We start from the raw sequence: 57,671 nt of genomic DNA on the forward strand, positions 1-57,671 counted from the left end.
AGACCAACGCAATAGCGAAATCCCCACCCACCCGAAACCGAACCTTCGACCACCCACCCGGTCCCGCCGATACCCACACCGCCACGGACCAAGGCGTCTAGCGGAAGCCGCTACCTACGCGCTACTCAACACATCCCGTCAAACCCGCCCTGAGCTGTGCAGAGAGGCGATCGGTCGGCCGACCGGACCGACCAGCCGAGCGCGGTCTGCCGCAGAACTACGCGTTCCCACAAGGGAATTCGAGTAGCTATCTACTCGGGCTACCGCCCCTCCCCCGGACATACGCTTCTTCCAACGTTGAAGTTCAGAACGAATCGGAGGAAGCATCCAACATTGTGGTAGCGGTCGATCCCCTACACGACCCCGAGGTGCGGCTGCACGCACAAGCGCGGGTGCAAGGAACGACGTCACCGATCCAGCGCAAGCTGGGTAACGTCAGGACCGGCAACGGACGCATCGTGTCCAAAGCCATTGTCCTCCAAACGTTTACGCCCCCCAGCGTCGGTGCGGCTCGACTCCTCGCCGCGCACCGTCACCCCCCCAGAGTCGAATCCCGTAACCGCCCACCCAACACCAAAAACCCCAACATCCCCCGCCCCCGCGCCCCGCGAAATCAAAAGCCATTCACAAAACAACTTTCCAGCGCCGACAAACGTACGGCGCACCCAACCACTCCCCAAACCACCCACCCATCAGCCGAGAATGCGCTCATGCAGGTGCGCTCTCGACGTTTACCTGCATGAGCGCATGGTGATCACTCGTCCAGGGGTGGCGCGCGGTGCGGCTGGAGCGATGTATGGAGGCGGGCGAATTTGGGGTGTTGTGAGGGGTTTGGCGCGAATGTATGTTGCTGAAGCATGGTGCCGAGGCATGTACGGCTCCGAGGAGGATTTGGCACCGAAGTAATGTTCGGTACCGAGAATGGCCCGGTACCGACCAATGTCCGGCACCAAGCAACGTCCGACACCAACAGGAGCCAGCGCCGAGCAACGTGGCGCACCGAGCCAAGGTGCCGTGCCGACAAATGTCCGGCACCAAGCAACGTCCGACACCAACAGGAGCCAGCGCCGAGCAACGTGGCGCACCAAGCCAAGGTGCCGTGCCGACAAATGTCCGGCACCAAGCAACGTCCGACACCAACAGGAGCCAGCGCCGAGCAAAGTGGCGCACCAAGCCAAGGTGCCGTGCCGACAAATGTCCGGCACCAAGCAACGTCCGATACCGAACAAGGTCTAACGACCGATGTCCGGCACCAACAGGTCCGACACCAAGCGACATCGGACGCCAAGCCAGCATCCCGTGCCAACCAATGTCCGGCACAAAGCAACATCCCGCACCGACCAGCGCCCGGCACTGAGCAAGGCTTTGTGCCGCACCAATACGCGAACCAACGGAGCCAGCGCCAAGCAACGTCGGGCGCCTAGCCAAGATCCTGCACCTAGCAAGGGTCCATGCCAACCAATGCCGGCGCCAAGCAACACCGAGCACCGAGCACCGAGCACCGAGCACCGAGCACCGAGCACCAGCAAAGTCGCATGCCGACCAACGTCCGGCAAATACCGTTCTGGGCCAACGCATTGTCCGATGCCATCCAACGTTCGGCATCGCAGTCCCGGAGCAATGTCCGGTACCGCCACCTACTCCGGACGCAGCGTAAGAATCCGCGGTCCGTCTTCGGTAACCGCGACCGAATGTTCCCAGTGCGCGGCACGACTGCCGTCGAGCGTCACCACGGTCCAGTCGTCGTCGAGCACCTTGGTCTGCGTGGTGCCCAGGGTCAGCATCGGCTCGATCGCGAGTACCGATCCGACCACGAGTTTCGGGCCCTTGCCCGGTGCACCCTCATTGGCCAGGAACGGATCCATATGCATTTCCCGGCCGATGGCATGCCCACCGTAACCGTCGACGATCCCATAGGACCGGCCGTGCTGCTTCTCGGCCGCGCGCGTACCCATTTCGATGGCATGCGAGACGTCGGTCAGCCGATTACCGGGCAGCATTGCCGCGATACCGGCCTCCATCGACATCTTGGTGGCCTCGCTGAGCAGCTGATCGGCCTCGATGATCTCGCCGACACCGAAGGTCCAGGCCGAATCACCGTGCCAGCCTTCGAGAATCGCGCCGCAGTCGATCGAAACCAGATCGCCCTCGGCCAGCACCTCCGCGGCGGTCGGAATCCCGTGCACGACACGGTCGTTCACCGATGCGCAGATCGAACCCGGAAAGCCGTGGTAGCCCTTGAAGGACGGCACGGCACCCGCATCACGGATCACCTGCTCGGCGACCTCGTCCAGCTCCAGGGTGGAGACCCCGGGTTTGGCGGCCGCACGCACCGCGACGAGTGCGCGGCCGACGACCGCGCCCGCCGCCGCCATGGCATCCAGTTCACCTGCCGTACGGAACGGCACGACCTTCTTCTTGCGGTTGAAGACCATCCGGGCTCAGTGCTCCATTCCGAGCGGCATCATGTGCTCCGCAGGGGGCAGCATTCAGTGCCCAAGGGCGCGCAAGGCGCGGGCATTGACCTCGTCGATCTCGCCGACACCGTCGACCGAGACGACCAGACCGTCGTAGTGCTCCAGCAGCGGCTCGGTCTCCTCGCGGTACACCCGCAGCCGGTTGCGGATCACATCTTCGTTGTCGTCGGCGCGACCGCGCGCCATCATCCGGGAAACCACGGTGTCCTCGGGCACGACGAAGCACAGCACCGCGTCGAGCTTCTTGTCCATATCCGCGAGGATCTTCTCCAGCGCGTCGGCCTGGTCGACCGTGCGCGGGTAGCCGTCCAGCACAAAGCCGTTCGCGGCATCCGGCTCAGCGACCCGGGCCTCGACCATGCGGTTGGTCACATCGCTCGGCACGAGATCGCCAGCGTTGATGTACTTCTGCGCCTCACGCCCCAGCGGGGTCTGGGCGGAGATATTGGTGCGGAACAGGTCCCCGGTGGAGATGTGCGGGACACCCAGCTTGTCCGACAGTAGATCGGCCTGAGTTCCTTTTCCGGCACCCGGCGGTCCGAGCAGTACAAGTCTCACTTGAGGAACCCTTCGTAATTTCGATTCATCAGCTGGCTTTCGATCTGCTTCACGGTGTCCAGGCCGACGCTCACCATGATCAGCACCGAGGTGCCACCGAACGGAAGGTTCTGGGTGCCACCGGACGCGCCGATATCGAGGAACAGATTCGGGAGGACGGCCACGAGACCGAGGTAGATCGAGCCGGGCAGAGTGATGCGGCTCAACACAAAATTGAGGTAGTCGGCGGTCGGCTTACCCGGGCGGTATCCCGGAATGAAGCCGCCGAACTTCTTCATCTCGTCCGCGCGTTCCTCCGGGTTGAAGGTGATCGCGACATAGAAGTAGGTGAAGAACACGATCAGACTGAAGTAGATCGCGATGTATACCGGGTTCCCCGGGTTCACCAGGTATTTCTGGATGGTCTCTTGCCACCAACTGGGGTTGGGGTTGTTCTTCGAGGACGTCAGCTGCGCGACCAGGTTCGGCAGATACAGCAGCGACGACGCGAAGATCACCGGGATAACACCCGCCTGGTTGACCTTCAGCGGCAGATAGGTCGAGGATCCGCCGTACATCTTGCGGCCGACCACGCGCTTGGCGTATTGCACCGGGATCCGGCGCTGGCCCTGCTCGACGAAGATGACCCCGCTGACGATGGCAAACGCGGCGACACAGACCAGACCGAAGACCAGTCCGCCGCGGTTCTGCAGAATGTTGTTGCCCTCGTTCGGGATGCGCGCGGCGATACCGGCGAAGATCAGCAGCGACATGCCGTTGCCGATACCGCGCTCGGTGATCTGCTCGCCGAACCACATGACCAGTGCGGCACCGGCGGTCATCACCAGCACGATGATCACCATGCCGAAGATGCTGGTATCGGCCAGGATGTCCTTCTGGCAGCCCTGCAGCAGCTGGCCGCGGGCCGCGAGCGCGACCAGACCGGTGGCCTGCAGGATCGCCAGCGCGACCGAGAGGTACCTGGTGTACTGCGTCATCTTGTTCTGGCCGGTTTGGCCTTCTTTACGCAGTTCTTCGAAGCGTGGGATAACGACGGTGAGCAGCTGGATAATGATGCTCGCGGTGATGTAGGGCATGATGCCGATCGCGAAGACCGACAACTGCAGCAGCGCACCACCGGAGAACAGGTTGATCAGCTGATAGATACCGGCGGAATCACCGCCGGAGACCAGGTCGATGCATTCCTGCACGCTCTTGTAATCGACACCGGGGGACGGCAGCGATGCACCCAAGCGGTACAGCGCGATCAACCCCAGCGTGAAGAGAATCTTCCGCCGTAAGTCCGGAGTCCGGAAGGCCGATACGAAGGCGGAAAGCACAGATCCTCCTGGCGAACGACATGGTCATGCCACGGATATAGAAAACCCATGACGAGGCTTGGCAGACAACAATTGAACTCTAACAGTGGCACCGAACGAGCTCTTCACTCGTCCGGCGCCACTATCTGCAGAGTACCGTCAGCCCAGCTCGGTGACAGTGCCACCGGCCGCTGTGATCTTCTCCTTGGCGGCGCCGGTCACCTTGTCCACGGTCACCTGGACCGCGACGCCGATCTCGCCATCGCCGAGAACCTTCACCAGCTGGTTCTTGCGAACCGCACCGGCGGCAACCAGCTCCGCCTTGCCGACCGCGCCGCCCTCGGGGAACAGCTTGGCGATCGAGCCGACGTTCACGACCTGGTATTCCGTGCGGAACGGGTTCGTGAAGCCCTTGAGCTTGGGCAGCCGCATGTGAATCGGCATCTGCCCACCCTCGAAGGCGGCGGGAACATTCTTGCGAGCCTTGGTGCCCTTGGTACCGCGGCCCGCGGTCTTGCCCTTGGAGCCTTCACCGCGACCCACGCGGGTCTTCTCGGTCTTGGCGCCGGGAGCCGGACGCAGGTGGTGCAACTTGATGGTCATGTCAGACCTCCTCAACTGTTACGAGGTGGCGCACGACGTTGATCAGGCCGCGGTTCTGCGGGTTGTCCTCGCGAACCACGGTCTGGCGGATCTTGCGCAGGCCGAGCGTGCGCAGGCTCTCCCGCTGGTTCGCCTTGGCGCCGATCGACGACTTGATCTGGGTCACCTTGAGATCTGCCATTTACCTGGCACCTCCGACTGCCTGAGCGCGTGCGCGCAGCATGCCCGCGGGGGCGACGTCCTCGAGGGGCAGACCACGACGGGCCGCGACCTCTTCCGGACGCTGCAGCATCTTGAGCGCCGCAACCGTCGCGTGCACGACGTTGATGGCGTTGTCGCTACCGAGCGACTTCGCCAGAATGTCATGGATACCAGCGCATTCCAGCACCGCGCGCGCCGCACCACCGGCGATCACACCGGTACCGGGCGAGGCCGGACGCAGCATGACCACACCGGCCGCCGCCTCACCCTGAACCGGGTGGGTGATGGTCGAGCCGATCATCGGGACGCGGAAGAAGCCCTTGCGAGCCTCCTCGACACCCTTCTGGATGGCCGCGGGAACTTCCTTGGCCTTGCCGTAGCCGACGCCGACCAGACCGTTGCCGTCACCAACGATCACCAGGGCGGTGAAGCTGAAGCGACGACCACCCTTCACGACCTTGGAGACACGGTTGATCGCGACTACGCGCTCGAGCTGGTTCTTGTCGGCCTGCTGGTCACGACGGTCACCGCCGCCGCGACGATCCCGGCCACCGCCGCGGCCGTCGCGGCTGTCGCCGCCACCAGCGGCACCACTCTGCTGTCCGGCGGGTCCGTTGCCGCCGTCACGCCTCTGACGTCCCGGCATCAGACGTTCCTTCCGTAAATGTTTGCAGTCATCAGAACTTCAACCCACCTTCGCGAGCGGCATCGGCCAGCGCCGCGATGCGGCCGTGGTAGTCGTGGCCACCACGGTCGAATACGACGGCCTCGATGCCAGCGGCCTTGGCGCGCTCGGCGATCAGCTGACCGACCTTCTTGCCCTTGGCCGACTTGTCGCCGTCCACTGCGCGCACATCGGCCTCGATCGAGGACGCCGCGGCAATGGTCTTGCCGAGCGAGTCGTCGATGAGCTGTGCGTGCAGGTGACGCGAGGAGCGGTTGACCACCAGGCGCGGACGCTCGGTGGTGCCGACGACCTTCTTGCGCAGGCGGAAGTGACGGCGGGTCTTCGACAGGCGACGCGTCGTCGACACGTCCTTGCCACGCGGAATGCGCTTGGCCTTCTGATTTTCGGTTTGCGCCATGATCACTTACCCGTCTTTCCGACCTTGCGGCGAACGACCTCACCGGCGTAGCGGATGCCCTTGCCCTTGTACGGGTCGGGCTTGCGCAGTCCGTGGATGACAGCGGAGATCTGACCGACCTTCTGCTTGTCGATACCGGACACGGAGAACTTGGTGGGCGATTCCACCGCGAAGGTGATGCCCTCCGGGGCCTCGATCGGCACCGGATGCGAGTAGCCGAGGGCGAACTCCAGGTTCGAGCCCTTGGCCGCGACACGGTAACCGACGCCGAAGATTTCCATCTTCTTCTCGTAGCCCTTGGTCACGCCCTCGATCATGTTCGAGACGAGGGTGCGGGTCAGGCCGTGCAGCGAGCGGTTCTGGCGCTGGTCGTCCGGACGGGCGACCTCGAGCTGGCCGTCCTCACCCTTGGCGACGGTGATCGGCTCGGCGACGATGTGGGTCAGGGTGCCCTTGGGACCCTTCACCGACACGTTCTGGCCGTCGATGTTCACCTCGACACCGGCAGGAATTGCGATGGGCTTCTTACCAATACGCGACATGTGTCCTACCTCCCCTTACCAGACGTAGGCGAGGACTTCGCCGCCCACGCCAGCTTTGGCCGCCTGACGATCGGTGAGCAGGCCGGTCGACGTGGAGATGATGGCCACGCCGAGGCCGCCCAGGACCTTGGGCAGGTTGGTGGACTTCGCGTACACACGCAGACCCGGCTTCGAGACGCGACGCAGGCCCTGCAGGCTGCGCTCACGGCTGGGGCCGTACTTGAGGTCGACGATGAGGGTCTTGCCCACGGTCGCGTCCTCGGTCCGGTAGTCGGCGATGTAACCCTCGCGCTTGAGGATCTCGGCGATATTCGCCTTGAGCTTCGAGTGCGGAGCCTTCACCTGATCGTGGTACGCCGAGTTGGCGTTGCGCAGACGTGTCAGGAAGTCTGCGATCGGATCAGTCATGGTCATGGTTCGACCTTGACACCTTTCTCGCTACGGTTCCCATGCAACACCGGCGTACGCACGCGCACGCCAGCCGTGGGCCTATAGCAATTCGGCGGTCCGGCCGACGCTTGCCGACCGGATTGAGTTCTCATCAGAGCTCTCGGTGCCCGGGCCGCCCACACGTCGATACAGTCGCTGTATCCAGGACATGCGGGCACAGAGGTGCCCAAGCAACCGCTCTAGTGTAGGCAAGGTCGCTACCAGGACAAAATCCGGGGTTCGCCCCTTACACTCACCCGCGTGCAGGATTGCTTCGCGACCGCACTCGTTGGTCGCGATGTCGAAGTGGCGAGTCTGGCGGCACTCGGACGGCGTGCGGCCACCGGACACGGGTGCGTCGTGCTGGTCGAGGGTGAGCCGGGGATCGGTAAATCGGCACTGCTGGCAGCGATGCGAAATCCATTCGCGGCAGCGGGCCTGCGCATTCGCGTCGGCGCCGCCGAGCAATTGCGGCAGGGCGTGCCGTTCGCCGCGGTGTGCTCCTGGCTCGACGACCCGGGCCCGACATCCCCGATCGACGCACTGCGCAGCGGAGATCGCGTCGGCGATGTGGCGGCGACCCATGAACTGACCATCGCCGAAGCGATTCTGGACCAGATCGACACCTGGTGCGCCGCGGGCCCGATTGCCCTGGTCATGGACGATGTGCACTGGGCGGACCGGTCGAGCCTGACACTGTTGCACCGGCTCTGCACCCTCGTCGACGAACTGCCGCTGCTGCTGGTGCTCGCGACCCGGCCGCTGCCGCGCGATCCGGCCTTCGCCGCACTGTCGGCCGAACTCGTAGCCCGGCAGGCCCCGGTGCTGCGGCTCGGTGCCCTGCCCGCAACCGACGCCGCGAAACTGGTGCGTGAGCTGATCGGCGCCGAGCCGGGACCACGGCTGTTGGCGAAGGTGGCCGAGGCCGGTGGAAATCCGCTGCATGTCTCGGAATTGGTGGCTGCCCTGGTGCGCGACGGGGCGATCAGGGTGATCGCCGACACCGCCGATCCGGCGGGCGCTGTTGTCGCGAACACGTCCGCGTCCTTGGCCGAGGCGATTACCCAGCGGCTGGACTTCCTGTCCCGTCCAACACGCGATGTGCTGCCGATGGCCGCGGCCCTCGGTCCGACCATCGATGTCGCGGACCTCGCGGTGATATTGCAGATCCCGATTCTGGATGTCTGGAGCGCCGTCACCGAGGCACTGGACGGCGGACTCCTCATCCGGGTGAACTCCGAGCTGGTGTTTAGGCACGACCTGATCCGCGATGCACTGGCCAATCGGCTGCCCGCTTCACTGCGGTCGGATCTGCTCCAGCAGGCCGGACAGGCGCTCCAGTCGACCGATGCGCCGATCGAACGGGTTGCCTACTATCTGTCGGTCGCCGACCGCGATTTGGACGCAGCCAGCCTCGATTGGCTGATCGGTGCCGCCGACAAGCTGATCGTTCGCGCTCCCGAACTGGCGAAACGGTTGTTGACCCGCGTCGCAACTGCGCCGGATCTCGATGCGGCAAGGCGTTCGATACTGATCCGGCTGAGAATTCATGCCCTGCTGTGGGATGGGAACGCGGCCGAGGCCGAATCGGTGGTGCGCGAGGCGCTGCTGACCCAGCCGGAGGACGGCGGCCATATCGAACTGCGCTGGCTGCTCGCCCAGATCTATCAAGCCCAGGCCCGATTGACCAATGCCGTCGCGGTCGCCGATGAGGTGCTGTCCGCCAGCGAGCTGGGCACGACCAGGGAATTGAGCGTCGAGGACGCCGCCCGGTTTCTGGGTATGTCGGGACTCGGCAATTTCTTCCTCGGGCGGTTCGCGGCGGCGGAGCAGGCCGGTCGGCAGGCCGTATCGCTGGGCGAGCGCGCCGGGAATTCGCTGGCCACCGGATACGGACTGGCCGCGGTGGGCGCGGTGCGCTATACCGAGGGCCATCTCGACGAGGCGCTGAACCTGAGTGCTCGAATCCCGGCCCTCTTCGAGGACGGGACCGGGCCCGACCAATTCGATCCGTACGCGCTCTACGCGCACTGCCTGATCGAACTCGATCGGCTGGCCGACGCCGAGGAGGTGCTGAAGACGGCCATCGGGCGCAACCGCCGATTCCGCGGCGTCTATCTGTCCTCGAATCTGGTCGCCAAGGCGCGGATGTATCTGGTGGCCGGGCACTGGGACGACGCGCTGGCCGAATGCGCGGCGAGTATGCAGACCCCCGATGTGCTCGGATATGCGACGGTTGCGCACACCATTGCGGCGCTTATCGGAATTCGCCGTGGCACCTTCCTGCCGGACCCGGACGGCCTGCCCGCGCCGGATAATCGACCGGGCAATGTCGGTTACGCGCACTTCCATCCGTGGGTCAAGGCCCTGGCTGCCGAGGCCCGCGGTCGCCCTGACCTGGCGTTGGAACTTCTCCTCGACGCACATCAGCGACTTGCCGACGGATTGGCCGCAGCCACACTGCATTACATCTTCCCGGATATCGCGCGCCTGGCCGCAGAAATCGGTGACGCGCCCGCGGCCCGGTCGGTAGCAGCCAGCGCGGATCTACTCCTCACCCGACAGCCGACCGCATCGCGAACCGGAACGGCCCTGCTGTGCCGCGGCCTCGCCGACTCCGATCCCGATGACCTGCTCGCCTCCGCCGACGTCTTCCGGCAATCCGGCCGCCCGCTGTTCGAGGCCCAGGCGCAGGAAAACGCCGCTGTACTACTCGCCGCCGCGGGCCGCGGACCCGAATGCCGCAACGCCTTGGACGCCGCGATCGAACTGTATTCCGGCCTCGGCGCATCCTGGGATTCCGCCCGCGCTGTGGCCCGCGTGCGCCCCTACGGAATCCGCCGCGGCGCCCGCGGCCCCCGCAACCGCCCCAAGTCCGGCTGGGCAGCCCTCACCGACACCGAACGCAAAGTCGCCGCGCAGGCCGCCGAGGGCCTGTCCAACACCGATATCGCAGCCCAAATGTACTTGTCCCGCCGCACAATCCAATCCCACGTCTCGAACATCCTGGCAAAACTCGATCTCCATTCCCGCCACGAAATCGCCACAGCCATGCCCGGAACTCGATGACTCCACACCTTGTCGAGGCAATGGAAGTGCCGTCGAACGACTACTGACCAGCCCTAGCGTTCCGCGGCCGAGCTTAGGATTGGACCATGTCGCTTCCGCGCATCCAACGCCCCAGCCTCCCCGAGTACATGACATGGGAGGAGCTCGAGCAGTTGCCCGAGGAAGTCGCCGGGCAGATCGAACTATGGGAGGGGCGGGTTGTGTGGCTTCGACGCGGACCGGCCGAGCACCAGGCATTCACATTTGCGTTGACCAGCGCGCTCAAACGATGTGCGCGGGCGGGGATGACGCAGCAGCCGCAGGAGTGCTGGCGCGTCGACTTCGAAACCAACGTGTTCTTTGGTGAAACTGGAAAGTCCGACTTCGTGACACCCGACTTCCTCGCCTACCGGTGCCTCGATGCGCCGTACCAGGACATCCGAGCCAGGGACGTGCTCTTGACCGGAGAAGTCCTCTCGCCGTCGAACACGCAGACCGACATGGAAGCCAAGAAAGCTCGCTATGCGCAGGCTGGTATCCCTTCGTACTGGGAAGTCACCCTGGAGCGGGAGAAGAGCGCGATCTCGGTGGTGCACGCCTATGCGCTGGAAACCACGCACGGCCAGCTCCCCGCCGGTGTACACCCGCTCTACCCGGCCAACTACCTGCTGACCGGCTCGTGGGCACCGAAGGATTCCGACGCGATCACCACGGACTTCCCGTTCCCGATCCACATCCCCTGGTCCGAACTCGAATTCTGAACCGCGGGAATCGGTTTCGGGAAACTCCGTACCGAGTCGAGGTCAACATAATCCACGGGCGAAAATTCGGGCTTTGTCGGCAGTGAGATCGTGAACCACCACCCATCGTCCGCCATTTGCATCAGATTCTTCGAAATATTCCTGGATGTGATCTCCTGTGCCACTCCGACGCGATCCGCGTTTCGCTTCGCTTCTCCCCTGATGAAATCCAGCTGACTTTGCGTCTTGTCTCGGCCGCCTAGCGGGCGGCGTGGCGCGGCACCGGACGTTTCGGATCCGATGTTCGTGTGTCGCCGTCCGGGCTGGCGAGGCGCCGTTCCAGTGCGGTGAACGCAGTGATCACTTCGGGTGACTCGAATGCTCGGTTGCGACGGCCGATGGTGAGCTGATGCAGAATTCCAGCCTCGGTCAATCGCTCGACCGCGGCGTTCGTGGCGGGAAAGCTCCGCCCGATCAGGGCGGCCGCGGTGGAGACGGTGAGAATCGGGGCTCCGACGAGTTTGCCCAAGAGCAAGTCCAGCGCGGAGTTCGCCCGTACCGGCGCTACCCGATCCCGCCACGATCGTTGCAGGGCAGCAGCTTTCACTTCGAAAGCTGTCGCATCCTCGACCGCCCGAGTGCACGCGGCGGCAAAGCGCGCCACCCAGGTGTTCAAATCGTCGGTGGCCTGTGCCGATTCCGCAGCACCTAAATGCCGGAAGCGATTCAGCCCGTCGATATAGCTGTCGCTCCAAGTGGCGAGGACCAGCGACACCGGCGCGATGACTCGTTCTGCGACGCCGCGGCGGCGCAGAACGAGATGGATCAACGCGCGCCCGGTGCGGCCGTTACCGTCGATGAACGGGTGGATCGTCTCGAACTGAGCGTGGGCGATCGCCGCTTGCGCGACGGCGGGTAGGTCGTCGCTGTTGCAGAAGGCGATCAAGTCTTCCATCAACTCGGGCACGTATTCCGGCGGCGGCGGAACGAAAGCGGCCGAGCAGGGGTTGAAGGAGCTGCCACCGATCCAGTTCTGCACGTCACGCAGGCATCCCCCGTGCTGCGCGAGCCTGGTACCGGCAAGCAGGCGGCGATGAGCCTCGAGCAAAACGTCTTCGCTGATCGGCTGGCCACGCCGCACCGCGTCGGTGGCGACCGCCATAGCGTCGATGTTGGCCAACACCTCGGTCGCCGTCACGTCAGAGGATTCACCTTCCAACTGCCGTGCCGCCTCAGCGCGCAGAAGTCGGCGAGCGCCGATTTCCAGGCCTTCGATCCGCGAAGATGCGACGGCCTCGGCACGCAACAACAATCGAGACAACGCTTCCGTCTCGACCAGCGCCTGTGCTTCGGTGTCTAGCCGAGCGATCGCAACCTCGGCATCGACGACATCCGCAGCGGTCTCGCTGGTCAGAACGATGGGGCGACCGACCAATGGATCAGGCAGATATGCCCGGTAGGTGCCGGAGCCGCGATCCCTGCGAGACAGACCGCTGCCATCCAGATTGCCCGACCAGCGCAACTGCACAAACTTCGCCATGACACCTCCTTATTAAAGGTTAACAGATAACATTTAATAAGGATTCGCGTTGCTATCGGTTCTTGCCCGACAAACGCACAAGGGCACGGACTTACTGAGAGTCCGTGCCCTTGTTCTGTGCTCAGTTATGCGGGTGCGCTCATATCGAGCGCGAGCTCACCAGGAGCTCTTGTGCACACCCGGCAGCTCACCGCGGTGCGCCATTTCGCGCAGGCACACGCGGCAGAGGCCGAACTTGCGGTACACCGCGTGCGGGCGACCGCAGCGCTGGCAGCGGGTGTAGGCGCGAACGGCGAACTTCGGCTTGCTGTTGGCCTTGTTGACCAGTGCTTTCTTAGCCATTTGCTCAGTTCTCCTTGAACGGGAAGCCGAGGTGCTTGAGCAGGGCACGGCCTTCTTCGTTGTTGGTCGCGGTGGTCACGACCGTGATGTCCATACCGCGCGGGCGGTCGATGGAGTCCACGTCGATCTCGTGGAACATCGACTGCTCGCTGAGGCCGAACGTGTAGTTGCCGTTGCCGTCGAACTGCTTCGGCGACAGGCCGCGGAAGTCACGGATACGGGGCAGCGCGATGGAGACCAGACGGTCCAGGAACTCCCACATGCGGTCGCCGCGCAGGGTGACCTTCGCGCCGATCGGCATGCCCTCACGCAGCTTGAACTGCGCGATCGACTTGGTGGCCTTGCGGATCTCGGGCTTCTGACCGGTGATCAGCTCCAGATCCTTGACCGCGCCATTGATGAGCTTGGCGTCGCGCGCGGCGTCACCGACACCCATGTTCACGACGACCTTGACCACGCCCGGGATCTGCATCACGTTGGCGTAGTTGAACTCGTTGTTCAGCGCGTCCTTGATCTCGGCCCGGTAGCGGGTCTTCAGGCGCGGCTGGGTCTGCTCAGAGGTGGTCATATCAGATGTCCTTCCCGTTCTTACGGGAGATCCGGACCCGCTTGCCGCTCTCCTCGTCGGTCCGGTAGCCGATACGGGTCGGCTTGCCGTCGGAGTCGACGACCATCACGTTGGACACGTGGATGGGGGCTTCCTGGGTCACGATGCCGCCCGAGGAGGCGCCGCGCTGGTTGGCGGAGTTCGCGACGTGCTTCTTGATCCGGTTCACGCCCTCGACCAGGACCCGGTTCTCCTTCGGGTAGGCCTGGATGACCTTGCCCTTGGCGCCCTTGTCCTTACCCGAGATGACGAGCACGGTGTCGCCCTTGTGCACCTTCATGTCAGAGCACCTCCGGGGCCAGCGAAACGATCTTCATGAACTTCTTCTCGCGCAGCTCGCGGCCGACCGGGCCGAAGATACGAGTGCCACGCGGGTCGTTGTCCGCCTTGATCAGCACGGCCGCGTTCTCATCGAACTTGATGTACGAACCGTCCGGGCGACGACGCTCCTTGACGGTGCGCACGACGACGGCCTTGACGACCTCGCCCTTCTTGACATTGCCGCCGGGGACGGCGTCCTTGACGGTGGCGACGATGATGTCACCGATACCGGCATAGCGACGCGACGAACCACCGAGAACGCGGATGCAGAGGATTTCCTTCGCACCCGTGTTGTCGGCGACCCGCAGTCGCGACTCCTGCTGAATCACTTCAGCCTCCTTGACCTGGATGTATACGCACGCCGGATTGCCGACCCGACGGGCATGGTCGTGTCACCACCCGAACGCGCGCCTGCCAGCGGTTATGTGGATCTCGATGACCCAACCACTGGGGGTTCACGGCCGGATTGCGGGCATAGCTCCCGCAGGCAACCGGTTCAGTGTAGGTGAATGCCCAGGTCGGTCCCAAATCAGGGCCCATCAACGCAGGCTGAACTTCGGCTGTGAAACCGCGTGGATCAGTGCTCGCGAGCTGCGACGTTACTACCCTCGAGAACGAGCAAGATCGCCTGTAGAACTGTGCACATTCCGTATCACCGCTGGAAGAGGGGTTCTCTTGAGTTCGTCCGCGCGTTCCGCCCGGCTCGGTCGTCGCACCTTCCTGATCGCCCTCGGCGTGATTCCGGCCACCGCGCTGGTCTCCTGCTCGCGGGATCAGCCGGTGCGGCTCACCGGGGTCGATATGCGGGGCGAAGACCAGGCCATCCGGCCGCAGGACGATCTGTTCCGCTACGTCAACGGCAGCTGGCTGCGTGACTATCAGCTGCCGCCGGATAAGCCGTCCTACAGCACCTTCGACGAGGTCAGCGATCGCGTCGAACTGCAGCTGCGGGAGATCGTGGAGGGCATCCACGATCCGCAGGCCGGATCCGCCGAACAGCAGATCCGCGATCTCTACGACGCCCGACTCGATTCCGCCGAGATCGAGCGGCTCGGCCTCACCCCGCTGGCCGATCTGCTCGCCGCGATCGATGGTGCGGTGAACAAGGCAGATCTCGCGCGGGTGATGGGCGAGCTGCCGATCGGTGGGCTGATCGGATTGGACGTCGGGGTGGATCCGAAGAATTCCGGCCGATATGTCGCCACCATTTCCCAATCCGGTATCGATCCGAATTTGGGTGAGCAGTACTACCGCAAGCCCGCATACGCCGAGCAGCGTGCGGCCTATCGGACCTATCTGGAGCGGGTCGCCGCAGGTGCGGGCTTCGCCGATCCCGCGGGCACCGCCCAGCGCGTATTCGACCTGGAGACCAGGATCGCCGCCGGTTACTGGGACGACGTGCGACTGCGCAATCCCGATGCCACCTACAACCCGCTCGACTGGCCCCAATTGACCGCGCTCGCACCGCAATTCGACTGGGAGCCGTGGCTCGCCGGTACCACCGACCGGCCACATTCGCTATTCGACCGGGTGGTGGTCGGGCAGCCGTCGTTCGTGACGGCCGCCGGACAGCTCTGGGCCGAGGTCGATATCGCGGCCTGGCGGGAGTATCTGCGGCTGGCGCTGGTCAAACGCTTCGCGGCGCTGCTACCCAAGGCCATTGCCGATGCCGAATTCGATTTCGTCGGCAAGGCATTGCAGGGGCTGCGCGAACGCCAGGAGCCGTGGAAGGACGGCATCGCCACCGTCAATGCGAATCTCAGCCAGGTGCTCGGGAAACTCTATGTGGGCAAACACTTTCCGCCCGCGGCCAAGGAGCGCGCGCTGGCGATGGTCGCGGACCTGATGTCGGCCTATCGGGCCGATTTCACCGAGTCCACCTGGATGTCGCCGCCGACCAAGCAGGCCGCCATCGCCAAACTCGACAAGATCGTCACGAAGATCGGCTATCCGGATACGTGGATCGACTACTCCGGATTGACCATCACCCGCGGCAAGCTGATCGAATCCGTTCGTGCCGCAAACCGATTCGAGACCATGCGCCATTTTGCAAGGCTCGGCACCCCGGTCGACAAGTCCGAATGGGGTATGCCGCCGCAGCTGGTGAATGCCATGTACGACCCGAGTGCCAACTCGATCTCGTTTCCCGCTGCCATTCTGCAGCCGCCGTTCTTCGATAAGGACGCTCAGGCCGCGGTCAATTACGGCGCGATCGGGGCGGTCATCGGGCACGAGATCGGACACGGATTCGACGATCAGGGATCGCGCTATGACGGCGACGGCAATCTGCGCGACTGGTGGACACCCGAGGATCGCGCCGCCTTCGACATCAAGACCAAACAGCTGATCGAGCAGTACAACGTGCTGGTCCCCACGGGCCTGGATCCGAGCAAGCACGTCGACGGCGCCCTCACGGTCGGGGAGAATCTCGCCGATCTGCGTGGTCTCGGTATCGCCCTGGCCGCCTTGGGCATCGCCGATAAACGCGACGGCAAGGACGATCCCGACCACCGGACGATGTTCCTGTCCTGGGCGCGTATCTGGCGGAACAAGGCGACCGTGCAGCAGCAGGAAATGCGACTCGCCATGGACGTGCACGCACCCAATGAGTTTCGCGCAAATCAAGTGGTCCGCAATATCGACGAGTTCTACACCACCTTCGGCGTACAGCCGGGAGACAAGCTGTTCCTGCCCCAGGACCAGCGCGTCTCGCTCTGATCCGACGGGCTGGCGGGGCCGCAGACGGGTAGCCTCGGGCCAGCACTATCGCCCTGACGAGGATGCGGCGGGACCGCATCGGGAGAGGAATCCCCGTGACATCAACCGGTCGTCCCGGTCAGCTGGACCGGCGCGCCTTCCTGGTGGCGCTCGGGCTGGCGCCCGCCGCCGTCGCCCTGGTCTCCTGCTCGAAGGATGCGCGTTCGGTCCAGCTCGCCGGGGTCGATATGGGCGGTGCGGACCTGACGATCCGGCCGCAGGACGATCTGTACCGGCATGTCAACGGCAAGTGGCTGCGCGAGTACCAGCTGCCGCCGGATAAGGCAGCGGTCGGCGCGATCAGCGACGCCAGCGATCGGACGCTGGATCAGCTGCACGAGATCATCGAGGCCATCAAGGATCCGAAGGCGGGTTCGGAGGCACAGCAGATTCGCGATCTCTATGACGCGCGGCTGGACGAGGCCACCTTCGAAACGCTCGGCATGACGCCGCTGGCCGATCTATTCGCCAAGATCGACGGCGCGGCGACCAAAGCGGATCTGGCCAAGGCCATGGCGGAGCTGCCGATCTCCGGGCTGATCGGCATCGGTATCGGCATCGATCGCAAGAACTCCAACGCCTATATCCCCACCGTCAGCCAATCGGGTATCGGGCTCAGCGAGCAGTACTACCGCAAGCCGGAATACGCCAAGCAGCTCGCGGGCTACAAGACCTATCTCGAGAAGATGTCCGCGGGGGCGGGTTTCGCCGATCCAGCGGGCATTGCGCAGCGCATGGTCGATCTGGAGACCAAGATCGCGGCGGCGCATTGGGACAGCGTGCGCAATCGCAATACCGACGCCACCTACAACCTGATGAGCTGGCAGGAATTGGTCGCGCTCGGACCGCAATTCGATTGGGATCCGTGGATGACGGGCAATACCGATCGGCCGCGCTCGCTGTTCGACAAGATCGTGGTCGCGCAGCCCTCATTCGTGACCGCGGTGGCGCGGCTGTGGGGCGATACCGATATTGCGCTGTGGCGGGAGTACCTGCGCGTCAATGTGGTTGCGGAATATGCCCGCTTCCTGCCCAAGGCGATCCGCGATGCCCGCTTCGAATTCGTCGGCAAGGTGCTCAACGGGATCGAGGAGCGGCCGGAAGTCTGGAAGTCCGGCGTCGGCATCGTCAATGAGAATCTCGGTGACCAACTCGGCAAACTCTATGTAGAGAAGCACTTTCCGCCCGCCGCCAAGGATCGGGCCAAGCAGATGGTGGCCGACCTCATGGCCGCCTATAAGGACAACTTCACCCATTCGTCGTGGATGTCGCAGCCGACCAGGGATGCATCGATCGTCAAACTCGACAAGATCGAGGCCAGAATCGGCTACCCCGACAAGTGGGACGACTACTCGACGTTGCAGATCACCAGGGGCAAGTTGATCGAATCCCTGCGTGCGGTAAGCGCTTTCGAATCCAAGAAGGCGTTCAACCGGCTCGGTACCCCGGTCGACAAGTCCGAATGGGGGATGTCACCGCAGACCGTCAACGCCTACTACTCCCCGACCAGCAACCAGATCACTTTCCCCGCCGCCTATCTGCAGCCACCGTTCTTCGACAAGGACGCCACCACCGCCGTCAACTACGGCGCGGTCGGCGCCACTATCGGCCACGAGATCGGCCACGGCTTCGACGATCAGGGCCGTAAATACGACGCCGACGGCAACCGCAGCGACTGGTGGACCCCCGAGGACCTGGCCGCATTCGAAGCCAAGACCAAACAGCTGATCGAGCAATTCGATGTGCTGGTACCCGAGGGGCTCGATCCCAAGTATCACGTCGACGGCGCGCTCACCGTCGGCGAGAACCTCGCCGACCTGCGCGGCCTGCAAATCGCCGTCGAGGCGTACCGCATCGCCGCCGGGCGCGAGGGCATCGAACCCGACTACCAGCAGATGTTCCTCTCGCACGCCCGCAGCTGGCGGGAAAAGCAGACCGAGGAATCCACCATCAGCCTGCTGCAGGACGTGCACGCCCCCAACGAATTCCGCTGCAACCAGATCGCCCGCAATATCGCCCAGTTCTACAACACCTTCGCCGTCAAGGAAGGCGACAAACTCTTCCTCCCGGAGAACCAGCGCATCACACTCTGAACCCCGCCCCGTAGCAGCCCGGCCCAGGCCGGGCTGTTTCGCTATCGAACCAGGTCAGCGAAACTGATCTCGCCCAGCACGACGTGCTCGAGCTGCACGAATCCGTCGCGATGCAACCGGTGCAAGCGGTACTCGGCGGCGTGCGCGTCGAGCCGGAACTCACGGACCTCTTCGATGTCGTATTTGGTGTCGAGAGCTACGACCAGATAGAGCGGGATGCCTGCGCGGGCGTACTGCACCTTCTTGTCGAGCAAATCCTCAGCGGCGGTGGATGGCGAGGAAACCTCGATGACGATCAGGGCATCACCGGCCTCGGGTTTCGCACCCCGCTCCGGAAGGCAGCGATAGACCGTGACATCCGGCCGCCGGAACGTGAATTTGGGTACTCGCCAGAGCACTACGTCGATATCGGTCTCGACTCGAATGCACGGCTCGGTGCTCGGCAGTTGCTCCATGGCGCCGGCCAGTCTGCGTGCCACCCGATTGTGCTCGGGCACCGATGACTCGCAGACAATCACATGCCCGTGGACGACCTCGATCTCACGCGCCATGTCCTCGGGCAGGAGACGGTATTGCTCCTCGGTCATCTCGTGCGGCAGATGGCCGGACGGCCCGATCGTCATGACGGAAGCCTACCCATTCGCCATATCGAGAGCCCATGTCTGCGGCAGCTGATCGGCACCTGCGATCAACTTCGCTGGTGCCGCCGGTGCGGGTCGTCGGATGTATGTGCATAAGCCCGGCTGCTGTGCCGGGCTTATGCACACGGGAAGCGCTTCGAGGGGAAGGCTTGCTCCGCCGAGGCGACTCGGGTCAGAAGGCGCTGCCGGTGGAGGGCATGGGGAAATAGCCCGGCCAGCCCGGGTAGCCGAACCAGCCGCCGTAGCCGCCCCAGCCGTTGTAGCCACCCCAGCCGTCGTAACCGCCCCAGCCGCCACGACCACCCCAGCCGCCCCAGCCGCCACGACCCCAGCCACCATGGCCCCAGCCGCCGTGGCCGTGGATGTCGTCGGCCTGATCCACCAGCACGATGGCCGGGCCCTGGGTGTCGGTCGTTTCGGCGAGCGCCGGACCCGCTACCGCGGCGATCGGGGCCACGGCCAGGGCGGAGATGATGGCAATGCGGGCAACCATGGGCCGGACGCGTCCGGCGGAACTCTTTTGATTCATCGGAACTAACCTCGATTCGGTATGCGTCAGTCGTGCGAAGACCCGCGCGCTCACGGGTTCGACGTCGATGCCTCCCGGATGAGAGGATCATTTATTGACGCCATTTAACGTACCGCTATATAGCGGCACGTTAAATAGGTCCGCGACAGATGACGTGACAGCAAGCGGCAGGCAGAAGCGGCGCGGGAATCAACATAGGTTAGGCTGACCTATCATATTGCGGCTCTAAGGGACCCGAGTCGGGGAATTACTCGATAAGGAGAGGGTGACGATGCAGTCTGTTCGGTTGTCTCGCAGCTGGCAGCGGGCGGCGGTTGCCGTGCTGGCCGGTGCGCTGACCCTGGGCATTACCGCCTGTGGGTCGTCCAACGATGATGCGGGATCCGACGGCGGCGCGCCCGTCACCATCAACCATGCGCGCGGCACGACAACCGTCCGTGGCACCCCGAAAAAGATTGTCACGCTGGGGAATCAGTGGCTGGATTCGACACTGGCGCTCGGCGTGACACCGGTCGGATATATCGACAATGTCGCCTCGATATCCAAGAGCACGCCGCCGTGGGAGCCGAAGGCGCTCGAATCGTCGAAGGCCCTGAATACCACCGGCAATATCGCCGAACAGGTCGCGGCGCTGGAACCGGATCTGATTCTGGTGGACGGATTCCTGGCCGACCAGAAGACCTATGACGAGCTGACCAAGGTCGCGCCGACCCTGCCCGCGCTGACGAAGGAGACGGTCGCTTCCTGGCAGGATCAGGTGACCGCGCTCGGCAAGGTCCTGCACAACGAGGATGCCGCGACGCGGGTGATCGCCGACGTGGACAAGAAGGTGGAGTCCATCGGCCAGGCGAATCCCGGACTGAAGGGTAAGACCTTCGCCAGCACCTGGTTGGCCAGCCCGGCGCAGCTGATGGTGCTGACCGATTCGAACGACGGATCGAGCAGGATCTTCACCCAGCTCGGGCTGAGCATTCCGAAGAACCTGACCGATAAGCCGTCGAATCAGGGCAGGCTCGCGCTATCGCCCGAGCGGGTCGACGAGCTCACCGCCGATCTGCTGCTGGCCGGATACTCCCAGGGCATGGACGAAAAGTACCGGCAGCTGCCGGGATACGCCGATCTGCCCGCGGTGCGCAAGGGCTCGGTGGTGTTCCTGACGGTGCAGGAGATCAGCGCCGTCAACCAGCCGACCGCGCTTTCGGTGCCCTACCTGTTGACCAAGCTGGAGCCGGCCTTCGCCGCCGCGGCGAAATAGGTTCAGCCCGCCGCGGATTGCCGGCCCGCCAACGCGCGGGCCTTCGGCCATTGCGCGGCCAGTTCGAGCAGATAGCGCAGTTCATCGGACCGATCGCGGGTGCCGACCGGCACCGCGTCCGCGGCGTGCCGGACCGGTTCCGGTGCGACGCCTCGGGTCTTCGCCTGTGCGGCATAGGCTATTGCCAGGGCGCGCCTGCCGACATCGCCGTCGAAGGGCGTGTCCGCCCGGTACTGCTTCAGGTGCAGGATGGCATCCCAGATCTCGACCGTCATGCGGTATAGCCGCGACAGCGATTCCCCATCGCGCACGGGGCCGTCAAGGAGTACGACCTCCGGCACCGCGGCTGTGAGATCGCGCCAGAGCGGCCGCAGCACCCGGCAGGCCCGGCCCGCTCGATCCAACTGGGCGCGCACGAGCACCGCGTCCACAACCGGAAACGAGATCAGTACCGCGATCACGGCGAAGTTCACGAAGGCCAGCACGGCGAAGGCGGTGCCCGGCTGCTCCGGCGAGACGCCAATGGCGGCGCGCACCAAGGCCACGCAGGAGGACGCGATCCAGCAGCAGGCAGTCGTCAGCAGGGCCGAGTAGGCCAGCCGCTCGGCCACCGTCGCACCGGGGAGCCGCAGTTCCCGGATGCAAGCGCGGGCGATCAGCACACTGGCGGCCAGGATCGGCAGATATGAGCCCGCCCAGATCACGGCATCCCAGCGCAGCCCGCCGACGACGGGCAGTCCGAGGCCCTCGGTCACCGCGCCGACCAGCACCAAGCCGCTGACCGACGCACCCACCGCGTTGTAGCGACGCTGTCTGCGGACCGCCGCCGCAGCGGGCGCCCCATCGAGCAGTCGCGCCAGGCCGTACAGGTACGCGACCGCAATGAGCCCGGCGCTGAGAAACAACCGGTGTCCGAGATCGTCATGATCGAGGGCGAAAGCCGGCCCGGCCATCAGCAGTCCGACCAGATTCCACCCCAGCGCGCGATTGACGAGCCGATCCATCGTCACCTCGTCGAGCAGAAACCAGCGAGCGGCCGTGATCACGGCGACGAAGACGAAGGTCGACACTCCGACCACGGGCGGCACACTGTTCATCGCGCTCGACCCTAGAACCCGAAGGGGCCGAACGCGATTCGATCAGCGCACCGCGATCGGTTCCTCGGCCTCGGCGAGTTCGGCCTGTTCGTCCTCGACGTACTTATTGCCGGCGAAGTACGAGGCCGCGGCGGCCAGGAACATCATCAGTGCAGCGGATACGAACACCACGGTCAGGCCCGAGTGGAACGGTCCGGTCAGCAGATTCGGGAAGAACTCCTGACCGGTGAGGGTGTCGGCATTGACGCCGGGCTTGGCCAATTCGCCGGTGGGGCCGAGCAATTCCTGGATCGGGTTGTAGCCGAGGAAGGCGGCGAACATGCTTGCCACCGGGGGCAGGTCGGCGAGCTGGGTCGCGGCACCCGCGGAGACACCCTGGGCGCGCAGGCCGCTGTCGAGCGCCGAGGGCAGGCTGGCGGCGAGGCCGATGACCATGAGCGAGAAGAAGATTCCCATCGATAGCGCATTGCCGCCGTTGAACAGGGTGCCGCGCATACCGGAGGCCGCGCCGCGCTGGGACGCGGGCACGCTGGACATGATGGCGGCGGTGTTCGGGGAGAAGAACAGTCCGCAGCCGATGCCGTTGAGCAACACGATCGCAGCGAAGACCCAGTAGTTGAAGTCGACCGGGATGACGAGCAACAGCAGGAAGGTGAGCCCGGCCAGCGTCGCGCCGCCGGTGGTGAACAGACGCGAACCGTAGCGGTCCGACAGCCAACCCGAAACCGGTCCGGCGGCCAGGAATCCCACGGTCAGCGGCAGCAGGTAGATACCGGCCCACAGCGGGGTCGATTCGTAGTCGTAGCCGTGCAGCGGCAGCCAGATGCCCTGCAGCCAGATGATCAGCATGAACTGCATGCCGCCGCGACCGATCGAAACCATCAGGTTGGCGAAGTTGCCGAATCCGAAGGCGCGGTTGCGGAATAGCGACAGATGGAACATCGGCTCGGCGACCTTGGTCTCCACCACGCAGAACACCGCGAGCAGGGCGATGCCGCCGAGCACCGAGCCGAGCACCCAGGGGTTGGACCAGCCGGTGGGCTGGCCGCCGTAGGGCTGGATGCCGTAGGTGATGCCGGTGAGCAGTGCGGTGAGGCCGAGTCCGAAGGTAATGGTGCCCGCCCAGTCGACCTTGCCCTTGGTGCGCGTGCCCACCTCGTGCAGCGAGCGATAGGACCAGATCGCACCGACGATGGCGATCGGCACACTGACCCAGAACACCGCGCGCCAATCCCATTCCGACAGCACACCGCCGATGATCAGTCCGAGGAATGAACCGGCGACCGCGGCGACCATATTGATGCCGAGCGCGGTGCCGCGCTGTTTGGCAGGGAAAGCGTCGGTCAGGATGGCCGTCGAATTGGCCGTCAGCATGGCGCCGCCGATGCCCTGCAGCACGCGCCAGACGATGATCCACATCGCGCCCGATCCGCCGTGGAACGGATCGAACGACAGCGCGACCGAGGTCACCGCGAAGACCGCGAAACCGAGGTTGTAGATCCTGACGCGGCCGAAGATATCGCCGAGCCGCCCGAACATCACCACGAGCACGGCGGTGACGAGCAGATAGCCCATCAGCATCCACAGCAGATAGCCGACATTGCCCGCTTCCAGCGGATTCAGCCCGACGCCACGGAAGATCGCGGGCAGCGAGATCAACACGATCGAGGCATTGACCGCGCTGAGCAGCACACCGAGGGTGGTGTTGGTCAGGACGATCCACTTGTAGTGCGGGTGATCCCGGTCGTAGCGCAGGCGACGGCGAATGGTCTGGACATCACCGAGATCGAGATCGGCGGATGGAATCGTCACGGCAGCCCCTTGCTGAGTTATTACCTCAGCAAACTATATAGTTAGCTGATGTAACGAACAAGCCGAGGGCCCACCCAGTGAGAAGTCTCAGCTCTCGGCGGCTTTGCGGTAGCCGCGAACGGCGAAGGCGCCGAAGGCCACAGCGAGCCCGATGGACCAGGCCATCGTCTGCAACAGCGGGGTGGCGACGGGGCCGCCGATCGTGCAGCCGCGCATCGCCTCGATCGCACAGCTCATCGGCTGGACTCGGACTATCGGCTGCAGCCAGCCCGGATAGTTCTGCACCGGAGCGAAGCCGGAATTGAAGAACATGCCGAGCAGGACGAGCGCCGAGAACAGCTGAACGACCTTATTGCCCGCTCTGCTGACGCCGACCGTGATCACCATGGTCGCGAAACCGGGTATGAGCAGCACCGGAACGGCGAGCGCACCGAGCACGCCCAGCCAGCCCTGGTGGAAGCGCAAGCCGAGCGCGATACCGAGGGCGACCACAATGATCGTGGCGATCAGCGTGCGCCCGCATTCGGCGAGCAATCTGCCGATCAGTCCGGCCGCGCGGTGCACCGGCAGCACCCAAAAGCGCCGCAGCAGACCGCTTTCCCGCTCGGCGTAGAGCGAAAGCCCGGTGCCCATCGCGCCGTACATCGCGCCGGTGACCGCGATCATCGGGACGAAACCGTAGATGGTGTCCACACCGGAGGATGCGCTGAGGAATTTGTTGAGCACCAGCTGGTACATCAACAGCAGCAGCACCGGCAGGATCAGCGTGGAGGTCAGCACCTCCTGCTCGCGCGGCCAGCGCCGCAGCAGTCGGCCCGTTTCGACGAGACTCTGGTCGATCAGTGTCTTCATGGCCGCCGCCTTTCCACCAGAACCGAGACGGCGGTGAACGCCACGATCAGGCCGAGGATCCAGGCCAGCGCGATCGCGACGGCCGAGGTGTAATCGCCTGCGGCGAGATCGCGCAGTGCTGCTGCCGCCTGGGAGACCGGCTGATTGCGCACAAAAGGCTGGATCCATCCCGGAAAGCCCTCCGCCGGAACGAAACCAGTCGACATCATGATCAGCAGCAGTTGCGGGGCTAGCAGTGCCGATGCGCCGATCTCCGGCTTACCGGTGGCGACGCCGAGTGCGTCGGCGCCGATCACCAGTGCCACACCGAAGGCCAAGGACAGTGCGACGAAGGTGAGAGCCGCCGCCCCGCCGTGGAATCGGAAGCCGAAGCCGGTGCCGATCACCAGCGCTCCGGCGAGCCCGGCCAGTGCACGGACCAGATTCGCCGACATCCGGGCGGCCAGCGGGATCCAGGAGCGCACCGGCATCGAGCGCATGCGAGTTCCCATGCCGCTGAAGGTGTCCCGGGCCGCGCGATCACCGGCCGACATGGCGGTGAAGAACATGCTCTGCAGCACGATCACCGGCAGCAGGTACTGGGCGTAGTCGGCACCGGTCTGCTCCATCGACTTGCGCAGCGGGACATAGAAACAGAGGAAGAAGATCATCGGGGCGAGGCAGCCGAAGGCCAGGTCGCCCTCGCGCAGTGCCGCGCGCACGGTGCGCCCGCTCAGTGCGCTCCATTGCATTCCGGCTGGTATCGGGGATATTTCGGTCATGCGATCAGCGCTGCCGGTGCGTCGGTGGTGAGCTCGATGAAGACCTCGTCCAGCGATGGTCTGCGCAAGGCGATATCGATGAGTTCGATGCGGGCGTCGGTAATGCGGCGCAGTGCTTCGGCCAGCGTGGCCGCGCCGTCGGGCGCGGGTAGCGAAACCCGGTCCTTGGATTCGGCGACGGTGACCGCGCCGAGGCCGTGGAGCGCGGTGACGACGGCGGGCACGTCGGCCGCGTCGACCGGAACGACCTCGCAGTAGCTCGAACCCGAGCGGGCCTTGAGTTCATCGGCGGTGCCCTCGGCGATCACCCGGCCCTTATCGATGACGATGATGTTGTCGCTCAATGCATCCGCCTCTTCGAGGTATTGCGTGGTGAGCAGGATCGTCACGCCCTGTTCCCGCAGCGAACGCACCAGCGACCAGACGCCCTGCCTGCTCACCGGATCCAGGCCGGTAGTCGGTTCGTCGAGGAAGACGACCTTGGGCGGGCGGACCAGGCCGCAGGCGATATCGATGCGCCTGCGCATACCGCCGGAGTAGCCGCCGACGCGGCGGTCGCCGGCCTCGGTCAGGTCGAATTGTTCGAGCAGTTCGGTGGCGCGAACCCTGGCCTGTTTCGGGCGCAGGCCCATCAGGCGGCCGAACAGGACCAGGTTCTCCCGGCCGGTCAGCACCTCGTCGAGCGCCGCGTATTGGCCGGTGAGCATGATGGCTGCGCGCACCGCCGCGGGCTCGCGCACCACGTCGTATCCGGCCACCAGTGCGCGGCCCGCATCGGGTTTGGTCAGCGTGGACAGTATGGAGACCGTGGTGGTCTTGCCCGCGCCGTTCGGGCCGAGCACCCCGAGCACACTCCCGGCGGGTGCCGCGAAGGTGAGGCCGCGCACGGCGTGGACGTCGCCGAAGGACTTGCGGACGTCCTCGACCACAATGGCGTTATCGGTCGCGTTCATCGTTCTCCCGGTGCTGTATTGGGCATGGCGGCGGCCACCGCGGTGACGCAGCGCTGCCAGATGGTGGTGAAGCGGTCGATCTCCGCGATATCGAAAAGTGCATCGCTCCAGCGGAACAGCGTGGCCAGCTGGGGTCCGTCGGCACCGGGGTACACAGCGGTGACGAGGTCGATGGCGTAGCGCAGCGGCATATCCGGTTCGGGGGCGATCGGAAGGCGTTGGTGCAGGCCGAGATCGGTGATCGGGGACCATGCCCGCGATGCGCTGGCGGCGAGGTCCATGCGGCCGAGGTAGTCGAGCATCACCTGTGGATCGGGCTGCGCCGCGGTGTCACCGCAGCGGAGCAGGCCGTAGTCCAAGCCCCTGTTCGGGACGCGGTCCAATTGGGTGCCAATGGCTTTCAGCAGACTCGCCACCTCGGCCGGATCGGCTTCGGCGCCGATGATGTCGAGTGCCGAGCCCGCGCCGACGCGCAGCGGATAGACGGTGGTGAACCAACCGACGGTGCGAGCGGTGTCGACACCGCCGACGGTGGCGTCTTCGCGGCCGTGTCCCTCCAGGGCAACCAGTGCGCCGGTGGCGGCGTCCTGATTTCGTTCGGATCGCCAGGTGGTGAGTGCGATCGTCAGCGCGGTGAGCAGGAATTCGTGCATGCCGATATCGGCGCCGAGGCGGTCGAGGATGCGGCGGGTGCGGTCGGTCGGCGCGAACGATGGGGTGATCCGGTAGGAGGACCAGGAGTCGCGGGTCGGATCCGGGTGGCGCCGGCCGAGTTCCGGATCGGGGCCGGTCAGTTGCGCTGTCCAGAAGTCGCGTTGGGCGAGTACTTCCGGTGCCGTTCGGCGCTCGTGTAACAGTTCGGCCCAGCCTCGGTAGCTGGTGCATTCCGCTGCGATGGTGGGGATTCGGCCTGCGCTGAGCTGTGACCAGGCATCGGCCAGATCCGCGAGGATGATGTGCCAGGAGACGGGGTCCACCGCAAGGTGGTGGATCGACAGCAGCAGTACGTCGGTGCCCTCGAAGCGGACGGCCTGCATCATGGTGCCCGTCAGCGGATCGATACGGTCGATCGCCGCGCGCGAATACTGCGCGAGCACGGCGGCGAAGTCGCCGGGTACCGAGACCTCCCGCAGGATATCGGCGGCGCGCACGCTGCCCGGCGCTCTGGTTTCGAGCCGGTGCCCGTCCGCGGTCGTCGTCAGCCGGGCGCGCAGCATGTCGTGGGCATCGAGTAGGGCCTGTAGTACCGATTCCAACTGCGGCCGGTCCAGTTCGGGGGGCAGCAATATCAGCGTAGAGAGTGCGAGCCTGCGGAAACCGCCGTACTCGTACATCCAGGACATGATCGGCGTCGAACGCACCTCACCGAATTCGACCGGGGTGCGCACCGACTCCTGTTGTGCCACACGGGAATCGATGGCGACGGCCAGGTCACGGACAGTGTGGTTGGACATGACCGCGGCCGGGCTGACGGATAGCCCGGCACGGCGCACCGCGTTCACCAGTGAGATGGCGACAATGCTGTCCATGCCGAGCGCGATGAAGTCGTCATCGATGCCGGGCGCTGTCCCACCCAGCACCTCGGCGAGGGCGCGGCACAGCGTCCGCTCGGTATCGGTATTCGGTGGGGTGTGGCCGGCCGACCCGCGCAGTGCCTCCTGGCCGAGTGCGTTCAGCGCGCGGATGTCGAGCTTGCCATTGGCGGTGACCGGGAGCTCCGGCAGCGAAATGATCCGGGCCGGAACCATATATCCGGGCAGCTGTTCGGCGAGATCGGCGCGCAGTGTGGCCGCATCGGCCGTCGCGCCGACCGCGAAGGCGACGAGGCTGGGTCCGCTCGGCCGCTGCACCACAACGACCGCGCCGGCACGCACCTGCGGCAGCCGCAGCAAAGCCGTTTCGATATCGCCGATTTCGATCCGGTAGCCGCGAATCTTGACCTGGTCATCGGCCCGGCCCAAATAGGCGAGATCGCCATTCGGCAACTGCCGCACCAGATCGCCGGTGCGATACATGCGCGCGCCCGGCCGGAAGGGGTTCGCGACAAAGCGGTCGGCCGTGGTGGCGGCCTTACCGATATAACCGCGCGCCACCTGGGCACCCGAGAGGTACAGCGCACCGATGACGCCGTGCGGCACCGGCCGCAGCATGGCGTCCAGGACATAGGCGGACATGCGATCCACCGGTCCGCCAATGCTCGGCTGCGCATTGCCGGGCTGGTTGCGACCGGTGTTCACCGTCGCGACCACCGCCTCGACGGTGGTCTCGGTGGGGCCGTAGCAGTTGTAGACGGCGGTGCCGGGCAGGGTGCGCAGCCGCTCCCACATTGGCGCACCGATGGCCTCACCGCCGAGCGCGAGCACGGTCAGCCGCTCACCATCCACCAGACCGGCCGCGGCCAACTGGGTGAACATGGACGGCGAGGTGTCGATCATATCGATCTCGTGCCGGACGATGCCCTCGACCAGACCCTGCGCATCACGCATTTCGGTCTCGTCGAACAGATGCACCGCATGGCCGTCGAACAGTCCGATCATCGGCTGCCAGGAGGCATCGAAGCTCAGCGACCAGGCGTGTGCGATCCGCAGTCGGCGCCCTAGCCGGGCTACGGCCGGACGGTAGACGCGGTCTCGGTGATCGGCGAAGTAGCTGCTGAGGGCGGCGTGCGTGCCCATGACGCCCTTGGGTTCGCCGGTGGAGCCGGAGGTGAAGATCAGGTATGCGGCGGTCTCCGGGTGGATCGGCCGGTAGGGCGAAATGGGATGGTGCGCGATCCACTCGGCAACGGCGGCGTCGTCGAGTACCAGTAGCGGGCGCTCGTTCTCGCCGAGCAGGTGTGCGCAGTCGCCCACTGTCAGAACGAGTTTCGGGCTCGCCTGACGCAGGATGGATGCGATGCGCGCGGCCGGTGCCGAAATATCCACCGGCACATAGGCGCCGCCCGCCTCCAGCACTGCGAGCATCGCGACAATCGATCGGGCTGATCGGGGAAGCATCAGGGCCACAACCGTTTCCGGTCCGATGCCGTGCGCGACGAGCTCGCTCGCCAGCTGCCCGGCAACCTCCCGCAGCTCACGGTAGGAATAGCGAGCGGTGCCGGTACTCAATGCAACCGCGTCCGGGGTCCGGTCGACCTGGCTCAGGAATAGTTCGTAGACTCCTGCGGCCTCATGCCGCCCGGCGGTACTCGAAGGCGATTCGATCCCGATTCGCGCCTTCTCTTCGGCCAGTAGCACATCCACCGTATCGGGACTCGCATCGCTATGGCCGGGCAGCTGGCGGAGCACCGACAGGATCCGCGCGCCGATATCGGCGACCGAAAAGTGCGGCAGCGCTTCGGCAATCGCCTCCAGCATCACCACGAGCGTTCCGTCGTTCAGGTAGGAGACCACCGAAAGCGGGTAGTGCACAAGGCTTTCCATTGCGACCGGCAGGAAGCGGGTGCCATTCGCGGTGACGATCGGATCGGTGGCCGCGCCGATGGGCGCGTTCTCGAAGACGAACAGCACATCGAACAGCGCACCGTGACCGGCCGCGCGCTGAATGGTCGACAGGCTCACGTATCCGGCATCGCGCATGGCCGCCGATTCGCGCTGCAGTTGCGCGCACTGCTCGGCGACCGTGCGGGTGCCATCGATCAGGATGCGGGCGGGCACGGTATTGATGAACAGCCCGATCATCGTCTCCACACCGGGCAGCGCATCCGGGCGACCGGAGATGGTGGTGCCGAAAACGATATCGCGTCGATCGGTGAGTCTGCCGAGCACGACCGCCAAGGCGTACTGCACAACGGTATTGAGAGTCAGGCCGTTCGACCGCGCCCAGTGCACCAGCCGCGCGGTTTCGGCGGTGTCCAAGCCGAATCGGCTGCGGCGCGGAATCGCCGCGCCGACCTCGCTTGCCGTACCACCGGCGAGCATGAGCGGACCACTCAGTGGCGCAAGGTATTCGGTCCAGCTGCGGGTGATCGCGGCGGCGTCCTGCGCGGCGAGCCAGCCGATGTAGTCGCGGTAGGGCCGGGCGGGCGGTAGCGAATCCGCCTGTCCCCCGGCCTCGTACACCGCGATGAGCTCGCGGAAGAAAACCGCGACCGCCCAGCCGTCCATCAGGATGTGGTGTGCGGTGACGATCATTCGACGGCGCTCATCGGGCAGCGCGACCAGCGTAATGCGCAGGGCCGGGCCACGACCGAGGTCGAACCGCTGCTGGCGTTCGGCCTCGGCGATGGCATCGAATTCCTCCGGCCGGGCCGAGATTTCGAGCCACGGCAGATCCACCCAGGTCGGCACGATCTGCACCGGCTTGGGTAGATCCCTATCCCAGAACGAGGCCCGCAGGTTGGCGTGTCGCTGCAGGATCACCTCCGCGCTGCGCCGCAGCATCGGCACGTCGATCGGACCGCCGATGTCGATGACGAACTGCATGGTGTACAGATCGACCCCGTCGGCGGCCAGTCGCGCCAGCGAGAACAGGCCCTCCTGCAGCGGGCTGAGCGCCAGCACATCCTCGATTTCGGCCGGAACGCTCCGGTCCACCGTCATCGCAACGCCTTTCGACCGATGGTCACCGCGACACCGCCACTCATCCGGCGAGCCGATCGGAAGCAGCCGCCCCTCATTGCGACTGCTTCCACGCCGCACCCAATGCGGCCAGTGCGTCCGAGCTGAGGCCGGACACACTCATGGCGGCATGCTGGTGCCGGGCCGGTTCGGCGGGCTGATCGGTATCCGCTGGTACGCCATCGCTATTCGCCTCGTCCAGGGCCGCACCGAAGGTGTCTTCGATGGTCGTGGTCATACCCGCCACCACCGCCGCATCGACCGCGGCCGCGAGTTCGGCGATGGTCAGATGTTCGAATACCAGCTGCGGGGACAGCGGCAGTCCGATCTGGTTGGCGCGTGCCGACCATTGGATGGAGATCACGCTGTCGCCGCCGAGTGCGAAGAAGCCGTCATCGGCGGTGACGTCCTCGATTTCCAGCAGTTCCTCGAGGATCGAGATCAGCTGCTGTTCGGTATCGGTGTGCGCGGCATCGGAAGGCGCTGTGCTGGTGTCGACGATGGCCGTCACCTTGGTTGCGAAGGCGAGTCGCCCCGCCGTATCCCAACGCGCTCGCTGCCCGGTCCGGAACAATCGGGCTCCTGGCAGATACGGATCGTCGATGAAGCCGTCCGCCGACTCCTCGACATAGCCATCGGCGAGTCCGGCACCACCCACATAGACATCGCCGTGCACACCGGGCGCGACCGGTCGCAAGCCGGCATCCAGAACCAGCACCCGAGCCCCCGGGATGGGACGCGCGTATCCGCTTCCATCGACCGCACCGCGGGCCACCGCGCCCGCGTATTCCGGGATCCGATAGTCGAAGGTGGCGATCGAACCGGCCGCGAGCGCGGGTAGCAGATCGGGCAGTGCGGCGGGCCACGCGGTTCCCGTGACCTCCCAGCTGCGCACCGACGGCAGCATCGAGACTCCGGTGTGTACGATCCGCGCAAGCGTGGCGGGGTCGGCGACCACGTGGGTGACCGCGTGCGCGCCGATCAATTCGACCAGTGCGACCGGATCGTCGCGCTGCGAATCGGTGGTGCGGATCAGCGTCGCACCATCGGCCAGCGCGGCCAGCAGTTCGACCTCGATCTCGGATCCCGACCATGGTGCGGCGACGAGTCGCACATCCGCCGAACCCGTTGCCCGGTCGAGTGATTCGGCACGGCGATCGGCGGCGACAGCGCGTCGATCGGCGACAGCGGCCGCGATGGCGTCCCGCGTGAACACCGCGGTCGGCGCATCGACACGCGAAAGTGCGATGGTCCCGCCGGTATTCGCGATCGCATCGAGCGTGGCCAGGCGACGGACCACTGCGGCCACCGACGCACCATCGGGCACACTCGCCCCGGCCCCACGATCGAGCTGTTCGAACAGCGCACCGTAGCTGAGGACCTCCGCACCGCAACGCACCGCGATCCGGTCGGAGGGAATGCCGCGCCCGCGCCGGATCAGCTCGGCGATCCCGGGCATCCAGGAAAGCTCGACGCCCGTGGCCCATTCGCCGAGAACCCGCTGACGCTCGGCGGCGGGCATGATGTCGAGTTCGCCGACGGTGCTGTCGGGAGATTCCGCGAAGGCAGTGAGCACGCGGAGCATGCGCTGCGCGAACAACTCTCCGGTCGCGGGCTCATAGAGATCGGTATTGACGATCACACTGGCCTCGAAGCCGCCATCGGATCCCGCGAAGAAATTGATGCTCAGGTCGAGCAGCGAGATATCGAAGTCCAATGGCAGCACCGTGAGTGCGGTCCGCGCGTCGAGTCCCGGGTCCGCACCGTCCCAGTTCTCCTCGCGGAAGTGCATCATGGCCTGGAACAGCGGATTCCTGGCACGCGAACGGGCCGGGTTGAGCGCATCCACCAGGCGCTCGATGGGGATGTCCTGGTTGCTGTACGCACCGAGCGCGATATCGCGGGAGCGCGCGAGCACGGTGCGCAGCGTGGGATCGCCGGACAGGTCATTGCGCAGCACCACCATATTGGCCAGCAGGCCGACCAGATCCGCGGCCGCCGGGTCGACCCGGCCCGCGATCGGGGTACCGAGCGGAATATCGACGCCGGCACCGAGTTTGTGCAGCAGTGTCGCGACCGCGGCCTGATACAGCATGAACTCGCTGGCCCCGCTCGCCTCGGCGACGGACTTCAGCTGCCCGCGCAGCGCGGCCGGGACCGCGAACGGCACCACATGCCCGCTCTTGCTCAGTACCGCGGGGCGCGGCTTGTCCGTGGCGATATTGATCTGGTCCGGCAGACCGGCGAGTGCGCCGCGCCAGTAGTCCACCTGCGCATCGAGTGCATCGACCGCCTCGCGCTGCCACAGTGCGTAATCCGCGTACTGGACGGCCAACGGTGACCACTCCGGTGCCGCACCGGCGGTGCGCGCCCGGTAGGCGATGGCGAGATCGTCGAGAATCGTCCGGAACGACCAGTGGTCGGCAACCAGATGGTGGACCAGCAGCGACAGCACATGGGTCTCGGTGTCCAGCACGAAGATCCGCGGCCGGATGAGCAATTCGCCATCCAGGGCGAAGCAGTGCCGACCCGCCTGCGCCAGCTCGGCGTGCAACTGTTCGGGATCACTGAGCTCCGTCACCGGAATATCGATCGGCCTGGCGGGCAGCACCGACTGATATGGCACGCCATCGCTTTCGGGGAATACCGTGCGCAGCACCTCGTGCCGAGCCACCACATCGGCGAGGGCGGCGGTCAGCGCGTCCAGCTCCAGCGGACCGTCCACCCGCACCGCGAACGGAATATTGCCGATCGCGCTCGGCCCCTCCAGCTTTCGCTGGAACCACAGCGCGAGCTGGGAGTAGGACAGTGGAATGCGTTCGGGCCTCGACCATTTCCGCAGTGCGGGCACGGCGGCGGCGGTGCGCGCCGGTGCCGCCTCGATGAGCGCGGCGAGCCCGGCCACGGTCGGGGTATCGAATGGCGCCCGGACATCGACTTCGATGCCGAACTCGGTGCGGATCTGCACGACCAACCGGGTGGCCAGCAGCGAATGTCCGCCGAGTTCGAAGAAGGAATCGTCCGCGCCGATCTGCTCGCGACCGAAGATCTGCGCGAACAGCTCCGCGATCCGGATCTCGGTGGCGGTGCCCGGCTCCCGATAGCGGTGGGTGGTGGTGCGCTCCGGTGCGGGCAATGCGCGCCGGTCCAGTTTGCCGTGCGCGGTCAGCGGAATCTCATCGATCACGGCGAACGCGCTGGGCACCATGTACTCCGGCAGCGTGGCCGCGGCATGGCGCCGAAGGTCATCGATATCGAGTGCCGACTCCGAAAGACCATTGGCCACCACGACATACGCGGCCAGCATCGCACCGACCGCCGCGTCAGCCACCGCGATGACCACACAGTGCCCGACACCGGGATAGGACGCGATGGCCGCCTCGACCTCGCCGAGTTCGATCCGGAAACCGCGCACCTTGACCTGCTCATCGGCCCGGCCGACGAATTCGATCTCACCATTGGCATTGCGCCGCGCGAGATCTCCGGTCCGATACAACCGCGCGCCGCGTGCGAACGGATCGGCGACGAACCGCTCCGCGCTCGGTCCGGGCCGATTCAGGTACCCGCGCGCCAATTGCGCACCGCCGAGATAGATCTCACCGACCACACCCGGTGGCACCAGCTGCAACGCCTCGTCGAGCAGATACACCGTGACGTTCTGGTTCGGCACACCGATCGGCACGATCCGGGTCCCTTGCGGGCCGTCCACATTCATATGCGTCGCGCACACCACAGCCTCGGTCGGGCCGTAGTGATTGCGCAGTTCCGCATCGAAGACACCGGCGAACTTATCGGCCACCTCGCCGGGCAGCGCCTCACCGCCCACCGGCACATGCCGCAGCGCACGCCATTCGCTCACCTCCGGCAGCAGCAGGAAGGTGCTCAACATCGACGGCACCATATGCAGCACGGTCACCCCGCAGCGGGTGATCAGCTCGGCGACATACGGAATATCGCGGAACGCATCGGGTTTCGGGATGACCAGGCGGGCACCGAGGGTCAGCGTCACGAAGATATCGAGCAGCGAGGCGTCGAAGCTCACCGAAGACGACTGCAGCAGTCGGTCTTCGCTGGTCATACTCCATTCCGCGACAAAGCCCGAGAGATGTTCGGCAATGGCGGCATGGGATACCGGGACGCCCTTGGGCTTTCCGGTGGACCCGGAGGTGTAGATGACATAGGCGAGGTGACCGGGCAGCAGTGGCCGCAGCCGGTCGGCATCGACCAGATCGGCGTCCGGAAGCCGGTCGGCCGCGGTCTCGGCGGCCGCCAACTCGCCCCGGCCGAGCACCAGTCGGGGTGCGGCGTCTGCGACGAGATAGTCGATGCGCTCGTCCGGGTAGGCCGGGTCGATGGGCAGGTACGCCGCACCGGATTTGAGCACACCGAGCACCGCGACCACGAACTCGACCGAGTTGGACAGCCGCAATCCGACAATGTCCTCGGTACCGAGGCCCTGCCCGATCAGCCAGCGCGCCAGCCGATTGGCGCGACGATTCAGCTCGGCGTAGCCGAGTTCGGCATCGGCGCTGCCGCGTTCGGCCGGGGCGACGATGGCGAGCGCGTCCGGCGTTGCGGCGACCTGGTTTTCGAAGAGTGCGACCATGGTGGTCGGCTCCGCATCGACGATCGCGCCATGCGATAGCGCCAGGATGGCGGCACGATCGGCCGCACCGAGCATATCGATATCGCCGAGCCGGCGATCGGGCTCGGCGAGCGCGCTGTCCAGCAGCTGCACGTAGTGGCCGAGCAGCTGCTCCACCAGTGCGCGGTCCAGATCGGCGATCCGGTACTCGGCCTCCAGATAGGCGCCATCGGCCTCCATGACCACGGTCAGGCCGAGCGGCACCTGCGCGACCGCGCTGCCGAGATCCAGCAGCGTCGCATCGACACCGTCGAGATCGAAGCCCTGTGCGCTCTTACGTACCCCGAAGCCGAGTCGGACCAGCTGCTCCAGCCCGTCCCGACCGCCGACGCGGTCCGGATTCGCCTCGCGCACCACGCGATCGATGCCGACATGCTGATGGGCGAAGGCCCCGACACAGGTATCGCGAACGGATTCGGTGAAGTCGGCGAAGGTGCTCCCCGCGCCGATGGTGGCGCGCAACAGCAGCGTATTGCCGAAATAGCCGATCAATGATTCGGCGGCGGCAGCGCGGCGCACGGTCACCGGTACCGAGACCAGGAAATCCGTCGCCGCGGTGTAGCGATGGATCACCGCGTCATAGGCGGCCAGCCACACCATGAACGGGGTAGCACCGTGCGCGCGAGCGAAAGCCTCTACTCGACCGACGAGCTCGGCCGACAGTGACACGGCGCAACGATCGGACTGCTTGGTCGCGACGGTGCGGACCGTGGCCGGACCGGGGAGTTCCAGGGATTCCGGCAGCGGACGCAGTGTCGCACGCCAGTAGTCGATATCGATGGCGTCGTCGTCGGTGCTATCGCCGAAGACCGCGATATCGACGAATTGCGCACGTGCACTATCGGGCTCAGCCGGTGCGGTGCGATAGGCGTCGTTGAGTTCGGTGAAGAAGACCGCCCACGAGTCGTCGTCCCAGCTGATGTGGTGCACGACCAGCAACAGGGTGAATTCATCGGCACCGGTGCGCACCAGGCTGATGCGCAATGGCGATTCGACCGCGAGATCGAAAGGGCGGCCGAATTCCCGACGCGCCAGTACTTCCAATCGGCACTCCCGGCCGGATTCCGGCAGATCGGTCAGATCGTGTGACTGCCAGGAGAATTCGAGATCGACCCGCACGATCTGATACGGCTCACCGTGCTCGTCGAGCCCGTAGGTGGTGCGCAGGATGTCGTGCCGGTCGACGGCGGCCGTGATCGCCCGACGCAGCCGCGTCTCATCGAGTGCGCCGGTCAGCCGGTAGGCCACACAGATATTGAGGGTGGTGTCCTCCGGATCCCGGGTCTGCAGGAACCACATGCGCCGCTGTCCGGCCGAAAGTGGATGACGCGCACCGGGTTTCGATCTTCGCATCGGTACGGCCGACGATGTCGCCGCGATCAGACCGCTTTCGGCCAAACGCTTGCGCAGCAGTGCCTTCCGACGGTCCAGCACGCTCATGAGCTCGTTGTTCGACATCAGATCCCTCGCCTAGACGTTGCTGTCGGCCATCAGGCGCACGACATCGTCCAATGACGCGCCGCCGAGAATGGCCGCCACCGGAAGATCGCGGTTCAATTCGGCCTGGACCCGCTTGCGGAAGTCCAACGCCTGCAGGGAATCCAGGCCGAGCGCGACCAGCGGCACGGAACTGTCGATGAGGTCGAGCCCATCGGTGCCCATTACCTTGCCCAGTTCCACCCGCACCTGCTCGGACAGCGAACCGGCGGACGGCTCGACCGCCTCCGGCAGCACGGCCGCGACGGGAGCGGGCGCAGTAACAACCGGCACGACCGGCGCTGGCACCGAGTCCACTCGCGCCAGCACATCGGTGAGCAGCGGACCCCAGCCGACGGCCGAGATGATGTCGTTCAACTGCCGCCAGTCGGCGGCCATGACAATGCGATTGCCGGGCCGACCGATCTCGGCGTACTCGGTGAAACCGATGGCGAGCGCGTCACGCGGGTCCATGGACTGGCCGCCCGCGGCGGCGATCCGATCCACGCCGACCGCATGCAGTGGCCCCGCGAGATCCCAGATGCCCCATTGCATCGCAACGGCATTCGTACCCGCGGCGCGCAGACGGCTGGCCAGCACATCGAGCATCCGGTTGACGCTCGCGTAGAGAATCTGCCCGCGACCGCCGAAGGTGGCCGCCGCGGAGGAGCAGATAATGATCCGCGCATCGGCGGCCAGCGGCAGCAGCCGCAGCAGGTGGTCGGTGCCGATGATCTTCGATGCCGCCATCTCGAACAGCTTCTCGCCGGTCACCTCGGCGAGTTCGGCGCGCACATAGTTCACCGCGGCGTGCACGAGCAGGGTCGCCGGTGTGTCCGCCAGCGCGGCGGCGAGATCCCGCACACTGGATGCATCGCTGACATCGCATGCGACGACCGCGACCTCGGCGGCGCCGATCTGCCGAATGGCGCGCAATCGTGCTGCGACGGTATCGGTCTCGCCGGACCGGCTCAGCAGCGTGATCCGCCGCGCACCACGATCGGCGAAGTGTTCGGCGAACTTCAGGCCGAGCGTGCCGGTGCCGCCGACGATGACGACATGCTCGAGCTCCGCGTCATCCGGAGCCCCGGCGAGCGGATCGCTGTCCACCTCGAGCCGCTTGGCGTAGAGACCGCTCGCGCGCAGTGCGAGCTGCGGTTCGCCCTTGGCGTGCAGTGCCCGCACGATTGCGGCGGCCTGCGCCGGATCGGCATCGCCCAGGTCGAGATGCCGGAAGGCGGTGCCGATATTTTCCAGACCGATACAGCGGAATCCGGCGGAGACCGCGCCGTGGAACAGCTGCGGTGCCGGATCGTCGGCGACCGCGGATTCGCCGCCGACGGTCACCAGCCAGCAGTCGGTGATGGTGGCGTCGAGCGGGGGGAGCCAGCGGGCGTCATAGAACCGCGCCAACTCCTCGATCGCGGCGGGTCCGTCCAGGTCGGGCAGCTGCGGTAGCAGCACGACGACCGAATCGTAGGCACCCGTATCGGCTGGTTTGTCGGGGTCATAGACGGAGGCGCCGCCGCCATGGTCGTAGGCCGCGGTGCACAGTGCCGCGGCAAGTTCGGCGCACTGTCCGGTGTGATCGACGACGAGCATGGTGCGCGGGGACATCAGCGAGCGACGCTCGAGCCGCACCCAGCGCTCCGCCAGCCGGGTCGCGGCATGTTCGGAGCGGACCCGTTCGGGGGTGTCGTTCGTCCGGTATGCGGCCCAGAGCCGCTGCGGATCGAGCACGGTGTTGGGGAAGTCCCGCAGCGGCAATCGCGCTGCACCCGAATCGGATTCGACCCGCAACGCATCCCACCGATAGTTCAGATCGTGCACCGCGACGGTCGCCAGATTGCGCGTGAACTCCCGCAGCCCCGTCGCGCTGCGCAGCGAGGTGCCGATCACCCGGAACTCGCGCTGCGGCGATGCCGGATCCCGCGGCACCGTGCTCAGGTTTTCCTGAATGGCCAACTGCAGCATGGGATGTTCCGACATTTCCACGAAGGTGTCGACATCGGCGGTGGCCGCCGTGATCGCCCGATCGAACCGGACGCGATTGCGCAGATTCCAGTACCAGTACTGGTCGTGCCGCAGATCGGGCGTAATGGCGGTGCCGAGCGTCGCTCCGTAGCAAGGAATTTCGGTCGCCGCGAAGTGCGCGCCGCTCATCTCGTCGCCGAGCACCGCCTCGAGTACTTCCCGGTATTCGCTGACCACCGAGGTATGCGCCGGATAGGCGACGCGGATCTCCTTGGCGAACTGACCGCGCGCGGTCGCGGTCGCCACCATATCGACAATGGTCTCGCGGTCACCCGAGATGGCCAGGATGTGCGCCGAGTTGATCACCGACAGCTCGGCCCAGCCCGAATGCCTGGCCAGCAGCGCCTCACATTGATCGCGGTCCATGCCGAGCACGGCCATCGAATAGCCGCGCGGCGAAAGCTGATCGACACACAGCGCCCGATGTGTCACCGCAAGCACCGAATCGCGCAGCGTCATGACCCCTGAGGCCGCACCGGCCGCCAACTCCCCCTGGCTGTGTCCGATCGTCGCGGTGGGTGTGACACCGGCCGCACGCCACATCGCGGCCAGCGCGAACATCTGGAACATCAACGCGGGCTGCACCACTCGCACGGCGTCCGCGAACTGCCCCTCGGTGCCGAGCAGATAGTGCAGCGGCTCCCGGTGACCGAACCGATCCTCGAAGATCGCGGCGCATTCGTCGACCGCAGCGCGGAACGCGGGCGAGACGTCGTAGTAGAGCCTGCCCATTCCGGGGCGCTGACTGCCCTGGCCGGGGAAGACGAATCCGATCCGCCGAGCCGAGGCCACGCCGTCGGTGGATACCACCGCGGGATGTTCGGCATCGGCGATGATCGACCGCAGCGCGTCGCGGAGTTCGGCACTGGTCTCGACCATGGCGAGTGCCCGGCGCCGCCGCGCGACCCTGGTGCGAAACAGCATGTCCGCCACACGATCCGGACCGACACCGGGATGCCGTTCCAGATACGACAGGATCGCCGCGGCCTCGCCGCGCAGTCCATCGACCGTATCGGAGGACAGTAGGACCGGGATGGTTCCGTCCGGAAGTCGGTATTCAGGCATCGATATCCTCCAGCACGGGCATCGCCAGGATCGCGTGTGCATTGGTGCCCGCGACGCCGAACGAGGACACCGCGCCGTAGCGGAGGCCGTCGACCGGATCCCAGGGTTCGAGTTTTGTGGCGAGCCGCAGGCTGGTGGCATCCCAATCCACCTCGGTGGTGGGGTTTTCCGCGTAGAGGCTCGGCGCTATCTGCCCGTTCGCACCGCTGAGCAGCACCTTGATCAGGCCGAGCAGCCCCGAGGCGGCCTGTGCGTGACCCATATTCGACTTCACCGAACCGAGCAGCGGACCGTCTTCGCCACGATTGATATCGCCGTACACCTGCGCCAGGGCGGTCAGCTCGAGCGGATCGCCGACCGGTGTTCCGGTGCCGTGCCCCTCGATGAGCCCGATATCGTCCGGCCGAATTCCCGCCGCGGCCACAGTCTTCTCGATCAGCCGCCGCTGCGCCGATGCGCTCGGCACGGCGATGGGTGCGCCCCTGCCATTGTGATTGATCCGGGTCGCCAGCAGTCGGCCGTAGATCCGATGGCCGAGTTGGCGTGCGCGCGATTCGTGTTCGATGACCACCACACCGGCCCCCTCGCCCCACAGCGTGCCGGTTGCATCGGCGGCGTAGGAGCGGCAGTGTCCGTCGGCGGCCAATGCGTTGTTCTTGGAGAACTCGAAAAATGCGGCTGGCGAACCCATTACGCACACGCCCCCGGCCAGCGCCCAATCGCACTCACCGGCGCGCACCGCATTTGCGGCCAGGTGGACCGCGGTCAACGCTGAGGCGCATGCGGTGTCGGTGGTCACCGACGGTCCGACCAGCCCGAGGCTGTGCGAGATCCGGCCCGCCACCGCGCCGAGCGCCGTCCCGGTCACCCGGTATCCGGTGTACTCGGTGACCGCACCGCCCTGCGGACCGTATTCATTGATGGACGCGCCCATGAAGCAGCCGACCTCGACGCCGTCCAGCGCGCCCGGATTGATGCCCGCGTTCTCCAGCGCCCGCCAGGCCACCCGCAGCGCGACCCGCTGCTGCGGATCCATGGACAGCGCCTCGCGCGGGGTGATGCCGAAGAACATCGGATCGAATTCGGTTGCCTCCGAGAGGAAGCCACCAGCGTCGGCGACCCGGCTCCAGCCGTCGCGGCGATGCAGCGAAAGCAACTCATCGATCGGCCATTCCCGATTGCGCGGGAACGGTCCGATAAGTTCACGCGATTCGGCCAGCGCGGACCAGAATTCGGGCAAAGTATCGATACCGCCCGGCGCCTCGACGGCCATACCGGAGATGACGATCGGATCCATATCCGGGCTCATCCGACCCGATCCAGTTCGGGCGCCAGCAATTCCGCGATACCGGCGGCATTGTCGTTCAGGTAGAAGTGACCGCCGTCGAAGACGGTGACATCGATCTCCTGCGCACTGTGGTTGGACCAGGCATACAGCTCACGCGGGGTGATGAAGTGATCCTCTGCGCCGCCGAGCACATGAATCTTGGCCTGCACCTTGACATCCACCGGGCAGGTATAGGCATCGAAGGCCCGGTAGTCGGCCTTCACCACCGGCAGCGCCATCCGCATCACCTCACGACTGCCGAGCACATCCGCGCCGGTGCCCTCCAGCGCGCCGAGGTGGTCCAGGATCTGTTCGTCGTCGCTCGGATGCGGCGGCAGATCGACGGCCCGGCCCGGCGCGACCGCGGCGGAGGGCGCGAGCAGCCGCACCTCGATTCCGGCTGCCTCCGCGGCGCGGACCAGCTCGAATGCCACCATCGCGCCCATGCTGTGGCCGAAGACGGTGAGCGGCAGACCGCGATTGTGTGCCGAAGTGCCGAATTCCGCGAAAGCACCGGCGGCGAGTTCGGACAGCGTGCCGAGCGCCGCCTCGCGGGCCCGGTCCTGACGACCCGGATATTGGAAGATCAGCACATCGAAGTGTTCGCTGAGCACCTTCGAGAACGCCCGATAGGTGGAGGCGCCGCTACCCGCGTGCGGGCAGATCAACAGCGGTGGGCAATCGACGGAGCGGGGCCGGTGGAATTGCCGGATCCATCCGAGAGTTGCTGGCATTTCTTGACTCCTGCGCTTCCGCCGGACGTTGCCCGACGCGATGGTCGCGCGGGGCAGCGTCATTGGTCGGCGGCGTACAACACCCCCCGGCTCGCTGCACTGATCTGATTTCTGAACGGTCGCCCGATATTAGCGTAGGCTACCCTAACAAGTCTACTTGTTCGCGCTCCGCACTCACTGATCGGTGAGATATCCACCGCGCGTGAAGAATTCGGTGGCCGCGTGCTCCACACCGTCGGCAGTGCGGATCCGGGTGAGCACCAGACCGCGATTGCGACCCCGATGCGCCTCCTGACCGCAGACCACCGCGCCGCCGCCCTCCTGCACGATCACCCGGCCGGGCGTGCCGCCATAGCGCGCCTCCGAGACCACGGCCTCGAGCACCTCGATCCGCTCGCCGCGGTAATAGGTGAATGCCCGCGGATACGGCTCGGACAGCGCACGCACGAAACGCTCGAGGTCCACCGCCGACCACATCCAGTCGATTCGACTGTCCCGCTCCGAGCGCTTGTGGAAGTAGGTCCGCTCGGACTTGCGCTGCGGCTGCCATTGCGCGGTACCGGATTCGAGGGCGTGCAGCGCCTCGGCCAGTGCGTCGGGGATGAGTTCCATACCGCGCAGCACCAGTTCGGTGCCGGTATCGGTGGGCCCGATGGGAAGCGACCGCTGCACCAGGATGTCGCCGGTGTCCAGCCCCTCGTCCATCCGGTGCACGGTCAGGCCGGTTTCGGATTCACCGCTGATCAGCGCCCACAGCACCGGGGAGAATCCGGTGAATTTGGGCAGCAGCGAATCGTGCAGATTCAAGGTGCCGTGCGGGGGCAGGTTGTAGAGCTCGGCGGGCATCCAGGTGTACCAGCTGTTCACCACGATGACGTCCGGCTCGGCCCGCTTCACCAGGTCGATGGTCTCGGCGTCGGCCCGCTGCGTCAGATGCACCGGAATGCCGTGCTCGCGGGCGAGTTCCTCGACCGAATCCGACCAGATCCCCTTATAGGAGTCCGCACTTGCCGGATGCGTGACCGCGAGCACGACCTCGTGCTCGGAATCGATCAGGGCCTCCAGGGTGCTGCGACCCCAGGTCTGGAAGCCGAAGAAGACAATGCGCATGAAAACCTCACGTAGCTGAATTAGGGGAGATCAGGCCGGTCGCGCGGCCACACCACGCCGCGCACCGACGACCTGACGCGCCGGGGCGGTACGCAATACCCGATCCGAAAGTTCGCCGAGGCAGCTGAGATTCGGGAATCCCGGCCCCTGTGCGATGCCCGCCATATTCGGCAGATAGAGCTTCGCGTCCAGTCCGGAGACCGCCAGGTCGTAGCCGATCGCGGCCTCCAGCCTGGTCTGGGTCAGCGGTCCGCCGACCGCGAGTTCGAGCAGGTCGGCGGCGTTGGCATCGAATAGTTCCAGGAACCACAGCGGCTGTCCGCCGGTGGCATCGATCACCAGATCGAAGGTGTGCACCTGATCCGGGCGGCGGTCGTTGCGCAGTGTCATGGCGACACCGTCACCCTGTTCGGCGATCCGCACGACCCGACCCTGCAGATGGTGCACGCGATTGTCGCCGATCACGCTCTCCTGCACGCGAACCGAGAAGACGCCGCGGTCGGTACGCCGGATGACATCGCGGCGTTCGTCCATGCTCAGCGTGTTCCATTTGGTCGGATCGCTGAAAAGCGCATTCTCGAAATAGCTTTCGCCGCGGGTGTAGATCGTGGCCTTGGGCGTGATGACCGAGATGGTGAGCATGTCGTGGCGGACCAGCTCGTCCAGGGCCGAGCCCGCGGTCTCGCCGCCGCCGATCACCGCGGCCCGCGAGGAGACCGGCAATGCGCGCTTGCCCGCCAGATCCCAGAATTCGGCGATGCTGAGCACCCGGGGATGTTCGGCCAGTGCCCGGCGACTGTGGCCGGGGCCGGTGATCATCAGTGCGTCGGTATCGATTTCGGTGGTCACGCCGTCCGCGCCGGTCACCGAAACCAGCCAGCCATCGGCCGCCGCGGCGACCGAATCCACTGTCCCCAGCACCAATTCGAGATCGATCGCGCGGGCCACCCACTGCAGGTATTTGGCCCACACGTGATGCTGCGGGCTCGGGCGGCCGCGATCGATCCACTCGGCATAGGTGCCGTGTTCGACCAGGAACGAGGTCCAGCTGTAGGCCATCATCGCCTCGTCGATGGCGCGGTTGTGCCCGCGCGCCCAGGTCGAGCGGTACGGGAAACCGATGTCCTTCTCCGGACTGGTGCCCAGCCGGTGCTGTCCGTCGGTCCAGCCGCCGCTCGGCAGCCAATTGCCGCCGACCGCATGCGCCTCGACCACGATCACACGCGGGGCCGCGAGCCCCAACTTCCGCAGGACGTGCGCTTTAGCCGCCACCGCAAGGGCTTTCGGCCCAGCTCCGACCACCAACAGTGTGTCCACGGTTCTCCTGCGTTCGATCAAGGGCGGCAACCAGGGTTACCTAACTTCTCGCTAATAGCTTTGCATAGGCTTACCTTATATTGCACTGCAGTGCCAGTCCCTGAGACGGATGCACTACCGCACACGAACGATTGGAAGTATCGATGTTCAGCACCAGAAACAAGCCGGTGGCGCGCGCCGCCACCGCGGTGTTCTCGCTCGCCGCGGCCGCCGCGATCGGCGCATTCGGCACCGTCGCCACGGCGGTTCCGGCCACTGCCGCGCCCATCGGCGCGCCGATGCGGACCGCCGCACCCGGCGTGGGTGAGCTGAAGGCCAAGCTGCAGCTGGTGTTCAACACCGGAGCCGGGCGCTCGGCCCGCGCGGCCGAACTCGAAGCGGGCGAGGCCGGTCTCGGCCTGGTCGATCAGATCGGCACCGTCATGGCCGCCGCACCGTCCAGCTTCCGTTGGGATGTGCTCGGCCCGGTCAATGTCTCCGGCGATCTGCTCAACGCCCAGCTGACCACCGCCATCGACGGCTGGGACCCCTGGTACTTCGACCTGTCTTGGAAGCAGATCGACGGCACCTGGAAGCTGACCCGCGAGGCCGAATGCACCCTCGCGGGCGTCGCCATGCTCCCCTGCAACCTGTAATCACCAGCACCGCAAGTGAATCGGCCCCGAGGCAATCGAATGCCTCGGGGCCACACGGCTATCCGGCCGACAGCTGCGGCGTGGCGGGTAGCATTCCGCCGGAATACGCGACCGGCACGCGAGGCGAAGGGCGCCGCGCCACAACAACTCCCAATAGCCGGCAACGAGCCAACCGACTGCGGCAACGACCATGCCCCAGAAGCCGGACCCCAGATCCATATCGTCGGAGTACGCCCCGAACGAGGTCTATCCCCAACCTTTCAACCACTGCAGGCAACACACGCGATAGCGGACACCCCGCGACATCAAAGTGTGTTTAGGCTAACCTAATCTTCATGGGCAGAGGTTTCGAAGGGTTGATGCTGAAGGCGTGGCGTGCCGAGGACTACCGGCTCACGGTGACCTCGACCGAGTACATCAGCGATATGTACCTGCGGCTCGGCTTCCAGGCGGGCGGACTGCTGGCGGATCATCCGGTGCATCCGACCCAGTGGGTGCGGCTGTGGATTCCGAATGGCGAGCGCGAACACCAGCGCGGCTACACCCTGGTCGATCCCGATCCGGCCGGGGACAGATTCTCGATCGAATTCGCGGTGCACCACGGCCCCGCCTCGGTATGGGCGCAGAATGCCGCGGTCGGCGATGAGATCGATGTGTCGGTGCTGGGTTCGGACTTCCAACTCCCCGATCCGCTGCCCAGTGAATTCGCCATCTTCGGCGACACCGCCTCGCTGCCCGCCATCAACTCCCTACTCGATGCCATCGGCGATATTCCGGCGCGGGTATGGCTGGAATGGCAATACGAATCCGATACCGGTCTGCCGGTGCGCAATAAGCCGCACCACCGGGTGACCTGGGTGCAGCGCGTCGACGACGGCCGACTGCTGCGCGAGCAGGCACAGGAAATGGACTGCCCGAAGGACGCCTACGCCTGGGTCGCCTGCGACGGACACACCACGCGTTCGATCGTCAAGGCGCTCAGGACCACTCACGGGCTGCCGAAGACCTCGATCAAATCCCGCGCCTATTGGAAGTAGCGAGATCATCCTTCGGGATGACCCCACTCGCTACTTTCTGGCGACGTATCCGCCCCACCCGATACGCGATGCTGATGCTCGAATTCGAATCGTCGCCGCAGCACGCTGAGCCCGGTGGCGCGGAAGCGAGCGGGCATTGTCGATCATCGATGGAGTCATAGCCGCCACTGCCATCCTTTTCGCGATGGCCGCGGCGGTATTTCCCAGGCACGTCGCGCGCGCCATGCCGGTGGTGTTGCCGCTGCTGGTCGTCGGCTGCCTGGTCCAATTCCTATTGGAGAACTTCTACTGGCAGATGGTGCCGAGCTATCTGGCCATTGTCGCCGCGACGCTGCTGGTCTTCAGCCGATCGCGGCGTAGCACGGCGATACTGCGCGAGCTAGCGATCACCGAACCGCCACCGGCCGAGCGGACGAAGCATCGAATCCCCGCCTTCGTCGCGCCTATGGCCGTCGGTCTGCTCGCCGTGCTCGCCATTGTGCCGTGGAGCGTTCCGCCCGTTCCCACCCTGCCCGAGCCGTCCGGCCGATACCGCGTCGGCTCGGACATCTTTCGCTGGGTCGATCAGCAAAGGCCGGAGACGGCAACGAATTCCACTGCGGACCGGCGCAATGTCATTGTGCAGGCCTGGTATCCGACGGAGTTCACCTCGGCACGGCAGTGGGTCTATATCGACGGGCTCGACCGGCTGCCGAGCCGAGTCACCCGGATTCCCGGTTTCCTCATGAGCAACTACGGACGGATCGATACCCACGCATTCGCCGATGTGCCGATCAGCGCCGAACGCGCGCGCTGGCCGGTGGTGCTGTTCTCACCCGGATACGGCGCTCCCCGCGCGTTCTACACCGGACTCGTCAGCGATCTCGCCAGTCGCGGCTTCGTCGTACTGACCATCGACCATCCCTATGAGGTGGCCGTCACCGAACTCGCGGACGGCTCCGTCGCAACCCCGATCGAGAACTTCCCCGACAACGACGCGGACGGCGAGCGGTATATGACCGGACAACTCGAAGTCCGCAGGGGCGACCTGCGTTTCGTGGTCGATCAGTTGGACCGGCCCGAGGCGATGGGCGTATTGGCGGGACGGTTGGATACCGATCACATTGCCGCAATCGGGCATTCATTCGGCGGCGCGAGCGCGGTCGCGGCGGCGGCCGACGATCCCCGGATCAAGGCGGCGGTGAATATCGATGGCACCCTCTACGGCGATCTGTCGAACCGCGCATTGCCACAACCGTTCCTGCTATTGGAGAGCGATCACGCCGAGACCGGCCACTCCACGAACTACCTGGACCGCAATCGCGATCTCATCCAGCACCTGCGCGCAGGCGGTTTCCGCTACGAAATCGCCGAGGCCAACCATTTCAGCTTCACCGATGTCCCGTTATTCCTCGCCACACCAGTACGATTCGCCGTCGCCCAATTCATCGGCGGTGAGCGAGGTCCGGTGGATACCCAGCGCGCGGCCAACGACATACTCGCAGCCTTCCTACAAGGGCCGCTCGGTGGAACCCCCGGGGATGTTCCGGCCGCTGCGGCCCACCACGCCGATATCCGCGGCGGCCCCATTGCCTAGACCTCGCGGCAGCCTCGTAGGCTGGAATGGCGGGGCGGTAGGCTCCCGCCTTTCCGAGCCAACACGAGGCCCGGACACTGAGCGGCTAGGCAAGAGCCGCTTCCAACCGCCAAGCGGTGGCAGGCGCCGCTCGTTCCAGAAGTCCGCATATCGTCCGCCCAGCGCCAAAAGCTCGGCGTGCGTGCCACGTTCGACGATCCGCCCGTCATCCAGGAACAGGATCTGATCGGCGTGCGCGATGGTGGCGGCCTTCGACCAACTCGTCGCCGAGACCGTTGAGAGCATCATCGAAAACGAACCTGGCACGCTGGTGTATGCCACCAACACCGTTGAGGGGGAACCGCTCTCGCGGATCTTCTATGAGGTGTACCGCGACCGCGAGGCGTTCGAGGAGCACGAGCGGCAGCCGCATACCCGGCGGTTCCTGGACCAGCGCAGCGAATACGTCGCATCGTTCCGCGTCGAGTTCCTTGCCCCAGCAGTCTCGAAGGGCCTGCCCGCAGCCTGACTACAGGCTTGCCCGACCGTGACGCTGCCAGCCCGGACTGCAAGTGCAGGCTGCCCCGGATAGTCGGAACGGTTTCGGTGCGCTCGCTGAGAGTGACAGGTTGTCACCCTCAGGCTATTCGCTGTCAGGCTCGAACGGTGGCACGTGATCGAAGTCCGGCGGGTGGTCGTACTTCTCGATCGTGGCCTTACTGGTCGATGCGTCTTGAAGCACGAATTCCCAAGGCCCTGAGTTGATGTCGAAGTTCTTGCCATACCCGATCCACTTGCCGACCAGGCGGTGCCCGGTCGGCTCGATCAACAGCTGAATGGCCCCGTTGTACCGGGCCCCCCGGTAGTAGCCATGCGGGTCGGTGTTCTCGGTCCATGTGCCTGTAGCGACTCCGCCCTCGATATCGAGTTCCATGCTCATCGTCGATGGCGCCGAGCCGGGCAGGCTCCGCACGGTGAGGTGGTCGCCGTGCTGCAGGATGACGACGTAATGCCCGGTGTCGAAGGTCTGTTTCCGGCCGGAACTGTAGTACTCGTAATGCGACAGCCAGATGCCGGAGTAGTTGCCCGGGTTGGGGCGCGGTCGCGCCGCGGTGCTCGGGCGCTGGAATTGGACCGGCTCCGATGGCTGTACGTCATGTCCGCCGAGGCCGTCGTCGGCTACGTGCGCCATCGCGAAGCCGAGGTGTTCGATCGGCAACCCGAGGACTCGCTCGAGGGCGCTCGCGTGTGACGGCCGTGGGGTGCGAGTAATACCTGATTCCCAGCGCTGGACAAGGCGTTTGTTGGCGCTGCTGCATCCGATCTCACGCAGTGCGCGGGCGAGATCGTCTTGCGACATCAACCGACCCATCCGCGCGGCGCGTAGGGCGGTGTTCGGTGCGGTCATATCGGCCACGATAGCCCGTGCGCCGAGATAATGACACCCAAATGTCGCCCTTGCGGGTGCCATTGGACGTCAGGTGCGACGCCGCGCGGTCATGCCTAGCGGGAACACGCTGATAGATGCCCGTCGCGCCGAACATTTCTCCCGAAAGCTCTCGGCGCGTTGGGCTTTCCCTTCCGACGCGCACGACACATACCAAGGCGGCACGCCTATGACCGCGGAACTCATCGCCATAATCTCGACAATTGTTGCGGTTCTACTGCTCGGCTGGCTTCTCTTCGTCTTCTTGCCCTGGCTTCTCGATCACGGCGGCGACGCTGCTCCCGACGGTGCGATACCTGCCGTCGACATCCTCAAACGTGTTGCGGCGCAATATTCGCCGCGTGCGGACTCATGGGAACTCGAGCCGTCGCGCCGCGCACCAGTCGAGCCGTACCCCCCGGAGCAGGCGCATGCCGAGACGCAGCGACATCGTGAGTGCGGCATTGAACTGTGTCCGGCGAAGCACTCGGCGTTCTGGACGCTGGTTGATGCGGGGCCCGCTGTCGCCGGACCGGGGGTCGTGCGATGACCGCCGCAGGACTGCCGAAACGAGCCGGATTTGTCGGGCCGCGACGCCCGGTCTGCTGCGATGTGCCGACCGAACTGATGCAGCGCTACCTCGAAGCCCTGCACAGCCATGAGTGGACGGACGCAGAACGAGCCGGTGGTGGGGTGCCTTGTCCGCCGCCACCGGGAGCAACGAACCAGCTCGAGGGTACGCGATGAAACGAATTCCGTTGCACACCACAGAGGTACCAGGGAAGGTCGCGGTGTGGCAGCTCGTCGACCACGCCGCCCGCATACTGCGGGTGCAGCTCACCGCCGAGGCGTTCACCGCCTACCGCCTGCCATCGCGGACCGAGCTGCCCGGCGCGCAGCCCGGAACAATCACTTTCGACGTATACCCCGATCTCGTCGACGCCCGAGAGATGCTTTCGGAGCATGACGACTTGTGGGATGCGGTACGCGGCGACTTCTGGGCTGCCCTGCTCGATATGGCGGATCGCCGCCGGGAATCAGGGGCCGATAGATGACGGAATTGCATTCCACGCGAACGGATATCGCTCCATCGGTGCGGGCGCTGCTCGCGGTCTTCCATGAGGACACTCGCCGGAAACTCGACCGCGCCCCCGTCGATAGTCGTCCGTTGTTTCAGGGCGCGGACGGCCTGCTGATGGCAGTCGACGAGGACGGATGGATATCCGACTCGGACGCCGACCAGGACAAAGCCGACGCACTGACGATCACACCTACCAGCGTGGTCGACACCGAAGCGAACTGATCACGTCGTGAGAGTACTGGGCGGTATCAGCTGCTCAGACATGAAAGAATGGGGGAATTCTGTGCACTACAACATTTCTCGACTGCCCTTCATCGTCGCAGCGCTCGGCGCGCTGCTGACCTCCGGCATAAGCGGCAACGTCGCGAATGCCAGTCCCAGCGGGCCATTGGTTATAGAAGCGAAGAAGGTGCTGTGTGACCATGGCTTCACCTACAGCACGCCGACAGTTCTGATCCCGAATATCGAGGGTTACGGATGGGCGGAGTGCGATCCCATACCTGCCGACGCGGGGCTGACCCACAACTACTACCTGCAACTGCAACGGCGAACTCCTGACAACACATGGGAGTGGGTCGGCGAAGCGAAGCGGTCGAGCATCATCCCCACATCGCGTCAGACCTACACGACCCAGGCGCCCTGCGCGCCTGGGGTTTATCGGATCTATGCCAATGCCACGGGTAAGATTCAGGGGCGAGATTACGAGTACCCCCAGGTATCCGGCCAAAAAGTCGTGACAGCTGCCATGTGCGGGTTGTGACCGCCGCCCAATGCGAATAGAGGATGATATGTCGCTTTTGAGTGGACGCCGATACGCCGACTACCACGGGCCGATCAGCTTGCGCGAACGTGCGGCATCGTTCGCACGCCGGTTCTCGCGCCCCAGGACGCGGCGTCGGCACCCCCGAGACGTGAGCAACGGTCCGACGCTGCATCGCGAGCTGTGGTGGTGGACGGTGCGACCGGAGATGGGCAAGGGTTCACGTCGCTTCGTAAGCAAGCCGATGTATGCGACTCGGGAAATCCCTGGTAACGACCATGACGCGGCAACCGACTGGATGATCGACCGCATCGCGCACCTGCTCTAGTCCAAGTAAGTCTGCGCCCCGCCTACTCCATTGGGAACGACGACAGCGCCCCGAATCTCACTGTGGAGGTTCGGGGCGTTCGTCGTATCGAGTGTTCTCGACAACCGCAATGAATTCCGGGTGGATCCTTCGTCCATACGTCTGGATAGACCGAAAAGACAGGAGTCCAGACATGACGAGACCGTTTCGATTCGGGGTCGTTGCCCCGCTCAGAACCGACCTGCCGACGTGGCGAGATCGCGTGCGCCGCATCGCCGACAGCGGCTACTCGACGCTGCTGGTGCCCGACTTCCCGCAGATGCAACCGGCGCCCGGCCCCATGCTGGCCACAGTCGCGGCCCTGACCGACCTGCGTGTGGGCACCTGGGTGTACGCCTCCCCACTACGCCCGGCTTGGCTGACGGCGTGGGAAGCGCACTCGCTGTCGCTTCTGACCGAGGGTCGCTTCGAGATGGGCATCGGCACCGGCAGACCGGGAATCGAGGACGAGCTCCGCGACAAGGGAATGCCCGACGTACCGCCGCCGTACGAGCGGCTGGCACAGGTACGTGAGACCGTCAAGACGCTGCGAGATCTCGACGGCCCCGACCTGCATACGCCCGTGGCGATGGCCGTACTCGGTCCGAAGGCCCAGGCGTTGGCGGCCGAGGTCGCAGACACGGTCACCTTCGTGCTTGGGGATCAGCCTCGGGGCGAAGTCGCGCGGCTGGCACGCGATTTCCGCGCTGTCGCGGACGTCGAGCTCGCGCTCGCCGTCCCGGTCATCGGCGACACGGTCGCGCCGCACATGGCCCCTCCCGACACCGACCCTGCTGCGCTGCGCGCCGCGGACGCAATGACCGCACTTCCGGATGACCCGGCCGCCGCCGCCGAGGAAATTCAACGGCGACGCGAGGAGATCGGCTTCTCCTATTTCATCTTCGGCGCCGACTGCGCCGACAGGTTCGCTCCGGTCGTCGCCGAGCTCGCCGGACGTTAGTTGGGCGACAAAGGGGTCGCAAGGTTGACGCGGCGACGGCGGAACCCTTTTGAGACTGCTCGCTCATGCTGACGTGAGGTGATCGTTCCAGCCCAAGTCACGATCGATCAGCTCGAACAGCTGCTCGTTCCACGGGCGATAGAACTCACGCAGCCGGGCCACCGATGCGTCGTCGGGGTCGGGGAATTCGAGCGGATTGCGGTTCAATACGTGGTGCAGGACCGGCTCGATGGCGGGCAGTCCGAGGAATTCGTGGATGCCGCGCACGGTCTTGCAGATGTCGGCGAAGAAGTCCTCGGCGGTGACGATATAGACATTGTCCTTGCCGAATGCCGCGAGCCAGCGGGCCACCGCATTGGCGTAGACACCGGTGCTGAGCACCGGCATGGAGGGCAGCGAGGTCGGGGGCGGTGGGGCCGGAAACATGTCCAGCGCGTATCCGATGTAGTCGGCGAAGGTCCTGCCGTACGGCATGGCGCACAGGCCGTCCTTGTTACTGAGGAACAGATCCCATTTGTAGTGCGAATAGGCACGATCCACCGGATCGCGCAACATCATGACGATCTTGGCGTCCGGACGGGCCGCACTGTAGTTGTCGATCAACGGAAGATCGTGCAGCAGTGGGTCGAAGTAGCCCGTCAGCGCCCGGCCGGTACATCGCAGCACCTCGGCCTTCTCATGTTCGGTCGGGAAGTACGGCCCCCAGAACTGCGGGTAGCCGTGGCCGATCTCCTTGGTGATCGGCGCCAGGATGCTCGGATGCTGCATGAGATAGCTGGCCAGATCGGTCGTACCGCTTTTCAGCGCGCCGACACAGGCGAAATCCGGCGACACTCGCGGTCCGCCGAAGCGCCGCAACCACAGCCGAACCGGCGGTACTCTGCCGAAATAATGCGGCAGCGTCAGATAGCGCATTCCCAGCTGCACGGAGCGCAGCGGATGTGCGAGATAACTCTCCCGGTTGTAGCGGTGCAGTTGCCATTCTTCGAATACTTCGAAGCCCTTCGTGTACTTGTCGGAGGCGTAGTCTTGCGCGCTCGACGGCGTCACCCCTGTTGACATTCGAACTTCCCTCGCATTACTTGATCATCGCCGCCCGGCCCGCGGCGGTCGTAGCACCGAACCAACTGTGGTGAATGGTTTCGGCGGCTCTGGACACGCGAATAGAGGAAACACACGTTGTTACCTCCCGTCCCCGATCCCGCTGCCCTTCGGAATCGAATGCGGACCACCGTAGCGCCGAGTTCGTCTCGGCGACACAGGAATCCGCGTGGACCGTCATTTCGATCAGATCCGAAGAAGACGATGCATCCGATTTGGGCAACTTCACAAGACCCGTGAACCGGGGGGTGGACCCGACACTCTGGGGCAGACGACTCGGATTTACCGATGTATCCGACCACCTGAATTCGACACCAACGCACCGGTTCCCATCGTCGGCGACTACGGCACCGTCGGCGCCGAACTGGCCAGCCTCGCTTCCACACATTGGCCGCTGCTGCTCACCGGCCGAAATCCCGTGCGGGGCAGGCGCCTTGGCGAGGAACTCGGCGCGCGGGTAGCGCAGTGGGACGTCACCGATCCACGCCGACGCGCGCGCGATGGTGAGTACGGTCAACGATCCCGACGACCGCGTACTGCGGTCCGCCGTGCGCGCGGGCATCCCTTACGTCGACATCACCCGTTGGACAACCCGCCTAACTCGGGCCGCCGTGGTCGCCGCGACGCTGCACCCCACCGCACGGTTCTACTGTCCTCGAGTTGGATGGGTGGCGTCACCGGATCGGTGACCGCCGCGCTCGCCGAACAAGTAGGCGGCGCAAACGAAGTCGACATCGCAATTCGCTACACGCTTGCCGATCGGGCAGTAGTCGACTCGGTGAATTCATGGACCGACTCGGCATGGAATTCGAGGTAATCCCGAATACGTCGGATGTCGAAAACCTCACGGACACTGGGCAACGCATGCGATGCGGTCGATGGCCACCGCCCACTCATGGTGTCGCCGCCCACGCCCGGCTTTCGGTCGAACGACCACCCGGACCCGCGGATTTCGCGCGTTCGACGCGCCGAGGAAGGTTATGTGAACGGAAGGTCATACCGGTATCTTTCGCGCCCGAACGTCACTAGCTTCTGCTGCTGAACAGAATTCGACTGTGGTTGGAGTTGTGAAAATGTTTGTCACGACAATTATTTCGAATATGAGCGATTGCCACCACGATCCGGGCGACCTGACCAAGGAGCAAGCGCACCGCGCGATGCAAGTGCACCTGTATTGCAGTGTCGACATCTGCAAGGTCCGCCGCCGCGCCAGACAGACCCTGGTCGAGTCCCGTCGGATGGTCTTGGACGAACGCGCCCAGCCGTAGGTGGCGCAACGTGCCGACCCGGAATCGACGCGACTGTCCCGGCGTTGTGCACAACTATGAGAGCAGCATCGCAAAGCGATTCCGCGGGGGGTGGTGGTCGGCTGACGGGTGAGCCTGCCACCGAATCCGATCGCTCCGCCATCGTCGACACCGGTACCGCATTCGGCGCCAAGGTCGCCGCCCGCCTGGCACAGGAGAACATCATCTGGCTGACCACCGTCGGCCCCAGTGGGACACCGCAGCCGAATCCGGTGTGGTTCCAGTGGCGCGACGGTGAATTCCTGATCTTCAGCCAGGCCGATAAGTCCAAACTGCGCAATATCGCCCGCAACCCGCGCGTATCGCTACACCTCAACAGCACCGAGAGCGGCGGCGATGTGGTGGTGCTGACCGGCACCGCCCGGATCGATGAGTCCGGTGCCACCCCGGCGGAAACCGCCGCATTCACCGAGAAATACACCGAGGGCCTGGCCTCCATCTCGATGACCGAGGACCAATTCCACGCCGAATATTCGGTCGCCGTGCGGATCACCCCGGATCGACTGCGCGGCTTCTGAGCCCGACCCGGCCGTGAGCTGGGGGTTTACCGGCGGCTAAGGTCATTGCCGATGAGAAGGAGGCAGCAGCCGCCGTTGCCCAAGCGGCACGGCCTGGACCCGGCCCGGCTCCGCCTACCGGAGCAGGGTGGCTGGGCGACGATTCGCGACCACCTCGTGGAGCGGCTGCCGCGCGTACCGGCCACGCGGATCGACGAGCTACTACATCAGGGCGGCATCGTCGACCTGGCCGGTCCGATCGCCCCGGACGCGCCCTATGTGCCCGGTGGTGCGGTCTGGTTCCATCGCGATCTGCCCGACGAAACCGTGGTGCCATTCGATATCCCCATCGTCCATCGCGACGACGATCTGCTCGTGGTGGACAAGCCGCACTTCCTGGCGACGATTCCGCGCGGCCAGCACATTCTGCAGACCGCCCTGGTCCGGTTGCGCCGCGAACTCGACCTACCCGATCTCATCCCGGCGCACCGGCTCGATCGCGTCACCGCGGGACTGGTGCTTTTCGTGATCAATCCGGCCCGGCGCGGGGCCTATCAGACCATGTTCCACAAGCGCACGGTGCACAAGGAGTACGAGGCCATCGCGGCCTTCGATCCGGATCTGGCGCTGCCGCGGACGGTGCGCAGCCGCATCATCAAGGAGAAGCAGGTACTCGCCGCACAAGAGGTCGACGGTGAGCCCAATGCCGAGACCTGGATCGAGTTGGTTGAGCAGCGCGGCGGACTGGGCCGCTACCGGCTGCGACCGCGGACCGGGCGCACCCATCAGCTGCGGCTACATATGAACGGACTCGGCATCCCGATCCTGGGCGACGACTTCTATCCGGTGCTCACCGACAAATCTGTGAACGATTTCACCCGGCCGCTGCAACTGCTGGCCGCATCACTCGAATTCACCGATCCGATCAGCGGCGCGCCGCGCCGCTTCGACAGCACACGCACGCTGCAGGCATGGGCGGATCCGCACGGCTGGCGGACCGGCATTAACACCGCCGGCGCGTGATGCGAAACCAATAGGACCATGACGATCACGCCGACCGCGCAGCTCGGCCTACGCTCGCCGGTTGCGCACGTCCGTAGACTGGTCCCGATGCTTCAACAGGACCTCGACGAAGCGGTACCGCCCCGCCACAAGCTGCACGCCTATCTGGACGTGGCTGTCGTGGTGATCGTCCTGGCGGGCACCAATCTGATCGCCCACTTCACCACCGCGTGGGCGAGCATCCTGACTGTTCCGATCGCCGCCGTGGTGCTGCTCGCGCTGATGCGCCGACGCGGACTCGGCTGGTCCGAACTCGGACTCTCGCCGCGGCACTGGCGTCGCGGCACGCTCTACGCGCTCGGCGCGGTCGGCCTGGTGCTCGCGGTGGTGGCGATCGGCGCGCTGCTGCCGATGACCCGGCCGTTCTTCCTGGCCGATCGCTACGCCACCATCTCCGGCGCACTCATCGCATCGATGATCGTGATCCCATTGCAGACCGCGATTCCGGAGGAACTGGCCTTCCGCGGCGTTCTGCACGGCACCCTGGACCGGGTATACGGCGCGCGCGGGGTCTTCGCGGCGGGCTCGCTGCTCTTCGGCCTCTGGCATATCGCCTCATCGCTCGGCCTGACCACCAGCAACCGCGGCCTAACCGGATTTTTCGGCGGCGGCACCGCGGGCCAGATCATCGGCATCCTCCTCGCCGTAGTGGCCACCGCGGCCGCGGGCGTCGTCTTCACCTGGCTGCGCCGCCGCAGCGGCAGCCTGCTGGCGCCGATCGCCCTGCACTGGTCCGTCAACGGCGCAGGCGCCCTGGCCGCCGCCATCGTTTGGCATACCACCCTGACCTGATCCCGGATCGGGCGTAAATTCCGAATATGCCCCTTGGACACCTCGGCATCAACGTCACTGATCTCGGTGCCGCCCAGGCCTACTACGACGAGCTGATGCCGCTGCTCGACTATGCGCCGCTGATCAGCGCGGCCGACCAATTCGCCTACTGGCCCGCCGACAACAAGCCCGGCACGTTCATCTTCTTCTACCCGGCCGAGTCCCCGGGCTACACGCGCACCGCTCCCGGCCTCCAACACCTCGCCTTCATGGTCCGCACCCGCGCGGCCGTCGACCGCGTGCACGTCTGGGCCAGCGCTCGCG

The 57,671-nt window shown here is 65.5% G+C and carries 50 protein-coding genes (1 of these 50 running past the window's edge); 20 read left to right on the top strand and 30 right to left on the bottom strand.

The genetic code is table 11. The annotated features are described in order from the left end of the window. Nucleotides 1–1,637 precede the first annotated feature (1,637 nt). The 9 genes from map to rpsH form a co-directional block, all read right to left on the bottom strand. Nucleotides 1,638–2,435: a type I methionyl aminopeptidase gene (gene map / locus ABZ293_RS23520; protein ID WP_354952723.1), complete on the bottom strand. Its 798-nt coding sequence runs from the start codon at nt 2,433–2,435 to the stop codon at nt 1,638–1,640. Between the two features lie 54 nt (nt 2,436–2,489). After that, the gene (locus ABZ293_RS23525; protein ID WP_355183817.1) at nt 2,490–3,035 is read right to left on the bottom strand and encodes an adenylate kinase; all 546 of its coding nucleotides are present in this window, start codon (nt 3,033–3,035) and stop codon (nt 2,490–2,492) included. Further along, nucleotides 3,032–4,354 (bottom strand): preprotein translocase subunit SecY, encoded by a 1,323-nt coding sequence (secY, locus tag ABZ293_RS23530; RefSeq protein WP_355183819.1) that lies wholly within the window; start codon nt 4,352–4,354, stop codon nt 3,032–3,034. The genes ABZ293_RS23525 and secY overlap by 4 nt, the downstream gene beginning before the upstream one ends. Nucleotides 4,355–4,492: 138 nt before the next feature. Then, nucleotides 4,493–4,936: a 50S ribosomal protein L15 gene (gene rplO / locus ABZ293_RS23535; protein WP_354952717.1), complete on the bottom strand. Its 444-nt coding sequence runs from the start codon at nt 4,934–4,936 to the stop codon at nt 4,493–4,495. Between the two features lies 1 nt (nt 4,937). Next, a complete protein-coding gene (gene rpmD, locus ABZ293_RS23540) occupies nt 4,938–5,117 on the bottom strand; it encodes a 50S ribosomal protein L30 (RefSeq protein WP_062983142.1) in 180 nt (59 codons plus the stop codon). Further along, nucleotides 5,118–5,783 (bottom strand): 30S ribosomal protein S5, encoded by a 666-nt coding sequence (gene rpsE, locus ABZ293_RS23545; RefSeq protein WP_355183821.1) that lies wholly within the window; start codon nt 5,781–5,783, stop codon nt 5,118–5,120. A gap of 31 nt (nt 5,784–5,814) precedes the next feature. Beyond that, a complete protein-coding gene (rplR, locus tag ABZ293_RS23550) occupies nt 5,815–6,222 on the bottom strand; it encodes a 50S ribosomal protein L18 (protein WP_355183823.1) in 408 nt (135 codons plus the stop codon). A gap of 2 nt (nt 6,223–6,224) precedes the next feature. Then, nucleotides 6,225–6,764 carry a 50S ribosomal protein L6 gene (gene rplF, locus ABZ293_RS23555; protein ID WP_355183825.1) on the bottom strand — a complete coding sequence of 180 codons (540 nt, stop codon included), beginning with the start codon at nt 6,762–6,764 and terminating at the stop codon, nt 6,225–6,227. Nucleotides 6,765–6,779: 15 nt separating this feature from the next. Beyond that, the gene (gene rpsH / locus ABZ293_RS23560; protein ID WP_354952709.1) at nt 6,780–7,178 is read right to left on the bottom strand and encodes a 30S ribosomal protein S8; all 399 of its coding nucleotides are present in this window, start codon (nt 7,176–7,178) and stop codon (nt 6,780–6,782) included. A gap of 276 nt (nt 7,179–7,454) precedes the next feature. On the opposite strand from rpsH, the gene ABZ293_RS23565 reads away from it, so the two are divergent. Together ABZ293_RS23565 and ABZ293_RS23570 are read left to right on the top strand one after the other, a co-directional pair. Then, entirely contained in the window at nt 7,455–10,262 is a 2,808-nt protein-coding gene (locus ABZ293_RS23565; RefSeq protein WP_355183827.1) for an AAA family ATPase, read from the top strand. An 86-nt stretch (nt 10,263–10,348) separates the two neighbouring features. Further along, the gene (locus ABZ293_RS23570) at nt 10,349–11,002 is read left to right on the top strand and encodes a Uma2 family endonuclease (RefSeq protein ID WP_355183829.1); all 654 of its coding nucleotides are present in this window, start codon (nt 10,349–10,351) and stop codon (nt 11,000–11,002) included. Nucleotides 11,003–11,240: 238 nt separating this feature from the next. On the opposite strand, the gene ABZ293_RS23575 is transcribed toward ABZ293_RS23570, so the two are convergent. The 5 genes from ABZ293_RS23575 to rplN form a co-directional block, all read right to left on the bottom strand. After that, nucleotides 11,241–12,521, bottom strand: coding sequence for a Fic family protein (locus ABZ293_RS23575; RefSeq protein WP_355183831.1), 1,281 nt, complete (start codon nt 12,519–12,521; stop codon nt 11,241–11,243). Nucleotides 12,522–12,677: 156 nt separating this feature from the next. After that, a complete protein-coding gene (locus ABZ293_RS23580; RefSeq protein WP_062983162.1) occupies nt 12,678–12,863 on the bottom strand; it encodes a type Z 30S ribosomal protein S14 in 186 nt (61 codons plus the stop codon). A 4-nt stretch (nt 12,864–12,867) separates the two neighbouring features. Next, nucleotides 12,868–13,431 carry a 50S ribosomal protein L5 gene (gene rplE / locus ABZ293_RS23585; protein WP_355183833.1) on the bottom strand — a complete coding sequence of 188 codons (564 nt, stop codon included), beginning with the start codon at nt 13,429–13,431 and terminating at the stop codon, nt 12,868–12,870. A 1-nt stretch (nt 13,432) separates the two neighbouring features. Next, entirely contained in the window at nt 13,433–13,750 is a 318-nt protein-coding gene (gene rplX, locus ABZ293_RS23590; RefSeq protein ID WP_355183835.1) for a 50S ribosomal protein L24, read from the bottom strand. Nucleotide 13,751: 1 nt separating this feature from the next. After that, nucleotides 13,752–14,120, bottom strand: a complete 369-nt coding sequence (rplN, locus tag ABZ293_RS23595; RefSeq protein WP_040686591.1) for a 50S ribosomal protein L14 — start codon at nt 14,118–14,120, stop codon at nt 13,752–13,754. Between the two features lie 346 nt (nt 14,121–14,466). Between rplN and ABZ293_RS23600 the strand changes: the two genes are divergently transcribed. Both ABZ293_RS23600 and ABZ293_RS23605 read left to right on the top strand, forming a co-directional pair. Continuing rightward, nucleotides 14,467–16,509, top strand: a complete 2,043-nt coding sequence (locus tag ABZ293_RS23600) for a M13 family metallopeptidase (protein ID WP_355183837.1) — start codon at nt 14,467–14,469, stop codon at nt 16,507–16,509. 95 nt (nt 16,510–16,604) lie between these two features. Beyond that, nucleotides 16,605–18,641, top strand: a complete 2,037-nt coding sequence (locus ABZ293_RS23605) for a M13 family metallopeptidase (protein ID WP_355183839.1) — start codon at nt 16,605–16,607, stop codon at nt 18,639–18,641. 41 nt (nt 18,642–18,682) lie between these two features. Here ABZ293_RS23605 and ABZ293_RS23610 read toward each other — a convergent pair whose 3' ends face one another. Next, nucleotides 18,683–19,264: a Uma2 family endonuclease gene (locus ABZ293_RS23610; protein ID WP_355183841.1), complete on the bottom strand. Its 582-nt coding sequence runs from the start codon at nt 19,262–19,264 to the stop codon at nt 18,683–18,685. Nucleotides 19,265–19,454: 190 nt separating this feature from the next. Continuing rightward, on the bottom strand, nt 19,455–19,811 hold the full coding sequence (locus ABZ293_RS23615) for a hypothetical protein (RefSeq protein WP_355183843.1): 357 nt from the start codon (nt 19,809–19,811) through the stop codon (nt 19,455–19,457). 271 nt (nt 19,812–20,082) lie between these two features. On the opposite strand from ABZ293_RS23615, the gene ABZ293_RS23620 reads away from it, so the two are divergent. After that, nucleotides 20,083–21,066 (top strand): ABC transporter substrate-binding protein, encoded by a 984-nt coding sequence (locus tag ABZ293_RS23620; RefSeq protein WP_355183845.1) that lies wholly within the window; start codon nt 20,083–20,085, stop codon nt 21,064–21,066. A gap of 2 nt (nt 21,067–21,068) precedes the next feature. On the opposite strand, the gene ABZ293_RS23625 is transcribed toward ABZ293_RS23620, so the two are convergent. The 12 genes from ABZ293_RS23625 to ABZ293_RS23680 all read right to left on the bottom strand — a co-directional run bounded on the left by ABZ293_RS23625 (nt 21,069) and on the right by ABZ293_RS23680 (nt 44,808). Beyond that, nucleotides 21,069–22,163, bottom strand: a complete 1,095-nt coding sequence (locus tag ABZ293_RS23625) for a DUF6545 domain-containing protein (RefSeq protein WP_355183847.1) — start codon at nt 22,161–22,163, stop codon at nt 21,069–21,071. A 42-nt stretch (nt 22,164–22,205) separates the two neighbouring features. Beyond that, nucleotides 22,206–23,975 carry an MFS transporter gene (locus tag ABZ293_RS23630; protein ID WP_355183849.1) on the bottom strand — a complete coding sequence of 590 codons (1,770 nt, stop codon included), beginning with the start codon at nt 23,973–23,975 and terminating at the stop codon, nt 22,206–22,208. A gap of 87 nt (nt 23,976–24,062) precedes the next feature. After that, complete coding sequence (locus ABZ293_RS23635) at nt 24,063–24,827, bottom strand: ABC transporter permease (protein WP_355183851.1); 765 nt, start codon at nt 24,825–24,827, stop codon at nt 24,063–24,065. Beyond that, complete coding sequence (locus tag ABZ293_RS23640; protein ID WP_355183853.1) at nt 24,824–25,588, bottom strand: ABC transporter permease; 765 nt, start codon at nt 25,586–25,588, stop codon at nt 24,824–24,826. Before ABZ293_RS23640 ends, ABZ293_RS23635 begins: the two co-directional genes overlap by 4 nt. Then, nucleotides 25,585–26,541: an ATP-binding cassette domain-containing protein gene (locus ABZ293_RS23645; protein ID WP_355183855.1), complete on the bottom strand. Its 957-nt coding sequence runs from the start codon at nt 26,539–26,541 to the stop codon at nt 25,585–25,587. The genes ABZ293_RS23640 and ABZ293_RS23645 overlap by 4 nt, the downstream gene beginning before the upstream one ends. Further along, the gene (locus tag ABZ293_RS23650) at nt 26,538–31,082 is read right to left on the bottom strand and encodes an amino acid adenylation domain-containing protein (protein ID WP_355183857.1); all 4,545 of its coding nucleotides are present in this window, start codon (nt 31,080–31,082) and stop codon (nt 26,538–26,540) included. The genes ABZ293_RS23645 and ABZ293_RS23650 overlap by 4 nt, the downstream gene beginning before the upstream one ends. Before the next feature lie 73 nt (nt 31,083–31,155). Further along, a complete protein-coding gene (locus ABZ293_RS23655; RefSeq protein ID WP_355183859.1) occupies nt 31,156–37,203 on the bottom strand; it encodes an amino acid adenylation domain-containing protein in 6,048 nt (2,015 codons plus the stop codon). A gap of 12 nt (nt 37,204–37,215) precedes the next feature. Next, entirely contained in the window at nt 37,216–40,320 is a 3,105-nt protein-coding gene (gene nbtC, locus ABZ293_RS23660; RefSeq protein WP_355183861.1) for a nocobactin polyketide synthase NbtC, read from the bottom strand. Further along, nucleotides 40,313–41,629, bottom strand: a complete 1,317-nt coding sequence (locus ABZ293_RS23665) for a polyketide synthase (protein WP_355183863.1) — start codon at nt 41,627–41,629, stop codon at nt 40,313–40,315. The genes nbtC and ABZ293_RS23665 overlap by 8 nt, the downstream gene beginning before the upstream one ends. Beyond that, nucleotides 41,626–42,381 carry an alpha/beta fold hydrolase gene (locus tag ABZ293_RS23670; RefSeq protein WP_355183865.1) on the bottom strand — a complete coding sequence of 252 codons (756 nt, stop codon included), beginning with the start codon at nt 42,379–42,381 and terminating at the stop codon, nt 41,626–41,628. The genes ABZ293_RS23665 and ABZ293_RS23670 overlap by 4 nt, the downstream gene beginning before the upstream one ends. Before the next feature lie 174 nt (nt 42,382–42,555). Beyond that, nucleotides 42,556–43,491, bottom strand: coding sequence for a methionyl-tRNA formyltransferase (locus ABZ293_RS23675; protein ID WP_355183867.1), 936 nt, complete (start codon nt 43,489–43,491; stop codon nt 42,556–42,558). A 30-nt stretch (nt 43,492–43,521) separates the two neighbouring features. Further along, on the bottom strand, nt 43,522–44,808 hold the full coding sequence (locus ABZ293_RS23680) for a SidA/IucD/PvdA family monooxygenase (RefSeq protein ID WP_355183868.1): 1,287 nt from the start codon (nt 44,806–44,808) through the stop codon (nt 43,522–43,524). Between the two features lie 143 nt (nt 44,809–44,951). Between ABZ293_RS23680 and ABZ293_RS23685 the strand changes: the two genes are divergently transcribed. From ABZ293_RS23685 to ABZ293_RS23700, 4 genes are all read left to right on the top strand, one after another. Further along, on the top strand, nt 44,952–45,443 hold the full coding sequence (locus ABZ293_RS23685) for a hypothetical protein (RefSeq protein ID WP_355183870.1): 492 nt from the start codon (nt 44,952–44,954) through the stop codon (nt 45,441–45,443). Nucleotides 45,444–45,778: 335 nt separating this feature from the next. After that, on the top strand, nt 45,779–46,480 hold the full coding sequence (locus tag ABZ293_RS23690) for a siderophore-interacting protein (RefSeq protein ID WP_355183872.1): 702 nt from the start codon (nt 45,779–45,781) through the stop codon (nt 46,478–46,480). A gap of 136 nt (nt 46,481–46,616) precedes the next feature. Beyond that, nucleotides 46,617–48,056, top strand: coding sequence for a dienelactone hydrolase family protein (locus ABZ293_RS23695; protein WP_355183874.1), 1,440 nt, complete (start codon nt 46,617–46,619; stop codon nt 48,054–48,056). A 238-nt stretch (nt 48,057–48,294) separates the two neighbouring features. Then, a complete protein-coding gene (locus ABZ293_RS23700) occupies nt 48,295–48,564 on the top strand; it encodes an antibiotic biosynthesis monooxygenase (protein WP_355183876.1) in 270 nt (89 codons plus the stop codon). Between the two features lie 114 nt (nt 48,565–48,678). Here the strand turns inward: ABZ293_RS23700 and ABZ293_RS23705 are convergent, their stop codons facing one another. Beyond that, complete coding sequence (locus tag ABZ293_RS23705; protein WP_355183878.1) at nt 48,679–49,443, bottom strand: helix-turn-helix transcriptional regulator; 765 nt, start codon at nt 49,441–49,443, stop codon at nt 48,679–48,681. A gap of 208 nt (nt 49,444–49,651) precedes the next feature. Here ABZ293_RS23705 and ABZ293_RS23710 point away from each other — a divergent pair, with 208 nt between their 5' ends. The 6 genes from ABZ293_RS23710 (at nt 49,652) to ABZ293_RS23735 (ending at nt 52,609) form a co-directional block, all read left to right on the top strand. Next, a complete protein-coding gene (locus ABZ293_RS23710) occupies nt 49,652–50,011 on the top strand; it encodes a hypothetical protein (RefSeq protein WP_355183880.1) in 360 nt (119 codons plus the stop codon). 193 nt (nt 50,012–50,204) lie between these two features. Continuing rightward, entirely contained in the window at nt 50,205–50,516 is a 312-nt protein-coding gene (locus ABZ293_RS23715) for a hypothetical protein (RefSeq protein WP_355183882.1), read from the top strand. Further along, entirely contained in the window at nt 50,513–50,764 is a 252-nt protein-coding gene (locus ABZ293_RS23720; protein WP_355183884.1) for a hypothetical protein, read from the top strand. Before ABZ293_RS23715 ends, ABZ293_RS23720 begins: the two co-directional genes overlap by 4 nt. A gap of 40 nt (nt 50,765–50,804) precedes the next feature. Next, nucleotides 50,805–51,302 carry a hypothetical protein gene (locus tag ABZ293_RS23725; RefSeq protein ID WP_355183886.1) on the top strand — a complete coding sequence of 166 codons (498 nt, stop codon included), beginning with the start codon at nt 50,805–50,807 and terminating at the stop codon, nt 51,300–51,302. 151 nt (nt 51,303–51,453) lie between these two features. Next, nucleotides 51,454–51,630, top strand: a complete 177-nt coding sequence (locus tag ABZ293_RS23730) for a hypothetical protein (protein ID WP_355183888.1) — start codon at nt 51,454–51,456, stop codon at nt 51,628–51,630. A 172-nt stretch (nt 51,631–51,802) separates the two neighbouring features. Beyond that, nucleotides 51,803–52,609, top strand: coding sequence for an LLM class flavin-dependent oxidoreductase (locus ABZ293_RS23735; RefSeq protein ID WP_355183890.1), 807 nt, complete (start codon nt 51,803–51,805; stop codon nt 52,607–52,609). 63 nt (nt 52,610–52,672) lie between these two features. Here the strand turns inward: ABZ293_RS23735 and ABZ293_RS23740 are convergent, their stop codons facing one another. Next, nucleotides 52,673–53,671: a sulfotransferase gene (locus tag ABZ293_RS23740; protein ID WP_355183892.1), complete on the bottom strand. Its 999-nt coding sequence runs from the start codon at nt 53,669–53,671 to the stop codon at nt 52,673–52,675. Nucleotides 53,672–54,810: 1,139 nt separating this feature from the next. Here ABZ293_RS23740 and ABZ293_RS23745 point away from each other — a divergent pair. From ABZ293_RS23745 to ABZ293_RS23765, 5 genes are all read left to right on the top strand, one after another. Next, nucleotides 54,811–54,978, top strand: coding sequence for a hypothetical protein (locus ABZ293_RS23745; protein WP_355183894.1), 168 nt, complete (start codon nt 54,811–54,813; stop codon nt 54,976–54,978). A 56-nt stretch (nt 54,979–55,034) separates the two neighbouring features. After that, nucleotides 55,035–55,535: a TIGR03667 family PPOX class F420-dependent oxidoreductase gene (locus tag ABZ293_RS23750; protein ID WP_355183896.1), complete on the top strand. Its 501-nt coding sequence runs from the start codon at nt 55,035–55,037 to the stop codon at nt 55,533–55,535. Nucleotides 55,536–55,586: 51 nt separating this feature from the next. Beyond that, entirely contained in the window at nt 55,587–56,537 is a 951-nt protein-coding gene (locus ABZ293_RS23755; RefSeq protein ID WP_355183898.1) for an RluA family pseudouridine synthase, read from the top strand. 87 nt (nt 56,538–56,624) lie between these two features. Beyond that, complete coding sequence (locus ABZ293_RS23760) at nt 56,625–57,368, top strand: type II CAAX endopeptidase family protein (protein ID WP_354961741.1); 744 nt, start codon at nt 56,625–56,627, stop codon at nt 57,366–57,368. A 26-nt stretch (nt 57,369–57,394) separates the two neighbouring features. Then, on the top strand, nt 57,395–57,671 hold the 5' portion of the coding sequence (locus ABZ293_RS23765) for a VOC family protein (protein WP_355183899.1). The gene runs 119 nt beyond the window's last position; 277 of the gene's 396 nt are visible here — the first part of the coding sequence; its start codon is at nt 57,395–57,397; its stop codon lies off the right edge, out of view.

The sequence above is a fragment of the Nocardia sp. NPDC005998 genome (genome assembly GCF_040614395.1).
GTDB lineage: Bacteria > Actinomycetota > Actinomycetes > Mycobacteriales > Mycobacteriaceae > Nocardia.

Coding starts and splice junctions, on each gene's coding strand:
- map (WP_354952723.1), bottom strand. CDS start 2,435: ATGGTCTTCAACCGCAAGAAGAAGGTCGTGCCGTTCCGTACGGCAGGT.
- rplO (WP_354952717.1), bottom strand. CDS start 4,936: ATGACCATCAAGTTGCACCACCTGCGTCCGGCTCCCGGCGCCAAGACC.
- rpmD (WP_062983142.1), bottom strand. CDS start 5,117: ATGGCAGATCTCAAGGTGACCCAGATCAAGTCGTCGATCGGCGCCAAG.
- rpsE (WP_355183821.1), bottom strand. CDS start 5,783: ATGCCGGGACGTCAGAGGCGTGACGGCGGCAACGGACCCGCCGGACAG.
- rplR (WP_355183823.1), bottom strand. CDS start 6,222: ATGGCGCAAACCGAAAATCAGAAGGCCAAGCGCATTCCGCGTGGCAAG.
- rplF (WP_355183825.1), bottom strand. CDS start 6,764: ATGTCGCGTATTGGTAAGAAGCCCATCGCAATTCCTGCCGGTGTCGAG.
- rpsH (WP_354952709.1), bottom strand. CDS start 7,178: ATGACCATGACTGATCCGATCGCAGACTTCCTGACACGTCTGCGCAAC.
- ABZ293_RS23570 (WP_355183829.1), top strand. CDS start 10,349: ATGTCGCTTCCGCGCATCCAACGCCCCAGCCTCCCCGAGTACATGACA.
- ABZ293_RS23575 (WP_355183831.1), bottom strand. CDS start 12,521: ATGGCGAAGTTTGTGCAGTTGCGCTGGTCGGGCAATCTGGATGGCAGC.
- ABZ293_RS23580 (WP_062983162.1), bottom strand. CDS start 12,863: ATGGCTAAGAAAGCACTGGTCAACAAGGCCAACAGCAAGCCGAAGTTC.
- rplE (WP_355183833.1), bottom strand. CDS start 13,431: ATGACCACCTCTGAGCAGACCCAGCCGCGCCTGAAGACCCGCTACCGG.
- rplX (WP_355183835.1), bottom strand. CDS start 13,750: ATGAAGGTGCACAAGGGCGACACCGTGCTCGTCATCTCGGGTAAGGAC.
- ABZ293_RS23610 (WP_355183841.1), bottom strand. CDS start 19,264: ATGACGATCGGGCCGTCCGGCCATCTGCCGCACGAGATGACCGAGGAG.
- ABZ293_RS23615 (WP_355183843.1), bottom strand. CDS start 19,811: ATGAATCAAAAGAGTTCCGCCGGACGCGTCCGGCCCATGGTTGCCCGC.
- ABZ293_RS23620 (WP_355183845.1), top strand. CDS start 20,083: ATGCAGTCTGTTCGGTTGTCTCGCAGCTGGCAGCGGGCGGCGGTTGCC.
- ABZ293_RS23625 (WP_355183847.1), bottom strand. CDS start 22,163: ATGAACAGTGTGCCGCCCGTGGTCGGAGTGTCGACCTTCGTCTTCGTC.
- ABZ293_RS23635 (WP_355183851.1), bottom strand. CDS start 24,827: ATGAAGACACTGATCGACCAGAGTCTCGTCGAAACGGGCCGACTGCTG.
- ABZ293_RS23640 (WP_355183853.1), bottom strand. CDS start 25,588: ATGACCGAAATATCCCCGATACCAGCCGGAATGCAATGGAGCGCACTG.
- ABZ293_RS23645 (WP_355183855.1), bottom strand. CDS start 26,541: ATGAACGCGACCGATAACGCCATTGTGGTCGAGGACGTCCGCAAGTCC.
- ABZ293_RS23650 (WP_355183857.1), bottom strand. CDS start 31,082: ATGACGGTGGACCGGAGCGTTCCGGCCGAAATCGAGGATGTGCTGGCG.
- ABZ293_RS23655 (WP_355183859.1), bottom strand. CDS start 37,203: ATGTCGAACAACGAGCTCATGAGCGTGCTGGACCGTCGGAAGGCACTG.
- nbtC (WP_355183861.1), bottom strand. CDS start 40,320: ATGCCTGAATACCGACTTCCGGACGGAACCATCCCGGTCCTACTGTCC.
- ABZ293_RS23665 (WP_355183863.1), bottom strand. CDS start 41,629: ATGAGCCCGGATATGGATCCGATCGTCATCTCCGGTATGGCCGTCGAG.
- ABZ293_RS23670 (WP_355183865.1), bottom strand. CDS start 42,381: ATGCCAGCAACTCTCGGATGGATCCGGCAATTCCACCGGCCCCGCTCC.
- ABZ293_RS23675 (WP_355183867.1), bottom strand. CDS start 43,491: ATGCGCATTGTCTTCTTCGGCTTCCAGACCTGGGGTCGCAGCACCCTG.
- ABZ293_RS23685 (WP_355183870.1), top strand. CDS start 44,952: ATGTTCAGCACCAGAAACAAGCCGGTGGCGCGCGCCGCCACCGCGGTG.
- ABZ293_RS23690 (WP_355183872.1), top strand. CDS start 45,779: ATGGGCAGAGGTTTCGAAGGGTTGATGCTGAAGGCGTGGCGTGCCGAG.
- ABZ293_RS23700 (WP_355183876.1), top strand. CDS start 48,295: ATGGTGGCGGCCTTCGACCAACTCGTCGCCGAGACCGTTGAGAGCATC.
- ABZ293_RS23705 (WP_355183878.1), bottom strand. CDS start 49,443: ATGACCGCACCGAACACCGCCCTACGCGCCGCGCGGATGGGTCGGTTG.
- ABZ293_RS23710 (WP_355183880.1), top strand. CDS start 49,652: ATGACCGCGGAACTCATCGCCATAATCTCGACAATTGTTGCGGTTCTA.
- ABZ293_RS23715 (WP_355183882.1), top strand. CDS start 50,205: ATGAAACGAATTCCGTTGCACACCACAGAGGTACCAGGGAAGGTCGCG.
- ABZ293_RS23720 (WP_355183884.1), top strand. CDS start 50,513: ATGACGGAATTGCATTCCACGCGAACGGATATCGCTCCATCGGTGCGG.
- ABZ293_RS23725 (WP_355183886.1), top strand. CDS start 50,805: ATGAAAGAATGGGGGAATTCTGTGCACTACAACATTTCTCGACTGCCC.
- ABZ293_RS23735 (WP_355183890.1), top strand. CDS start 51,803: ATGACGAGACCGTTTCGATTCGGGGTCGTTGCCCCGCTCAGAACCGAC.
- ABZ293_RS23740 (WP_355183892.1), bottom strand. CDS start 53,671: ATGTCAACAGGGGTGACGCCGTCGAGCGCGCAAGACTACGCCTCCGAC.
- ABZ293_RS23745 (WP_355183894.1), top strand. CDS start 54,811: ATGAGCGATTGCCACCACGATCCGGGCGACCTGACCAAGGAGCAAGCG.
- ABZ293_RS23750 (WP_355183896.1), top strand. CDS start 55,035: ATGAGAGCAGCATCGCAAAGCGATTCCGCGGGGGGTGGTGGTCGGCTG.
- ABZ293_RS23755 (WP_355183898.1), top strand. CDS start 55,587: ATGAGAAGGAGGCAGCAGCCGCCGTTGCCCAAGCGGCACGGCCTGGAC.
- ABZ293_RS23760 (WP_354961741.1), top strand. CDS start 56,625: ATGCTTCAACAGGACCTCGACGAAGCGGTACCGCCCCGCCACAAGCTG.